Here is a 56,006-nt window from a genome sequence, read left to right as displayed (position 1 = left end):
CCGGGGCGCAGCCGTGCGTACGGGCCGATCACGGTGTGCGCGCCGAGCTCGGCGCCGTCGATGTGCGTGAATGCGTCGATGCGCGTGCCTGCGCCGACCGACGCGTTGCGGATCACGCAGTTCGCGCCGATCGTCACGTTGTCGGCGAGCGTCACGTTGCCTTCGAACACGCAGTTCACGTCGATCGACACGTCGCGGCCGCAGCGCAGCGTGCCGCGCACGTCGACGCGCGCCGGATCGGCGAGCGTGACGCCGTCGACGAGCAGCGCGTCGGCGATATTGCGCTGGTGGATGCGTTCGAGCTCGGCGAGCTGCGCCTTGCTGTTCACGCCGAGCGTTTCCCATTCCTCGTCGGGCTGCGCGGTGACGACCTCGAAACCGGCCTCGATCGCGAGTTCGACGACGTCGGTCAGGTAGTACTCGCCCTGCGCGTTCTCGTTCTTCAGCGCGCCGAGCCACATCGACAGCTGGGCCGTGGGCGTGACGATGATGCCGGTGTTGATCTCGGCGATCTTCAGCTGTTCGGGCGACGCATCCTTCTGTTCGACGATGCGCGTGACGAAGCCGGCCGCGTCGCGCACGATGCGGCCGTAGCCGGTCGGATCGTCGAGCGTGACCGTCAGGATCCCGTAGCGGCCTTCGCGCGCGGCGTCGACGAGGCGTTGCAGCGTCGATGCGCGGGTGAGCGGCACGTCGCCGTACAGCACGAGCGTCGGTTGCGCGGGATCGAGGAGCGGTAGCGCCTGGCGCACCGCGTGGCCGGTGCCGAGCTGCTCGGCCTGCACCGCGAACTGGACGTCGGGTGCGGCGACGGCGGCCTGGACCTGCTCGCCGCCGTGCCCGACGACGACGACGAGCCGGGACGGTTGCAGCGTGCGCGCGGTGTCGATGACGTGGGAGAGGAGCGGCCTGCCGGCCAGGGGGTGAAGCACTTTCGGCAGCGCGGAACGCATGCGCTTGCCGGTGCCTGCCGCCAAAATCACGATATTCATGGCGCCAGCTTGTCAGAGGAGTTCGAAGCCGTCCATTTTAGCATGCGGCCCCCGCCGTTCCGGGCCTGTCGCGGCGGGGCGACAGCGCCGGAAAGAGGCGTTGCGGCCCCGTTCCGGCAGGTGTTCGGGCCCTGCTTACAGGTCGTCGAACTGGACGATCGAGATCGGCCGGGCGCCACCCGGTGCGGCGCTGTCGTCGCCCGACGCGCACGGTTCCTCGTCGAACGCGATGTCGCCCTGCGGGTCGGCAACGCCTGTCGCGCGCAGCGACTGGAACGGGTACAGCGTCGTGTCCATCAGGTGCGACGGCACGACCTTCGCGAGCGCGTTGAACATGTTGTCGACGCGGCCCGGGAAGCGCTTGTCCCATTCGCGGATCAGCGCTTTCATTTCCGCGCGCTTCAGGTTCGGCTGGCTGCCGCACAGGTTGCACGGGATGATCGGGAATTCGCGCAGTTCCGCGTATTTCTCCAGATCGGTTTCCTTCACGTACGCGAGCGGGCGGATCACGATGTTCTTGCCGTCATCCGACTGCAGCTTCGGCGGCATTCCCTTCAGCTTGCCGCCGTAGAACATGTTGAGCAGCAGCGTCTGCACGATGTCGTCGCGGTGGTGGCCGAGCGCGATCTTGGTCGCGCCGAGCTCGCCGGCCACGCGGTACAGGATCCCGCGGCGCAGCCGCGAGCACAGCGAGCAGGTCGTCTTGCCCTCGGGCACGAGCCGCTTCACGATGCTGTAGGTGTCCTGGTTCTCGATGTGGAACGGCACGCCGACCTGCTTCAGGTATTCCGGCAGCACGTGCTCGGGGAAGCCCGGCTGCTTCTGGTCGAGGTTCACCGCGACGATGTCGAAGTCGATCGGCGCGCGCTCGCGCAGGCGCAGCAGCACGTCGAGCATCGCATAGCTGTCCTTGCCGCCCGACAGGCAGACCATCACCTTGTCGCCTTGCTCGATCATGTTGAAGTCGCCGATCGCCTGGCCGACCTGGCGCACGATCCGCTTGAACAGCTTGTTGTTCTCGTACGCGTCCTTCTGTTCGCGGCGCGTCAGCACCGGGCGGGCGGCCGGGGCGGCGGTCGCGTCGAGGGTGGCGGCATCGGCCGCCGTGTCATTCGTGTGGGGGGCGTTCATGCGCGCTCCTCGTCCTTGATGCGAAAGACTTCGACGCCGACGGCGTCGCAGTCCGGATAAGCGTCCGGTTTCTCGGTACAGACGCGTACCGCGCGCACGGCATCGTGCGCCAGCAGGCGCGCGGCGATCGCGTCGCACAGCGTTTCCTGCAGGTGGATGTGGCCGCGCGCCAGGCATTGCGTGACGCTCTGCTTCATCAGATCGTAGTCGACGATTTCGTGCAGCCGGTCGTCGACGGGGGTGGACAGCGCGAGCGGCACGAACAGGTCGACATTGATGACGACGCGCTGCTCGCCGCGCTTCTCGTGTTCGAAGGCACCGATGTTGATGTGCACTTCGTAGTCGCGCAGGTAGAGCCTGCGGCAGTCCGCGAGGCGGGGGTGCAGGAGAGCGGAAAACATGGTCGTCCCAGTCAAATTGGCGTGCGCACACGCAAAGCGGCGCGGGCGGCGGCAGTCAGGCCGCGCGATCCGCGCAGTTCATTCATTCGGGCCGGCGGCAGGCGGCACGAGGTGCTCGCCGCCGTCGACGGTCAGCGTCGCGCCGGTGACGCCCGGTGCGCTCGCGAGATAGCAGGCGGCCGCCGCGATGTCGTCCGCATGCGGCGCGTGGCCGCGCACGAGCGCCGCGACCCGCACCTTCGGCGCGAGCGCCAGCGCCAGCGCCGACGTCGCGCGGTTCAGCGCGGCCTGCATCAGCGCGTGCGACATCTGCGCCGGCGCAGGGTGAAACAGTGCCTGATCCAGCACGTGGATCGCGCAGGCGCGCAGCGCTTCGTGCTCGCGCGCGGCGTCGGGCGTCGCATCGGCAAGCGCGCGGGCCAGCGCGAGCGGGGCCGTCACGTTGCGCGCGAGTGCGCCGGCGAGCGCCGCGCCGTCCACCGTATGGGCATCGTCGGCGCCTGCGCTGGCGCTCACGAACACCGCGCACGCGGGCCGGCCGAGCGCCGCACCGCACGCGGCGACGAGTCCGGCGGCGTCGGCTTCCAGGGCCAGATCGGCGTCGAGCACGACCGCGCGGCGGCCGAGCGCCGCGACTTCGGCGACGAGTGCGTCGGCCGCCGCATGCGGCGTGCCGTGGCTGAACTGCAGCGCGACGTCCCAGCCGCGCCGGGCGAATCCCGTCGCGAGCGCGCGACCGATCGACGCGGCGTCGGCCGCGCTGCCCAAGGCACCTGTGACGAGCGCCACGCGCTGGGTCGACGTATCGGCTGAAACGGTCATTTACAATGCCGGGATGAACCCGAAAGCTCACGAACCCGCTAGTTTACCCGCTCCCGGCCCTGACGCGCTTGCGCAGTCCGAAACCCTTGCCGCGCAACTGCGCGACGAGATCGCGGCTGCCGGCGGCTGGCTGCCGTTCGACCGCTTCATGGAGCGCGCGCTGTATGCGCCCGGCCTCGGCTATTACAGCGGCGGCGCGCGCAAGTTCGGGCGTCGCGCCGACGACGGCAGCGACTTCGTCACCGCGCCCGAGCTGTCGCCGCTGTTCGCGCAGACGCTCGCGCAACCGGTCGCGCAAGCGCTCGCGGCGAGCGGCACGCGTCGCGTGATGGAATTCGGCGCCGGCACCGGCAAGCTCGCGGCCGGGCTGCTCGCGGCGCTCGACGCGCTCGGCGCCGGGCTCGACGAATACCTGATCGTCGACCTGTCCGGCGAGCTGCGCGAACGGCAGCGCGACACGATCACGGCCGCCGCACCGGCGCTTGCCGCGAAGGTGCGCTGGCTCGGCGCGCTGCCCGAGCGGTTCGACGGCGTCGTCGTCGGCAACGAGGTGCTCGATGCGATGCCCGTGCGGCTGTTCGCGAAGGCGGGCGGTGCGTGGCACGAGCGCGGCGTCGCGCTCGACGCGCGGCAGGCATTCGTGTTCGAGGACCGGCCCGCCGCGCCGGCCAGCCAGCCGCCGGTGCTCGCGGGGCTCACCGCCGATGTCGCCGACGGCTACGTGACCGAGACGCACGAGGCCGCGCTGGCGTTCACGCGCACCGTCTGCGCGATGCTCGGGCGCGGCGCGGTGCTGCTGGTCGACTACGGCTTTCCCGCGCACGAGTACTACCATCCGCAGCGCGACCGCGGCACGCTGATGTGCCACTACCGCCATCACGCGCACGACGATCCGTTCCTCTACCCGGGGCTGCAGGACATCACCGCGCACGTCGAATTCACCGGCATCCACGACGCGGCCATTGCCGCCGGCGCCGACCTGCTCGGCTACACGTCGCAGGCGCGCTTCCTGCTGAACGCGGGCATCACCGACGCGCTGGCCGCGATCGATCCGTCCGATATCCACGCGTTCCTGCCGGCCGCGAACGCGGTGCAGAAGCTGATCTCGGAAGCCGAGATGGGCGAGCTGTTCAAGGTGATCGCGTTCTCGCGCGGCATCGACGGCACGCTCGACGCGTTCGCGCGCGGCGACCGCTCGCACGCCCTGTGAGGCCGGCATGCTGCGCTGGCTGATGGCGTCGTTCGTCGCGGTGATGATCCTGACGCGCTGCTGGCCGTGGCTCGGCAAGCTCGGCATCGGGCGGATGCCGGGCGACGTCACGCTGACGCTCGGCGGGCGGCGCTACCCGTTCCCGTTCATGTCGACGCTGGTGCTGACGATGCTGGTATCGATGGCGGCGCGGCTGCTCTGAGCCGCGTCGGACAGCGCGGTGCGCGTCACAGTTCGATTTCGCCGAGGATCCGGTGCGCGAGCGCCTTCGCCTCGTCGAACGCTTCCTCCTCGCTGGGGCTCGTCGAGTGGACGTCGTAGCGTGTGTTCTCGGTGTCGTCTCCGTCGTCCCGCGAGAGGATCACGTAACCCTGGAACTGACCGTTGGCCGAATGCTGGGTATGCGCCTTGGCCGTGTAGATGCCTTTCGTGAACGTGTTCGTGTCCATCGTGCCTCTCCCGCAAAAGGACACTTCATCGTAGCACTGCGGCGCAGCATGTACAGCGCGGCTTATCGGTGACCGAACGGCGGCCGGCGCGCGCCCGGCCGCGTTCGATCGACCCTCGGTCAGCCTTCGATCAGCGCGACGACCTCGTCGAGCGTCGGCGCGTGCGCGCCCGTATGTCGGCACGCCGCGGCGCCCGCCGCCAGCGCGAACGCGAGATGCTCGCGCCACGATCGCTGCGGCGCGGCCATCAGGCTGAACAGCATGCCGCCGATCGACGCGTCGCCCGCGCCAACCGTGTCGGCCACCTCGACGCGCGGCGGGCTGGCTTCGTGCACGTCGCCGTCCGCGTAGAGCGTCGCCGCCTGCGCGCCGCGCGTGACGAGCACCGCCGCGTGCGGGTTCAGCGCGCGCACCGCGCCGATCGCGTCGGGGCCGTCGCCGCCGAACAGGTGCCGCAGGTCTTCGTCGGACACCTTGATCAGGTCGGCGAGCGCGGCCATCTTTTCCAGCGTCGGCCGGTACGCGGCCGTCATCAGGTTCCGGACGTTCGGGTCGAAGCTGATCTTCACGCCGCGCGCGTGCAGGTCGGCCGCGAGCGCGGCCAGCGTGCCCGCGAGCGGTTCGCGCACGAGGCTGATGCAGCCGAAATGCGCCCATTTCACGTGGCCGGTCCAACCGGCCGGCAGCCGCGCCGGATCGAACGCGAGATCGGCGCTCGCTTCGCCGATGAAGAAGTACGCGGGCGGACGGGTCTCGTGGACGATCGCGAGCAGCGGCGGCCGTGCGACGCGCTGCAGGAAGCGCAGGTCGAGCCCGGCCGCTTCGCTTGCGCGCCACAGCACGTCGGAGAAGCAGTCTTCGCCGATCGAGCCCGCGAGCGCGCTCGACACGCCGAGCCGCGCAACCGCGCGCGCGACGTTCCAGCCGGCGCCGCCCGGCACCGAGGTCCATTGCGCGTCGCCCGCACGCACCATGTCGGTCAGGATGTCGCCCGCCGACACGAAAGCCGGAAACGTCCCGCCGCTCATTGCGTCGGCTCGCTGCGCTGTGCGCGCGCAAGGGTCGCGAGCACGTCGTAGCATGCGCCCATCGTGTGGTAGTCGGTCTTGCCGGCCGGGCTCTTCTCGTCGCTGTACTTGCGGTTGTCGCAGGTGAGGATCCGGTACCACGCGCCGTAGCGGTGATCGACGAAATGCGCCCAGCTGTAGCGCCAGATCTCGTCGTACCAGTCCCAGAAGCGCTCGCTGCCGGTGCGCGCGCCGAGCATTGCCGCCGCCGCGAAGGTTTCCGCCTGCACCCAGAAATACTTGTTGTGGTCGCAGATCGTGAAGTCGGGGCCGAAGCCGTAGCACAGGCCGCCGTGATCGGCGTCCCATGCGTGCGCGAGCGCCGCGTCGAACAGTTCGGTCGCGCGCGGCACGAGCCAGTCGAGCGGGCGGTGCCGCTCGAGGATCAGCAGCAGCTTCGCCCATTCGGTCTGGTGCCCGGGTTGGAAGCCCCACGGACGGAAGATGTTCGAGCTGTCTTCCTTGTTGTAGTCCCAGTCGACCGACCAGTCCGCGTGGTAGTGCTCCCATACGAGCCCGCCCGACAGCGCGGCCTGGCGCTGTGTGACGTGACTTGCGAGCTTTTCCGCGCGATCGAGGTACGTGAGGTGGCCGGTTGCCTCGTAGGCCGCGAGCAGCGCCTCCGTCATGTGCATGTTCGCGTTCTGGCCGCGGTACGACGACACGGTCCAGTTCGGCGTCGCGTCGTCCGCATACAGGCCCGCGGCCGCGTCCCAGAAGCGGTGCTCGGCCAGCTCGTAGGTCGCCGCGATCAGCGCGCGCGCCTCGTCGATGCCGGCCATCGTCGCGTGCGCGGCCGCCAGCAGCACGAACGCGAGCCCGTAGCAGTGGCGCGTGCCGTCGAGCGTCGCGCGCTTCGCGCCGTCGCGCCAGTCGAGTTCCCAGTCGTAGCCCTGCAGTTCGTCGTCCCAGTGCGCGTCGCGCAGGAAGCGCAGCCCGTGGCGCGCATATTCCAGGTGGCGCGGATCGCCGAAATGCCGGTACGCCATCGCGTAGTTGAAGACGAACCGGCAACTGCTGACGAGGTGGCGCGACGTGCGGTTGTAGAGGCTGCCGTCGTCGCGGAAGTAGTGATGGAAGCCGCCCGTCGGGTCGAACGCGTTCGTAGCGTAGAAGCGCAGCGTGTCCTCGATGTGCGACAGCAGGAACGACGGATCGCGGAAACTCGCGACGAACGGCGCGGCTTGCGTGTGGGCGGCCGGCGCGGCCGTGCAGGGTTGGACCGGGGGCATGTTCATGATGATTCGGTGGCCGTGGCGGTATCGAGTGCCGGGGAGCCGGCGGGCTGACTGCTGGCCCGCACGATCAGCTCGACGGGCAGGGAAATCTCGGTGCGCTCGGGCGCTTCCGCGAGCAGCAGCTCGACGCCGCGGCGGCCGAGCGCTTCCTTGTCGACCGCGAGCGTCGTGAGCGGCGGGCTCGCGTGCGCGGCGGCCGGGATGTTGTCGAAGCCGACGATCGCGATGTCGTCGGGAATGCTGAGCCCGCGTGCGGTGCAGACGCGCTGCGCGGCGAGCGCGGCCGCGTCGTTGTACGCGAAGACGGCTTCCGGGCGCGGGCCCGGCGCGTCGAGCAGTTGCTCCATCGCACGCGCGGCGCCGGTGTCGGGATCGAGCCCTGCATCGATCGTCACTTCGTAAGCGGGATCGAACAGCCGCCCGGCCTCGAAGAACGCGCGCCGGTAGCCGATCGCGCGCTGCGCGATGCTGTAGTGCGCGGGCGAGCCGCCGATGAACGCGATCCGCGTGCGGCCGGTGGCGAGCAGGTGGCGCATCGCGAGCGCCGCGCCCGTCGCGTTGTCGATGTTCACCGAGCGCAGCCCGGGCGCCCACAGGTCGATCAGCACGAGCGGCCGGCCGGTCGCGGCGAGCGCCTCGATCGTTTCCGGCTCGATGAAGCCGGCCACCGCGATCGCGTCGGGCGCGTGCGGGCGCATCTGGCGCAGCACGTCGTCGTTCGGGCCGACCGTGAGCAGCGTCGGCACGATGCCGCGCTCGCGGCACGCGTCCTCGACGCCGTGCAGCACGTGCGAGAAGAACGGGCTGGCCGGAAAGCGGTTGTGCTGGCGGTGCAGCAGGAAGGTGAGCCGGCGGATGCGCGGCCGCAACTGCGCGGGATCGTAGCCGAGCCGCTGCGCGATCTCGACGATGCGCGCACGCGTCGCTTCGGACAGGCCCGGCTGGTTTTTCAGCGCGCGGGAGACGGTGCCGATCGAAACCTCTGCCGCCCGCGCCACATCGCGAATGGTCGTACCCATCGTTCGGGGTCTGGTTTGTTTAGGGTAAAAGCGATTGTATAGTAAAACGTATCGCGGAATTCGGGCCGGATAACCGGGGAATACCCGTGAATTCCCGGTTTTTAAGCGCTAATCTGCGAAAACGCCGTTACTAAAAATACTAAACAAAGCGCGAAAAAGGCAAGGTGGGCGTGCGGGTGCCTGGCGAGCGGGACGGGGGCAAACGGACTGGCTTCACGCGTCCGCGCGAACGGTGCCCGACTGCCTCCGCCGACCACCAGGAAGTTGGCGTGCAGCTAACGGTCTGGCTGCTTGACCGGCGCAGGCGCGCCCCCGCTGCACCGGGCGCCGCCGGGCGTGCAAACGCCGGCCGTCCGTCGTTCAGCGTATCGCCACGGCCGGCGGCGCGCCGCGATGGCGCAGCGCGGCGCGCCCCGCATCGAGGTCGACGACCGCGAGCCCGTCCGGCTGCTGTTTCGCGCGCCGCTTCGCGAGCGCCGCGACCGACGCGATCTCGTCGCTGCCGTAGCGCTTCGCGCCGTGCGCGCCGGCCGGCACGCCGACCGCGCCGATCGCCATCGTCACGAAGCCGAAGAACGCCGGATTGCCGTGGCGGTCCTCGCCGTGCAGCCCGCCTGCCTGCCGGTCGGCCTGCGTGTAGAACAGCTGCGCGCCGTCGTTGAAGCGGGCGATCGCGTCGGCGGCGCGCTCGCGCCAGTCGGCGCGCTGGAACAGCACGAGGAAATCGTCGCCGCCGACGTGCCCGAGAAAGTCGCGCTGCGGGTCGCACACGCCGGCCAGCACCGTCGCCGCGAACTTCAGCACCTCGTCGCCCTGCCAGTAACCGTACTGGTCGTTGAACGGCTTGAACTGGTTCAGGTCGACGTAGCACGCATGAAAGCCCGCGTCGCGCTGGAGCAGGCGGTCGATGTGCGCGCTGATCGGGATGTTGCCGGGCAGGAACGTCAGCGGATTCGCGTAGCGCGCGGCCTCGATGCGCATCTCGGTCACCGTGCGAACGAGGCTCTCGCCGGTGCCGAGCCCGACGTAACGGCCGTGTTCGGTGATCACGAAGCCGTCCGCGAGATAGCGCTGGTCGTGGCTCGCGAGCAGCGTCGCGAGCTCCTCGAACGTCGTCGCGTTGTCGATCATCAGCGGTGCGTCGTTCGCGAACTGGAGGCACGGCTTCTTCCCGAACACCTCGCGGTGGTACGGCAGCGCGAAGCGGTCGATGAAGCCGCGCCGATTCACGAGCGCGACGGGCCGCCCGCGTTCGACGAGCGCGACCGCATGCAGGTCGGGCATTCGGTTGAACAGCTCGAGCACGTCGTTGCTGGTCGCGTCGCGCGGCAGCGCCGGCGCCGGCACCAGCATCTTCCCGGCGATCGTGCCGGCCGGCCGCACCGAGCGCGTCGCGCCGGGAAACGCCGCGATGTGCGGCGCGCGGATCGCATCGCGCGCGGCCGGCGCGACGACCCGCGACGGCTGCGCGTTCGGCCGGCCGAGCAGGAAGCCCTGTACGCAACAGATGCCCATGTCGCGCACGACGATCAGGTCGCATTCGTTCTCGATGCCTTCGGCGATCAGTTGCGCGCCGCTCGCCTGCGCGAAGTGCTGCATCGCCTTCACGGCTTCGAACTTGAGCGGGTCGCGGGCGATGTCGTGGATGAAGAAGCGGTCGATCTTCACGACGTCCGGGTGCAGGCGCAGCCACAGGTTCATGCTCGCGTTCGCGGTGCCGTAGTCGTCGAGCGCGAACTGGATGCCGGCGTCGCGCAGCGACGCGACGGCCGGCCCGATCTGGGCGATGTCCGTCGTCGCGTTCTGTTCGGTCAGCTCGATCACGATGCGCTCGGCGCCGATCCGCGCGCGGACGAGGCGCTGGCGTACGCGCTCGCGTTCGCGCGCGAGCTGCAGGATCGTGCCCGCGCTGAAATTGAGGAACAGCTTGCCGTCGCAGCCGAGCGCCGCGAACGCGTCGAGGCAGGTGAGTGCGGCTGCCTGTTCGAGCGCGATGGTTTCGCCTTCGCGCGCGGCCTGCGCGAACAGCGCGGCGGGCGGCTCGAGGTCGGTGCCGCTCGGGCCGCGTATCAGGCCCTCGTATCCGACGACCGTTCCCGACCCGAGATCGACGATCGGCTGGAACACGGCGGCGAGCGCGCGATCCGCGATCAGGCGCGTGATGCTGGCGGCAGCGGAGTCGGAGTGGGGCGCAGGCATGGGCGAGGACAGCCGGATCGACGGGACGACCGACTTAACGGCACCGCTCGCGGATAATTGAATGAAGATTTCGTGACACGATGGGCGCTGCTGGTGCATCGCGCCTGGGGCGCATCGGTGCGCATTTGGAAGGGCGGTGTGGTGGTGTGGCGGGAACCCGGAACCCGGGGCCCGGAGCTCGAGAACGCGAGAACGCGAGAACGTCGGGACGGCGCCACTCGATGGCCGTCCCGCCGCGCGGATCGTCAGCGCTTGCCCGCGCTCAGCGCGCCCGGCGCCGATGTCGCGTCGCCCTCGTCGTGCTCGCCGCTCAAGTCGCGCGCGCCCCAACGCTGCGCGAGTGCCGCGCACGCCATCAGCTGAATCTGGTGGAACAGCATCAACGGCAGCACGATCGCGCCGACCGCGTTTGCCGAGAAGATCACCTTCGCCATCGGCACGCCGGCCGCGAGGCTCTTCTTCGATCCGCAGAAGATGATCGTGATCTGGTCGGCGCGGTTGAAGCCGAGCCGTTTGCTGACGAACGCGGTCAGCAGCAGCGCGATCGCGAGCAGCACGACGTTGACGACCAGCAGGCCGCCGAGCGCACGCGGCGGGATCTGGTGCCACAGGCCTTCGTTGACGGCCTCGCTGAACGCGACGTAGACCACGAGCAGGATCGAACCCTGGTCGACGAAGCGCAGTACGCCGCGGTTGCGGTCGATCCAGCCGCCGATCACGGGCCGCAGCAACTGGCCGGCGATGAACGGCACGAGCAGCTGCATCACGATGCTGCCGACGGTGCTCCACGGCGACGCGGCGGCCGCCGACTGCGACGTGATCATCAGCCCGACGAGCGCCGGCGTGACGAAGATTCCGAGCAGGCTCGACGCGGATGCCGCGCACACGGCGGCAGGCACGTTGCCCTTCGCGATCGACGTGAACGCGATCGACGACTGGACCGTCGACGGCAGCGTGCACAGGAACAGCACGCCCGCATACAACGTCGGCGTGACGAGCGGCTGCAGTACGGGTTTCAGCGCGAGACCGAGCAGCGGGAACAGCGCGAACGTGCTGAGCAGCACGACTGCGTGCAGCCGCCAGTGGGTCGCGCCCGCGACGACGGCTTCACGCGACAGCTTCGCGCCGTGCAGGAAGAACAGCAGGCCGACGGCGATGTTGGTCGCCCAGTTGAACGCGTGGGCAGCCGGGCCGCGGCACGGCAGGAGGCTCGCGAGCACGACTGTGCCGACGAGCGCGAGCGTGAAGTTGTCGGGAAGAAAACGGGGACGGGCCATCGGGAACTCGATTCGGAAACGACGGAGGTGCGCGTCGCGCGCGCGGATGGCGCCATTGTCCCGGTTGGCGATTCACTACACAAATTCATTGTGGGAATCGATTGATGAGCCAGTCTCATGTAATAGTGCTCACCGCACCGGCCCGGCCATGCGCAAAACGGCAGAAGAATGTTCTGTCCCGGTCCCCTGCAGAAGTGAAAAAACCTAGCAGTAACATGGTGTTACACCGATGCCGGCGACATAACACTTTTTGGCTCGACACGCTTTCGGCCCGCTCATAAATTACTGCTGAAAGCCTTGCGTCGGCCAGAAGCGGCCGGCAACGGGCATGGACAGGCACTGAACGATGACGGAACGGGTGAAACGGAAGATCGGACGATGGGTGGCAGGCGTGCTCGGCGCGCTGCTGATGCCGCTCGCGCTCGCGCAACCACCCCACGGTGGTCATGCGTTCGGTGGCCACGGCTTCGGCGGCGGCGACATGCGTGCGTACGGTCAGCCGGCTGGCGGGTTGCCGGTCTGGCGCCGCGCTGCGCCACCCGCCGGTGCACGCGCCGGCGGCGTGAACGGCTACGGCTCCCGCTGGGGGCTGCGGCCGTCGCCGTCGTATGGCCATTACGCCGCGCAAAGCCCGTATCGCCCGATCAGCACCGATGTACGCCAGATGCCGCGCCCGCCGGGCGGCGGCAACGTGCCGCTGCGCGCCGGGTCGATCCGCGCCGACGTCGCGCGTTATAACGAGGAGCGCGGCGGACGTCCGATGCCGCCGCCCCGCTCGCAGGAAGAGCCTGCGCACTCGCCGTTTTTCTCCCCGTTCTACCGAAACTGAGCGCACGCGCGCTCGTCCCTCCGCCGGCTGATGCGAATTCGCCACAGTCGCGCATAGATTTCCGCTGATTTTCCCGTCGCATTGCGCTATCTTTCGCGCCCGGCTCGCGTGCGCCACGCTGCCGTCCCGCCGTGCGACCGCGTTCACGCCGGGCCGCCGGCGGGTGCCCGGCCATGCATCCATTCCGCGAAGTTAATGCCGCCGCTATACCCGCAATAAGTGTGCGCAATTTTGACCGGACGAATGATCCGTAAAGATGGCTGCGCCCCATACGACGCAAGCACTCGGCTCCAAAAAACAACGCTCGCGCCACTTATCGACAATTCGACAAAACCTGGAGATCCCATGAAAGCACTCGCTCGCCGTGCGTCGCGCACGTCCGTCAAGCTGATCGCCGCGGCCGCCTGCGTGGCGGCTACCGCTCCCGTCCATGCACAGTCGAGCGTGTCGCTCTACGGTCAGGTCGACGAATGGGTCGGCGCAACCAAGTTCCCGGGCAGCGACCGCGCGTGGAACGTGAGCGGCGGCGGGATGTCGACGTCGTACTGGGGCTTGCACGGCGCCGAGGATCTCGGCAACGGCTACAAGGCGATCTTTACGCTGGAAAGCTTCTTCCGCGCGCAGAACGGCCAGTTCGGCCGCTTCCAGGGTGACACGTTCTTCGCACGCAACGCCTATGTCGGCATCGATTCGCCGTACGGCACGGTGACGGCCGGCCGCCTGACGACGCACCTGTTCCTTTCGACGATCCTGTTCAACCCGTTCTACGACTCGTACACCTTCTCGCCGATGGTGTACCACGTGTTCCTCGGCCTCGGCACGTTCCCGACCTACCCGAGCGACCAGGGTGCCGTCGGCGATTCGGGCTGGAACAACGCGCTGTCGTACACGTCGCCGTCGTTCGGTGGCCTGAATTTCGGCGCGATGTACGCGCTCGGCAACCAGGCCGGCGACAACGGCTCGAAGAAGTGGAGCGCGCAGTTCAACTATGCGAACGGCCCGTTCGCGGCGACCGCGGTCTACCAGTACGTGAACTTCAACAACGGCCCGCGTGACCTGAGCGCGCTGGTGGCCGGCATGAAGAGCCAGGGCATCGCGCAAGTCGGCGCGACCTACGACCTGAAGTACGTGAAGCTGTTCGGCCAGTACATGTATACGAAGAACGACCAGGTCGCGGGCAGCTGGCACGTGAATACCGCGCAGGGCGGCGTGTCGGTGCCGCTCGGCGTCGGCAGCGCGATGGCGTCGTACGCGTACTCGCGCGATGCGGGCGGTCTCGATCAGACGCGCCAGACCTGGGCCGTCGGCTACGACTATCCGCTCTCCAAGCGCACGGACGTCTACGCTGCGTACATGAACGACCACATCAGCGGCCTGTCGACCGGCAACACGTTCGGCGCCGGCATCCGCGCGAAGTTCTGACGCGCACGCGCGACCGGTGCGCCGGCTGCGCGCCAAAAGCGCGGCCGGGCTGCATGTTTTCCCGCCAAAACGGCGCCGCGACCCCGCGGCGCCGTTTTGCCTTTCTTGACCTTTCTGTTTCCCCGCCTTTGTTACCCTATCTCGTAATTGGACCATTCCCCCGTCATTACGAGCTAGTTCGATGGATACCCTCGTCAGCATGAATGTGTTTCGCTACGTCGTCGAAGTGGGCAGCTTCGTCGGCGCGGCCGAGCGCATGCAGATGTCGGCTGCGATGGCGAGCAAGCACGTGATGCATCTCGAGCAGCAGCTCGGTGCGCGGCTGCTGCATCGCACGACACGACGCGTCGCCCCTACCGAGGCGGGACGCGAATACTATGAGCGCCTCGTGCAGGCGCTGTCCGAACTCGACGAAGCCGGGCAGGCCGTCGGCGCCGCGAGCGTGGTGCCGCAAGGCAGGCTGCGCGTGACGTCGCTATCGGCGTTCGGGCTGCGGCACGTGATGCAGGCCGTCACCGATTATGCGGGCCGGTTCCCGGACGTGACCGTCGACATGACGCTGTCCGATCGCGTGGTCGACCTGATCGAGGAAGGCTACGACGTCGCGGTACGTGCGGCGCCGAACGGATTGAAATCGTCGTCGCTGGTCGCGCGGCAGATCGCGACCGCGCACATCCTGCTGGTCGCGTCGCCCGAGTATCTCGAAAAGCACGGCACGCCCGCGACGATCGCCGATCTCGCGCACCACAACTATCTGCGGCGCGACTCGAATTCGACGATGCTCGACTCGCTGGTGATCGATGCGGCCGCCGCGTCGCGCGTGAACCTCAACGGCAACCTGATCGTGAATCATCTCGAAGGGCTGCGTGCGGCCGTGCTCGCGGGCGCGGGCATCGCGCTGCTCGGCACCGAGGTGGTCGGCGACGACATCGAGTCCGGCCGGCTCGTGCCGGTGCTGCTCGATGCGGTGCCGCCGCACGAGGCGCCGATCTATGCGGTCTACGCGAGCCGTCGTCACGTGTCCGCGAAGGTGCGTTCGTTCGTCGACTTCCTGGCGGCGCGTTTCGAAGGGCAGTCGCTGTGCCCGTCGATCGAATCGCGCCTGCGCGTGCTGCCGATGACGCGGATGAAGCGCGCGGTCTGAGCCGTCTTTCCCGCGGAAGCGGGGCAATAAAAAAGCGCGAACCGCTTCGGTTCGCGCTTTTTGTTTTGTCGGATGGAACTCGCGCCGGCGGCGGCCGCGATGGCCGCCGCATCCGTCAGCGCGGGATGCCGAGCCGCGCCTTCGCGTCGTCGTACTCGCGCTTCAGGCGTTCGACGAGCGCGCCCACGCTCGGCAGGTCGTCCATCAGGCCGACGCCCTGGCCGGCGCCCCAGATGTCCTTCCACGCCTTCGTCTTGTCGCTGCCGAAATTCATCTTGGTCTTGTCGGATTCCGGCAGCGCCTCCGGATCGAGGCCGGCCTTCTCGATGCTCTCGCGGATGTAGTTGCCGTGCACGCCCGTGAAGAGGTTCGTGTAGATGATGTCCGACGATTTCGCGTTGACGATCGCGCGCTTGTAGTCCTCGACCGCGTGCGCTTCCTGCGTCGCGATGAAGCGCGTGCCCATGTACGCGAAGTCGGCGCCCATTGCCTGCGCCGCCAGGATCGAGCCGCCGTTCGCGATCGAGCCGGACAGCACGATCGGGCCGTCGAAGATCTTGCGGACTTCGCCGACGAGCGCGAACGGCGACGTCGTGCCCGCATGGCCGCCTGCGCCGGCCGCGACGAGGATCAGCCCGTCGACACCGGCTTCGAGCGCCTTCTGCGCATGACGCAGATTGATCACGTCGTGCAGCACGATGCCGCCGTAGCTGTGCACCGCGTCGACGATCTCGCGCGCCGGTGCGCGCAGGCTCGTGATGAAGATCGGCACCTTGTGCTCGACGCACACGCGCACGTCGTGTTCGAGCCGCGCATTCGACTGGTGGACGATCTGGTTGACCGCGATCGGGCCGATCACCGCGTCGGGATTGTTTGCCTGGTGGTCGGCGAGCTCGGACTGGATCTGCGTGAGCCACTCGTCGAGCAGCTCGGCCGGACGGGCGTTGAGCGCCGGGAACGAACCGACGATGCCCGCCTTGCATTGCGCGAGCACGAGTTCGGGGTAGCTGACGATGAACATCGGCGACGCGATGACGGGCAGCGTCAGGTTCTGCAGGACGGTGGGCAAGGCCATGTGATGTCTCCAGTCTCCAGGGGCGGCCGCGCGGTTGCGCCGACGCCGCCATGCTTTGCGGTCGAACGGTGATGATTCGAGTGTAGCTGCGAAACGAGGTCGTTCATATTAATACGAACGATCGTGCGATTCTACGCGAGCTTAACAAAATGCGCGGTGTGCCGGCAATCGAGTGAGTGTTCTCTTTCTACGGATTCGAGCTGTTGCCCCGCTGTGTAGAGGTGCAAGCGCTCCTAAAATAGCCGCCATAACAAACCAACGAGAAACAAACCATGTCGTTTGAGGCGTTTGCACCGTTTCGCGTGACGGTGCAGGACACCGACATCTTCGGTGTCAAAGGCGGCGCGGGTCCGCCGCTCCTGTTGCTGCACGGGCATCCGCAAACCCACATGATCTGGCATCGCGTTGCCGCGACGCTCGCGGATCATTTCACGGTGATCGCCACCGACCTGCGCGGTTACGGCGCGTCGGGCAAGCCGCCGAGCGACGCGCAGCATGCGCCGTATTCGAAACGTGCGATGGCGGCCGACCAGGTCGCCGTGATGCGGCATTTCGGCTTCGAGCACTTCCACGTGTGCGCGCACGATCGCGGCGCGCGGGTCGCACACCGGCTTGCGCTCGACCACACGGACGCCGTCGAGCGGATGATGCTGCTCGACATCGCACCGACGCTCGCGATGTACGAGAAAACCGATCGCGCGTTCGCGACCGCGTATTTCCACTGGTTCTTCCTGATCCAGCCGGAGCCGCTGCCCGAGACGCTGGTCGGCGCGCATACCGATGCGTACATCGAGCGCGTGATGGGCAACCGGTCCGCCGGGCTCACACCGTTCGCGCCCGAAGCGCTTGCCGCGTACCGGGCCGCGCTCGCGCAGCCGGGCGCCGTGCATGCGATGTGCGAGGACTACCGTGCATCCGCGACGATCGATCTCGAGCACGACCGTGCGGATCTCGAGCGCGGCAACAAGCTTGCGTGTCCGCTGCGCGTGCTGTGGGGCGAGCACGGGATCGTCGGCCGCTGCTTCGATCCGCTCGAGGAATGGCGCCGCGTGGCGCGCGACGTCAGCGGCCGCGCGCTCGAGTGCGGGCACTACATTCCGGAAGAGGCGCCCGTCGCGCTGATCGACGAACTGCTGGCGTTCTTCGATGCGCGCGAGGCGGCTGCCTGACGATGCGCGGGCGGCGCGCGACCCGGCTGCTCAGCGGTGCGCGCCGTCGTCCTCGATGAGCGGCGGCAGCCGGCGCGGCACCGGCGTCGATTTGACGATCGCGGTGCTCGTCTCGGCGCGCTCCGTCACTTTCGACAGGATGTCGTCGAGGTGCTCGATCGTGCGCAGGTAGAGCCGGCAGATGAAGCAGTCGTCGCCGGTGACCTTGTCGCACTCGACGAATTCGGGAATCCGCCGCAGCATTTCTTCGACGAGATGCAACTGGCCGGGCAGCGGCTTCACGCGGACGATTGCCTGCAGCGTGTAGCCGAGCGCGCGCGGGTCGAGCTCGACGGTGAACGCGGCAATCACGCCTTGCGCTTCGAGCCGCCGCACGCGGTCTGCGGTCGCGGGCGCCGACAGGCCGATCTGCCGGGCGAGCTCGCTGGTCGCGATGCGCGCGTCGTCGGCCAGCGCCGCGAGGATCGCGCGGTCGGTCGCGTCGAGCGACGCGACGGCAGGCGGTGGAAGGCGTTTCGGCATGATCGCTTTGGTTTCGAAGGTGAATCGGTCGATTCACTTCAGTTTAGCCGTGGTCGCCGCGAAAGCAAGTTTCTAGAATCGAAGTCATCCACGCTTCCGAACGGAGTTCACGATGGCTTCGAATGAAATTCGCCGCGGCGCCGCCGAGATGGTCGTCGCAATGATGATGTCCGGCACGATCGGCTGGCTCGTGATGTCGTCGCGGCAGCCGCTGACGAACGTCGTGTTCTTTCGCTGCCTGTTCGGCGCCGCGACGCTCGCGATCGTCTGCGCGGCGTTCGGGTTCCTGCGCCGCGCGCTGTTCTCGCCGCGGATGCTTGCGCTTGCGATGCTCGGCAGCGTCGCGATCGTCGCGAACTGGCTGCTGCTGTTCGCCGCCTACTCGCGTGCGTCGATCTCGATGGCGACCGCCGTCTACAACACGCAGCCGTTCATGCTCGTCGCGCTCGGCGCGATCGTGTTCCGCGAGCGGATCACCGCGTCGACGGTCGTGTGGCTCGCGCTCGCATTCGTCGGGCTCGTCGCCGTGGTACGCGTCGAGCCGGCCGTGCTCGCGGTGCCGGGCGAGTATCTGGAAGGCGTCGCGCTGTCGCTCGGCGCGGCATTCCTGTATGCGATCTCGTCGATCGTCACGAAGCACCTGAAGGGCACGCCGCCGCATCTGCTCGCGCTGCTGCAGGCCGGCCTCGGGGTCCTGCTGCTCGCGCCGTTCGCGCACTTCGGCACGTTGCCGGCGACCGCCGGGCAGTGGCTCGACCTCGTCGTGCTCGGCGTCGTGAACACCGGTCTGATGTATGTGCTGCTGTACGGCGCGATCCAGAAGTTGCCGACCGCGATGACCGGTGCGCTGTCGTTCGTCTATCCGGTCGTCGCGATCGTCGTCGATCACGTTGCGTTCGGGCAGACGCTCGCGTGGACGCAGGTGCTCGGCGCGCTGCTGATCCTGCTCGCCGCGGCCGGCGTGAATCTCGGCTGGCGCATCGTGCCCGCCCGTCGCGCGGCCGTCGGCAACTGAAACGGTCGTGCGATTCGGCGCCGCCGCGGGCAGCGCAGCGGCGCGTCGAATGTGCGTTTCAGGAACGAGCATGGCGCGCGGATGGCGTGTCCATGGCGAGCGAAAGCGCTGCGCGCGCATGCGTGGAAGACGCTGTAAGAAGTTGTAGGGAAACACCCGATGCGATGCGGCCGCGTCGCTCGTATGATGCGGGCTGTGACGTTGATCACGTTCACAGGATTCCGATCTCATGCCGTTCGCCGGTCAGGCTGAACGGCTTTTTTTTATGCGCCGCTTCTCGCCAGCAGACGCCGCCGCGCGTCGAGCCGCGCGAGCAACGCGCGCCTCGCGTCGTCGTCAGACGCACGCCACCCTTTGATCTCGTCGCGCGTGCGCAGGCAACCCGCGCACCAGTCGGTGCGCGGATCGATCCGGCATACGTCGGTGCACGGCGACGCGACCGTGGCGACCGGCGCCGTCACCGGCACGTCGCTCATGCGGGCTCCCGCAATGCGATGTCCGCCACCGGCGCGCCCGTCAGCGATACGAGTTCGTTCGGCGACAGGTTGAACACCGCGTGCGGATGGCCGGCGGCCGCCCACAGGCTGTCGAGCTCGAGCAGGTCGGCGTCGATCAGCGTGACGGGTTCGACGAGATGGCCGATCGGGCAGACGCCGCCGATCGCATAGCCGGTGTTGTCGCGCACGAACTTCGCGTCCGCGCGGCCGACCGCGCCGACTTGCGCGGCAACCTTCTTCTCGTCGACGCGATTGACGCCGCTCGCGATCACGAGCACCGGCGCGCCGTCCGACTGGCGGCGAAACAGGATCGACTTCGCGATCTGCGCGACCGAGCAGCCGAGCCCGGCTGCGGCTTCGGCCGAAGTCTTGCCGGTTTCGGCGAGCATCACGATGCCTTTCGCATGGCCGCGCTCGCGCAGCAGCAGCGCGACGCGTCGCGCGGAATCGGGGAGGGAATCGAATGAAGCAGGTGTCGTCATGTTGAGGAATCCATGGAATACCGGGGTCACACGCAGTTCGCGGCGTCGGCCGCGCTCTGCGCCTTGGCGAGCAGCGCGCGACCGGCGCGCGATACGTTCGCGCGGCCGATCGCGTTCGAGATGAAGTCGCCGGCGGCGACCACTTGCGCGAGATCGATGCCGGTGTCGATGCCGAGGCCCTGCATTAGATACAGCACGTCCTCGGTCGCGACGTTGCCGGTCGCGCCCTTCGCGTACGGGCAGCCGCCGAGGCCCGCGACCGACGCGTGGAAAATCTCGATCCCCTCGAACAGCGCCGCGTAGATGTTCGCGAGCGCCTGGCCGTAGGTGTCGTGGAAGTGGCCCGACAGGCGTTCGCGCGGGAACACGCGCGTGACGGCCGCGAGCACTTCGCGGGTGCGCTTCGGCGTGCCGACGCCGATCGTGTCGGCGATGTCGATCTCGTCGCAGCCGAGCGCGGCGAAGCGCTCGACGACGTCGACGACCGACGCGACCGGCACTTCGCCCTGGTACGGGCAGCCGAGCGTGCACGACACGCTGCCGCGCAGCCGCAGGCCCGCATCCTTCGCCGCCTTCGCGACGGGCTCGAAGCGCGCGATGCTCTCGGCGATGCTGCAGTTGATGTTGCGCTGCGAGAACGCCTCGCTCGCCGCGCCGAAGATCACGACTTCGTCGGCGCGCGCGGCGAGCGCGTTCTCGAAACCCTTCAGGTTCGGCGTGAGCACCGAGTACACGGTGCCCGCGCGGCGCTCGATGCCGGCCATCACGTCGGCGCCGTCGGCCATCTGCGGCACCCATTTCGGCGACACGAACGACGCGGCCTCGACGTTGCGGAAGCCGGCGCGCGACAGCCGGTCGACGAGCGCGATCTTCACGTCGGTCGGCACGAAGGTCTTTTCGTTCTGCAGCCCGTCGCGCGGGCCGACTTCGACGATCTTGACGGCGGAGGGGAACGTCATGGTTGTCTCCTGGTTTGCTTGTAGATTCAGTAGCCGCGTGCGTAGTCGACGATGCCGCCGACGCGCTCGCCGCGCTCGAGCGCGCGGATCTTGCCGGCGATCTGCGCGACGGCTTCGTCGCGCAGCGTCTCGGCCGAGCTGTGCGGCGTGATCGTGATGCGCGGCGCGTGCCAGAACGGATGGTCTTCAGGCAGCGGCTCGCGCTGGAATACGTCGAGCGTCGCGGCGGCCACCTGGCCGCTCGCGAGCGCGTCGAGCAGGTCGGCTTCGACGAGATGCGCGCCGCGCGCGACGTTGACGACATACGCACCGGGCGCGAGCCGCGCGAAGGTGCGCGACGACAGGATGCCGTCGGTGTCGGGCGTGCTCGGCAGCAGGTTGACGAGCACCTTCGCGCCGTCGATGCACGCATCGAACGCGCCGTCGCCGGCGAAGGTCGCAATGCCGTCGAGCTGCTTCGCGCTGCGGCTGTAGCCGCGCACGGGCAGGCCGAGTGCGGCAAGTGCGAGCGCGACCTGCGCGCCGAGCACGCCGAGGCCGAGCACGGCGACGGTGAAGCTTGCGCGCGCATGCGGTTCGAGCGGCCGCCAGCGGCGCTCGCGCTGCAACGCTTCGTATTCGTCGAAGCGGCGCAGGTAGCGCAGCACCGCGTGCGTCACGTATTCGACCATCTGCCGCGCCATGCCCGAATCCTCCAGCCGCACGAGCGGCACGTGCCGCGGCAGCGTGCCCGGATGCGCGCGCTCGAGCGCAAGCAGCGCGTCGACGCCGGCGCCGAGGTTGAAGATCGCGCGCAGGCCGTCGCGCGGGGTGAAGAATTCGCGCGGCGCGCGCCACACGAGCGCGTAGTCGGCGGCGGCCGTGTCGCCCGGCTGCCACGCGCGCAGTTGGGCTTCCGGCAGCGCATGCGCGATCTCGTCGCGCCACGCGCCGGCTTCCTGGTGCGGGGAATGGAACAGGATCTTCATTGGATGACGGCGCGCGCGCCGGCGAGGCGCGTCACGGGCACTGCGAGCAGGGCCGGGCGCAGCGCGCCGGCGGGCGTAGCGGACATCGGGCGTCTCCTGACGACCGGGCGCCCGGCGCGTCGGCGCCTGGCCCCGGTTCCGTGTGAAGCTGACGGGAAGCCCACATTCTACGGTCTCGCGGCGCATCGCGCGCCGGTGCGCGGGGCGGGCGACCGGCGTGGGCGGCTGCTCCGGGGCGTTGGCCCCCGGCGCCGTCCGACGCAAATGCAAAGCACGAAATATTGGTTCGTCCGCCGGGGACGCCGCGCCACAATCGAATCCCGTTTTCAGGCAAGCGAGGGCAATCATGCGCGCATGCAGCAAATCGGCGTGGCCGCCGCGGCTCGTCACCGTTCCGGGCCTGCACGGCAGCGAAGGCGCTCACTGGCAGACCTGGCTCGAACGGCAGTTCCCGCGCTCGCTGCGCGTCGAGCAGGACGACTGGGACGCGCCCGATCTCGCGCGCTGGGCGCAATCGGTGCGCACCGTGCTCGACCGCGAACGCGGCCCGTTCGTGCTGGCCGCGCACAGCTTCGGCTGCCTCGCGGCCGCGCATGCGCTCGCGCAGCGGCCGCATGCGGGCGATGTCGCGGGCGTGTTGCTCGTCGCGCCCGCCAGTCCGAAGAAATTCACGTTTGCCGGGCCGTTCGACGCGCGACGGCTCGCCGTGCCGTCGATCGTGATCGGCAGCGAGACCGATCCGTGGATGCCGCTCGGCGACGCACGCACGCTCGCGCAGCACCTGGGCAGCGCGTTCGTGAACCTCGGCGACGCCGGGCACATCAACACCGCCGCCGGCTACGGGCCGTGGCCGCGCGCGAAGTACTTCGTCGACACGCTCGTCCACTGCGCGGCACCGCTGCGCTTTCGCGACGCAGACGACGGCGTCGAAGCCGCTCGCGTCGACCGCGCGCTCGCGCACGCGATCTGACGAGCCGGGCGGGCGGCGCGCGCGGCTCGGCGAGTGCCGCGCCACGCCGCGCCGTCGCGCTTACGCCGCGGAGACCGGCCGCACCGCCGCCGGATCCGAATAGCTCGGCCGGCCGTTCTCGACGTGGCCCGCGAAACGGCGCGAGAAGGTGCCGGCCGCGCCGTCGCTCACCGTCACGTCATACCATTGGTGGCTCGACGCGAGCGTCCACTGCTCGACGCGCTCGTCACCGCCGTGCAGCGTCACCTGTCGCGACGGCGCGCCGTATGCGTTGTCGGTCAGCGTCAGCGTGACGTGCGCCCCGCCATGGTTGCGCAGGTTCAGGTACAGGTTCCCGTTCGCGATGTCGTAGCCGGCCTTCACTTCCGGTCGCGCGGGGTTGCGATGCGGCGTGGCCGCGGCCGACACGTTGCCCGAGAACACGCGCACGAAGCCGTTCGGCCCGTACACAGCGAACGTGTACGCCCCGTTCGTCACCGTCAGGTCGAAATCCGCATGCAGCGCGCGGTGCGCGCCGACCGTATAGCGCCACGGGCCATCGGTGCGGTTCGTCGCGTACACGTGGAAGTGCGCGCCCTGGTTGCCGCGGTTCGCGAACTCGATGCGCAGCCTGGTCCCGCCATCCATGCTCGCGTTCACGTGCAGTTCGTACGGCAGCGCACGTGCCGGCCGCACGCCGGGCTCCTGCGGGTCGACCGGCGACGGCGTCGCGGGCACGGTCGGCGCGGGCTGCGACGTGCATTGCTGGTCGGCAATCGAGCGGTACTGGCTCGTGTCGGGCAGCGGCGGGAACGACGCGTCGGACGAGCGGAAGTCGAATGCGGCGGTGAGGTCGCCACACACCGTGCGGCGCCACGGCGTGATGTTCGGTTCGTCGATGCCGAAGCGCTCGCCGATGAAGCGGATCACCGACGTGTGGTCGAACACCTGCGAGCACACGAAGCCGCCTTTCGTCCACGGCGACACGACCGTCATCGGCACGCGCGGCCCGAGGCCGTACGGCAGGCCGTCGGCCGTGTAGCTGCCGCCGCGGCCGGGGTTCACGACCGTGTGCAGCTCGCCGTCGGTCGTCACGGTCGACGCGCCCTGCGCGGCCGACGTCGGCGGCTGCGGCGGCACGATGTGGTCGAAGAAGCCGTCGTTCTCGTCGTACATGATGAACAGCACGGTCTTGCGCCATACGTCCGGGTTCGACGTGAGCGCATCGAGGATCTGCGACGTGTAGTTCGCACCGTACGCGGGCGTGTACTTCGGATGCTCGGAGAACGCCGCGGGCGGGCACAGCCACGACACCTGCGGCAGCCGGTCGTTGATCACGTCGTCCTTCAGGTTGTCGAGAGTGCGCACCGTCTGCGCGCGCTGGTACAGCGGCGAGCCGGGCTTCGCGTTGATGAAGTTCGCGAAGTTCTGCAGCACGTTCGTGCCGTAGTTGCCGTTGTACGGATCGTTGCCCGTCGTGCCCTGCTGGTAGATCTGCCACGACACGCCGTGCGCTTCGAGACGTTCGGGAAAGGTCGTCCACGACAGCAACTGATAGGCGGGCGGCCCGTCGCCGTCGACATAGTCGCTGTTGTCGAGCAGCGGGCCGCCGAACTTGCCGGTCGGGTCGACGGTGCCCGTCATCAGGTACGAGCGGTTCGGGTGCGTCGGCCCCGGCAGCGAGCAGAAGTAGTGGTCGCAAACGGTGAACGCATCGGCGAGCGCGTAGTGGAACGGGATGTCCTCGCGCACGTGATAGCCCATCGTCATGTCGGTCTTGTTCGCGGGCCACTGGTCGTAGCGGCCGCCGTCGATCGCCGCGTGCGTCTTGTACCACGAGTGGTCGAGGTCGCCGACGCACTGCGCGCTCGTCGTCAGCGTGTTCAGCCGGAACGGCAATACAGGCTTTGTCGGATCGGCCTTCGACGGCTGGTACCACACCGGCTTGCCGTTCGGCAGCGGGATCGGGAAGCGGTCGTTGTAGCCGCGCACGCCGCGCAGGTGTCCGAAGTAATGATCGAACGAGCGGTTTTCCTGCATGAACACGACGATGTGCTCGACATCGCGGATCGTGCCGCTGCCGCGCGCGGCGGGAATCGCGAGCGCGCGTCGGATCGATTCGGGGAAGGCGTTGAGCGCGACGGCGGCGCCCGCGGATTGTGCGACGGTATGCAGGAAACGGCGGCGGCTCGATGACGTCATGTTATTTCACCTCGGTTCTGCTGCGGTCGGGGGACGGAAGCGGCGGGATCAGCCGGGTGACGACGCTGCCGCGCTCGACGCGGCCGCATTTGCCGTGGGCTTCGCATCGTCGTCGTCATCGGGCGGGTAGTGCACGACGGGCGGCGCGAGCGGCGCGGCATCGGACGCGGCGGTGTTGGCGGCTGCATCGTTGTTGAATGCGCTCGCGGAGCCGGCCGATGCGCCGGCCTGCTGCGAAGCGTCGGTCGCGTGTGCGTCGTGCGGCGCGTCGTCACTGCAGGCGGCGACGAAAGCGGCGGCACAAAGAACGGCGACGGAAACGCGACGCATGACTTCTCTCCTGGCTGGCTGATCGGGAAACGTTTTCGAGTATGCCGACACGATGCGACGTTTCGGTGAATCGTTTGCGACCGGCGCGTGATCGCGAAATGCTTTCGATATCCTGACCAAGGTCTTTCGCGCGGTGGAGGGGATGCAATATTTCCCGGTGGGTGATGCGGGCCGGGCACTTTTACCCGGGCACGCGACGCGATGCACGAGCGCGTCGATGGCAGCCTGAACGTTCATGATGGGCGCGTGCGGTCGATCGCGTTGCTTCAGCGGCGCGGCGTGCGTCGCCGGACCTCGCTGCGCAGCCAGTCGAGCCAGGTGCGGATTGCCGCTTCGTGCGGATGGCCCGTGCGCCACACGACGTAGTGCGCGTACACGTCGGTCACGCGCACCGTCGATACGCGCACGAGCGTGCCGTCCGCGAGTTCTCGCTCGATCAGCGAGCGGCGCGCGAGTGCGACGCCGCGCCCCTTCAGTGTCGCGTCGATCAGCGCATTCGCATCGGTGAAGCGCGGCGCGCGCTCGGATTCGGTGAGGTCGAGCCGCGCTGCCTGGAACCACGGTTCCCACGGCTGCGCGGGATGGCGCAGCAGCGTCGCGCGCACGAGATCGGCCGGCGCACGCGGTGCGACGCCGTCGCGATTGCGGTACGCGGGGCTCGCGACCGGAAAGATCGTCTCGTTCATCAGCTTCTCGGCGACGACGCCCGGCCACGTGCCGGGCCCGTAGCGCAGCGCGACGTCGATGCGGTCGCGCTTGCGCAGCGGCGCGAGCGCCACGTCCGGGTGCAGCGCGATCGCGATGTGCGGATGCGCGGCCGTGAAGCGAGGCAGGCGCGGTGCGAGCCAGCGCTCGGCGACGCTCGGCAGCACGCTGACGTTCAGCGTGACGTCGCAGGTGCGTGGGCGGCTGCGCCCGGCGAGCGCCGGCTCGAACGCGCGTTCGAGCACGCTGAGACCCTGGCGTACCTGCAGCGCGAGCGCGTGCGCGGCGTGCGTCGGCGTCGCGCCGTTGCGCTCGCGCGTGAAGAGCGGATAGCCGAGCTGCGCCTCGAGCGCGCGGATGTGCTGGCTGACCGCGCCTTGCGTGAGTGCGAGCTCGTCGGCCGCACGCGTGAAGCTCTGCAGCCGCACGGCGGTCTCGAACGCGCGCAGCGTCTGCAGCGGAGGAAGGTGGATGCGTCGCATTCGGGTATTAGTAACACTAATGTCCAGGCACGACAATTCATCGTTTGCGGCGGGCCGGCACGCGTTCCTACACTCGGTTCCGTCTTCCACAGCCCCGCCGGGCCACACCACCATGAACGCCTATCGTCTCTATCTTTCGCCAGGCGCCTGCTCGCTTGCCGCCCACATCGCGCTGGAGGAAACCGGCGCGCCGTTCGACGTCGAGATCGTCTCCGTGCAGAAGCAGCAGAACCTCGAAGCGCGCTATCTCGCGATCAACGCGAAGGCGCGCGTGCCGGTGCTCGCGATTCCGGGCGAGCCGCGCGTGCTGACCGAAACGCCGGCGATCCTCACGTATCTCGCGCGCCGTTATCCGGATGCGCGATTGCTGCCGCTCGACGATCCGTTGCGCGAGGCGCGGTGCCACGAGTGGCTCGCCTGGCTGGTCGGCTGGGTGCATGGCGTCGGCTACGGCGCGCTGTGGCGGCCGGGCCGCTTCGTCGGCGATCCGGCGTTGCACGGCGCGGTCGGTGCGCACGGGCGAAGCACGATCGAAGCCGCGAACGAGGCGATCGAAGCCGCGCTCGCCGACGGCCGCCCGTGGGCCGAGCCGGGCGCGCATTCGATCGTCGATCCGTTCCTGTTCGTGCTGTATCGCTGGGGCGTCGCGATCGGACTCGACATGACGCGGCATCCTGCGTGGACGGCCCATGCGCAGCGCGAGGCCGAACGACCGGCTGCGCGGCGCGCGCTGGCGCGCGAGGCGGGCTGACGGATGCGCGGGCGCTGTCGCGCAGACAACGGCGCCCGCGCGCGGCGCGCGACCGCTATCGCACGGCGAACAGCGGATAGGTCGCACCCGCGATCAGCGCAGTCGCGAGCCAGACCACGCTCCACGAACTGACGGCGAGCAGCGGCGGAATCGCGAGCGGCGTCGCGAACAGCCCGAGGTAGACGATCGTGTTCGCCATCCCGAGCGCGGTGCCCGCGTGGTTCGCGCCCGCGAGCGTCGCGAGCTCCGTGTACGCGACGCCGTGCCACGCCGATACGCAGACGCCCGCAAACACGAGAATCGCGACGATCGCCGCGAGCGGCACGTGCGGACTGCCTGCCGTCGCGGCTGCAAGCAGCGCGAACGACCCGGCGGCGACGAGCACCGAACCGCGCAGGTACGCGCGCCGGTTGCCGTGCCGGTCGGTATGACGGCCGCTCCAGACGCGCACCACCATCGCGCCGAGCTGCAGCGCGACCATCGCTGCGCTGATGCCGGCGAGGCCGAGCCGGCCGAAGTCGTGCAGGAACACCGTCGCGAACGTGAGCACCGCGAACTGCGGCGCGCACAGCAGGCCCATGCCGAGCACGATGCGCCACACGCGGCCGCTCGCGAGCGGGCTGCGCGCATGCCGGGCGGGTTGCTGCCGCTCGACGGAGCGATGCGCGGTGCCGTGCTCGGGGGCCGGCGCGGCGGGCGGCTCGTGCAGCCAGCGCCAGGTCAGCGCGGCCGATCCCGCGCACAACAGCATCAGCGCACCGAACACCGCGGCGAAGCCGAGATGCGACGCGAGCGACGGCAGCAGCGCCGCACCGACGCCGCCGCCGAGCGGCACGGCTGTCTGGCGGATGCTCATCGCGAGCCCGCGTTCGCGCTCGCCGAACCAGCGCATCACCGCGCGCCCGCTCGACCCGTTCACGCTGCCGCCAAGCAGGCCGACACAGCTCATCGCCGCGACGACGCGCATCAGCGGCGGCACCGCGTGCGCGGTCGGGACGATCGTGCACACCATCAGCGCCAGCATCGCGGCCGTCGCGACGAGCCCGGTCAGCAGCACGCGGCGATCGCCGAAGCGGTCGGCGGCCATGCCCCACGGCAGCTCGGACAACGCGACGCCGAAGCCGAGCGCGCCGAGCACGAGGCCGAGCGCGCCGTTGTCGAGGTGATAGGCCGCACGCATCCACACGGCCGTGGTCGGAATGCCGGCCGCGGCGGCCGAAAAGCTCATGTTCGCGGCGACGCCGGCCGCGAGCACGCGCCAGCGATGGGCCGGGCCGCGCGCGTCGCGGGCGGGCGAGGTGGGGGAAGCGATGCAGGTGGTATCCATGGCGGCAGGCCCGGGTGGAAATTGACATCGACAGTCTGGTCGCCTACATTCATCCTGAAAATCGGAAAGTTTTTGATGAATCGTTCGATAAAACAGGATGGTTGACGTGTCCGAACACGATATTCCCCGTGGCGACGACGAGCCGCTTGCAATGGCCGATGTCGCGCAGGCACGACCCAACTTCGACGTGGCGGCGCTGCGCAGCCTCGTCGCGGGCGTGGATCTCGGCAGTTTCGCGAAGGCGGCCGACCGCGTCGCGCGCTCGTCGTCGGCGGTGAGCGCGCAGATCCGCAAGCTCGAGGAGCAGGCCGGCACGCCGCTGTTCATGAAGGCCGGGCGCGGGCTCGCGCTGACCGATGCCGGCGACGCGATGCTGCGCTATGCGCGGCGGATGATCGAGCTGAACGACGAGGCGGTCGCGGCCGTGCGCGGCGTGAATCTCGACGGCTGGGTGCGTGTCGGCCTGCAGGAGGATTTCGGCGAGGCGATCCTGCCCGACGTGCTCGGGCGGTTCGCGCGCGCGCATCCGAGGGTGAGGATCGAGGCGCGCGTGGCGCGCAATGCCGAGCTGCTCGACCGGCTCGATGCAAACCAGCTCGATCTCGCGCTCGTGTGGGGCGACCCGGCGTCGGCAGCGCTCGTGTCGCGGGCGGGGATCGACGGCGAAGCGATCGCGCAGGTGCCGATGCGATGGGTCGGCGCGGTGGGCCGGGGCGGGTTTGGTATGCCGGACGGCGGTGGGGAGGAGGGGGCAGGAGGCGGTGCGGCACGTGCGCCGGGCGAGCCGCTGCCGCTCGTCGTGTTCGACCGGCCATGCCGGTTCTTCGGTGCGGCGACCGATGCGCTCGACCGCGCGGGCGTGCCGTGGCGCGTCGCATTCACGACGCCGAGTCTCGCCGGGCTATGGGCCGCGGCGGCGGCCGGCCTCGGGCTGACGGTGCGCTCGCACTACGGGCTGCCCGCGTCGGTGCGCGTGCTCGACGCGGCTTCGTGCGGGCTGCCGGCACTGCCGAGCCTGCCGCTGATTTTGCTTCGACGCACGTCGTCGGCGACGCCGACCGTCGATCGGCTGGCGCGGATCGTGACGCAGGCGGTGCGGGATGCCACGGAGGGGGCGGGGGCGGCGCTGGCGGCGTGACGAAACACGAAATGCTCGATCGCCGCCGCGGGCTGCGGTTCGGCAATCCCTCTGCCGATCGGTTGAATGGATCGATCGGTTGAACCTCACCAGGCGTCGCGGGTCATGCCGCCGCGAAGTCCGGCTCGATTTCATCCAGTTCCGCACAAATGACTGCCAGCCGCGCCCTCAACCCTTCACTCGCCGGCACGAACGGCAGCCGCAACCCGTCCTCGCACCATCCTTGCGCGGCCAGCACGGCCTTCACCGGCGCCGGGTTCGGCTCCGCGAACAGCGCCGCGACGAGCGGCTGCAGCGCAACCGACACGCGCCGCGCATCGGCGAGCCGGCCGTCGCGCAGCAGCGCATGGATGCGCACATGCCATTCGGGCAGCACGTGCGCGCTGCTCGCGATCGCGCCGTGCGCGCCGGCGCACATCGCCGCGAAGTTCTGGTTGTCGTCGCCGGACAGGATCGCGAGGGGCGTGTCGTGCACGAGCCGGCTCATCCGGTCGAGCGTACCGCCGCATTCCTTGATGCCCGCGACGCGCGGGTCGCGGGCCAGCGCCTGCAGCGTGTCCAGTTCGACGTTCACGCCGGTGCGGTACGGGATGTTGTAGACGAGCACCGGCAGGTCGGCCGCGTCGACGATCGCCTCGACGTGGCGGCGGATGCCGTCCTGCGTCGGCCGCACGTAGACGGGCGGCGTGACGAGCAGCCCGTCGGGCCGCAGCGCCGCGAGTTCGCGCGCGCGGGCGGCCGCGACATGCGTCGCGCTCGCGGTCAGCCCGACGACGATCGGCAGCCCGGGCGCCGCGTCGCGCAGCGTCGCGAACACCGCATCCAGTTCGCGCGCGTCGAGCAGCACGCCTTCACCGGTCGTCGCGCCCGCGACGAAGCCTGCGATGCCCGCGGCCGCATAGTGGCGCGCGAGCCGCGCGAGCGCGGCATGGTCGACTTCGCCGTGGTGGAACGGCGTGATGATCGGCAGCCAGATACCTTCGAAACGTGTGTTCATGCAAAGCCTCATGGTGGAAACGGAGTGGGAAAGAACCGTTCCGCCGGCGGAGAGCCGGAGCGAGGCGTGCGAGCAAGGAGAAAGAAACGACCTGCGGGCATCCCGTCCGGCATTCGCCTGACGGGACGCGACATCCCCGTCAGTCGAGGAGTCGTTTTTTCAGTTTCAGCCCGGCCGCGCGCGCACCTGCCGCGACGGCGGCGAGGATCGGAAGCGAGCGCACGGGAGTGGACATGGAGGAACCGTGATTGGGCTGAGCGGCGATCTTAACACCGGATCCGATCCGTGCGCGAGTGTGCGCCGCCGTTTAGCAGGATTCGAGATTTGCTTTCCACGACTGATTGGAAAGCGCGCTCCGTCCGGCCGCTAGAATGCCCGCTTACGTTTCGATGACGGCGGCGGACGCGTGCCGTCATGCACATTCACCCACACTGGAAACGGGGCATATCACGATGGCAAGCATGAAGGGGATCGGCCGCTGGCTGCTCACGGGCGCGGCGGCGGCGCTGGTCGTGGCGGCAACGGCCGCGCACGCGGATACGTCGATCCTGAACGTGTCGTACGACGTGACGCGCGAACTGTACAAGGACATCAACGCGGGTTTTGCCGCGGCCTACAAGCAGAAAACCGGCGAGACGATCGCGATCAAGCAGTCGCACGGCGCGTCGAGCGCGCAGGCGCTGTCGGTGCTGCAAGGGCTGCAGGCCGATGTCGTGACGATGAACCAGCCGAACGACATCGACCTGCTCGCCGAGCGTGGCCAGTTGCTGCCGAAGGACTGGCGCGCGCGCTTCCCGGACAACAGCTCGCCGTACTCGACCACAATGGTGTTCCTGGTCCGCAAGGGCAACCCGAAGGCGATCAAGGACTGGAGCGATCTCGCGAAGCCGGGTGTCCAGGTGATCATCGCGAACCCGAAGACTTCAGGCAACGGCCGCTATGCGTATCTCGCCGCGTGGGGCTTCCAGAAGCAGAAGGGCGCGACCGACCAGCAGGCGATCGACTTCGAGAAGGCGATCTTCCGCAACGTGCCGGTGCTCGACTCGGGCGGTCGCGGCGCGACGACGACGTTCACGCAGCGCGGCATCGGCGACGTGCTGGTCACGTTCGAGAACGAAGTCGCGCTGATGGACACCGGCGCATCCGGCGCGCAGTTCGACGCGGTGTATCCGTCGGCGAGCATCCTCGCGGAGCCGCCCGTCGCCGTGGTCGACAAGGTCGTCGACAAGAAGGGCACGCGCAAGGTCGCGCAGGCGTATCTCGACTACCTGTACACGCCGGAAGCGCAGGAGATCATCGCGCGGCACCATCTGCGCCCGCGCGACGCGAACGTGCTGAAGAAGCACGCGGCCGAATTCAAGCCGCTGAAGACGTTCAGCGTCGAGCAGGTTTTCGGCAGCTGGGCGAACGCGCAGAAGACGCATTTCGCGGACGGCGGCACGTTCGACCAGGTGATCGTCGACCGCAAGTGAGCGCCGCGCGCTGACGACACAGCCGGCCGCTTCCGCGGCCGTTTTTTTTGCGCCGCGCGGCCGGCGGCGCGGCGAATTCCCGTTCCGAACCGGCACGCATACCGGGCGGCCGCCGCGCGTGCTACGCTCATCGCCTCCCAGCTTCCGGCACCGCGCGATGAATGTCGATTCGTCCTCCCCAGCCTCCCGCGGCCGTGGCCGCAAGCTCTGGTCGGGCACGCGCCCGGTCATCGCGTACGGAATGCCGCCGCTCGGCTGGCGCGACCTCTATCATCGCGCGCTGACGGTGAGCTGGCCCGTATTCTTCCTGTCGCTCGCCGTGCTGTTCCTGCTGCTCAACGGCGCTTTTGCGACCCTCTACCTGCTTGGCCATGCGTCGATCGCGAACCAGTCGCCCGCAGGATTTGGCGGCGCGTTCTTCTTCAGCGTCGAGACACTCGCGACCGTCGGCTATGGCGACATGCATCCGCAGACCGTCTACGCGCACCTGGTCGCGACGTTCGAGATCTTCATCGGGATGTCGGGCATCGCGCTGGCCACCGGGCTCGTATTCGCGCGGTTTTCGCGGCCGCAGGCGAAGATCCTGTTCGCGCGCTACGCGATCGTCCGGCCGTTGAACGGCCGGATGACGCTGATGGTGCGCGCCGCGAATGCGCGCCAGAACGTGATTGCCGAGGCGCAGGCGAAGCTGCGGCTGATGCGCGTCGAAGGGACGCACGAGGGCTACACGCTGCGCAAGATCCACGACCTGCCGCTCGTGCGCAGCGAGCATCCGATTTTCCTGCTCGGCTGGAACCTGATGCACGTGATCGACGAATCGAGCGCGCTGTTCGGCGAGACGCCCGAATCGCTTGCCGAGCGCGACGCGTCGTTGCTGATCACGATCGAAGGCTCGGACGAGACGACCGCGCAGGTGATGCAGGCGCGTCATTCGTGGGGGCACGGCGAGATCCGCTGGCGTCACCGCTATGTCGACCTGATGCACGACGAAGACGGCATCACGCACATCGACTACACGCATTTTCACGACGTGGTGCCGGTCGACGCCGATACCGACGAGCGCGGCTCGCCGGGTGCGGTGGTCAATGCCGGCACCGCGACGTCGGGCCCGGCCGCGTAGGTGCGCTCGCGGGCGGCGGGTCGTGCCGCCCACGCGCTACGCGTCTACACGTCACACATGCAGCAGGCGCGCCGCTTCGCGCCGTTCGATCGCGACCGCGCGGCGGAAGGCGTCGCGATCCTCGGCGCGCGCGACGTAGTCGCCGAGCACCCCTTCGTGCGGCAGCAGATGCGCGTCGAACGCGATCTTCAGCGTGCTGGCGAGCAGCAGGTCGGCCGCGGTGAAGCGCTCGCCGACGAGCCACGAATCATGGGCGAGTGCTTGCGCAAGGGCGCGCTGCACGCGTGTGATGTTGCCCCAGCCGAACGCGACCGGATTGCCCGACGCGCCGGTGAATTTTTCGGCCATCGCCGGTTCGAGGCAGGTCGGCGTGAAGAACATCCATTGGAGGAAGCGGCCGCGCAGCGGATCGTCGGGTGCGATGCCGAGCCCGGCGCCCGGGCAGCGGTCGGCAAGATAGAGCAGCACGGCGCCCGATTCGGCGAACGGCACGCTGCCGTCGTCGAGCGCGGGTAGCTTGGCCATCGGGTTGACCTGCACGAACGCGTCGCTGCCCTGTTCGTGCGAGCGCAAGTCGATCGGCACGAGTTCGTACACCACGCCGAGCTCCTCGAGCATCCACAACGCCCGGAATGCCCGGGTCTTCGGCCAGTAGTAGAGCTTCATCGTGCCTCCGCGTTTGGGTGCGACTGTCGGTCCCGGTGGATGCTCAAGCGTACCCGAGCGCCGCAGGTTCGGACAGGGGCGCCGGGGGCTATCTGCGCATGATGGCCGGATGCGTCGTGTGCCGTGCTTGAATCAGGTACGAGGCCGGGAAAAGTCTTGTGGCACAAGAGTGTAGGCTTATGACTAGTGATGTAAATACTAGTCATAAACAGGATGAGAATCCTGTCGTGAACCGGCATGCCGCACATGGCAACACTGGCATCCTTCCGCAATCGCCGATGCATCACGAAACAGGGAAATCACCGGAGACGACTCACGCATGGCAAACGACGATCGCACCACGATCATTCCGAGAAGAACGCCGGAATCTGCGGCGATGGTGGCCGAGGTCAAGCGGGCGATGTCGATCGCCGCGCGGATCAATCGCCTGACGTTCGACGATGCCGCCGAGGTTCGCGCATTGTTCGGAGAACTGATCGGCACGCAGGTGGACGACGCGTTCGTATTGATCCCGCCGTTTCATGCGACGGGCGGCACCGGCATGAAACTCGGGCGCAATGTGTTCATCAACCAGAACTGCACGTTCTACGATCTCGGCAGGCTCGAAATCGGCGACGACGCGATGATCGGGCCGAACGTCAGCCTCATCACGTCCGGCCATCCCGTCGAACCTTCGCGGCGGCGCGACTTCGTCGTCGCGAAGCCGATCGTGATCGAACGGAACGTGTGGATCGGCGCCGGCGCGACGATCGTCGGCGGTGTGACGGTGGGCGAGAACTCGGTGGTCGCGGCCGGGGCCGTCGTCACGCGCGATGTCCCGCCGAACGTGCTGGTCGGCGGGAATCCGGCAGCGGTCATGCGGTCGATTGCCCCGTAACGCGACCCGCGGGCGCGTGCCCGCTCGATGCAGCCGGTCGGGACGGATGTGGATAACCCACGATCGAGGCGACTCGAAATGCTGTGCATTTGAACGGTGAGGGTGCCGCCGAGGCCGTCTGGACGGGGCTTTCCGGTGACTGCCCGATAGCCGCCGGCAGATGCGTGAGCCGCTCGTGGCGATGGCCAGACGAAAGTCGCGCCGCGCGATCGGTTGTGGATATCCTCACGCCGAAACGACTCGGCGCCCTGTGCATTTCACCGGTGAGGGGCACCGGATGATACGGAATGCATGAAGCAGGGTGTGGACAACTCGCCTGCGAAACGACGCGAAATGCTGTGGAATTCAGTGGTGAGGGTTGGCGCCCGATCGGGCCATGCGCCTTTCCTGACGAGGATTTCCGATCGTTGCCGTGGTTCGAAGCGCCGCGCATTCTAGCCGAACGCGAGCGTGCGCGGCGCAACCGTGCGGGTGCCGCGACGGGGAGATCCGGTTCCGGCTGTCGCTCGAAAGGCCGTGCATTTTAACGGCGAGCACGGGCGCGTGGTCGGCAATACGCAGATTTCGCTGCGCATCGCCGCGTTCGCAAGCGATTCGAAGCGCTGCGCGATGCAAGGGCGAGCGTGAACACGGGATCGGCGCTCAGCGCACCAAGATGCGATCATTCGGCCGCCGGCGCCGTCCGGCGCATCGTGTATCTCGGGCTGGCACGCGAGCATGCGAACGACGAACACACGGGCCCCGTGTGGATATCCGGCCACGGAAACGACTCTCGACACTGTGCATTTCGACGGTGAGTGTCCGTGCCCGATCGGCCGATGAGCCGCTTCCAGCTTGAATTGCCGGCCTGCCGCACCTTCCGCGGCGCGCGTCCGTCATCGCTTCGGCGGATGCTCATCCATGTGGATATCCTGCGCGCGGAAGCACTCGAAGGGCTGTGGTTTCCAACGGTGAGGGTGCCCGAGTGGCCGGACGGCAATGCCGGATCGGGCGTGGATAACCGCTATCGCAGACACTCGAAGCCCTGTGTATTTCAATGGTGAGCGCGAGCCCGCGATTGTGCCGCAAGCGCGTTCCGGCGTGTATGCCCGGCCGATGAACTCACTCGCGTCCCGGCGTATTTCCTCGGTGAGTGCGGGCCCGCGATCGTGGCGCATGCGTGTACCCGCGCGCCTGTCCGGACGATCAACCTCGCGTGTTTCAACGGTGAGTGCGATCCGGCGATTGCCCGGCATGCGTGTTCCGGCACGCCTTTCCGGCCGACAAACCCGCTCGCGGCCCTGAGTATTCGAGCACCGAAGGCAAGCCGTGGATCGATGCAATACGTCCCCATCGATGTGGATATCCGCGGTTCAAACCCACTCGCCGCGCTGTGCATTTCAACGGTGAGCGTCGAGGCAAGCGCGGGATGCATTCCGTCAACGGTGTGGACATCCCGGCCTCCACGCCACTCGAAACGCTGTGCAATCGAACGGTGAGCGCGCGAGCCCGGTCGGCCGAGGGGCGCGGCATTGTGGACATCCCGCCCCACCGACCAATCGCAATGCTGTGCATTTCATCGGTGAGGGTCACCGCATCGAGCCGCTGAAACCCTTGTCACACGGGGCGTGAGCGCCATCCGCCACCTGCACGGGCCACCGTCGGACAGCCACGTGTTTCCCCGGCAGGCGACCCGCCGGTCCCGACACGTCGCCCATCCCGCCCGGCCACCGTGCGCGAAAACTCTCTCAAATCCCGGCGAAAAGCTGCGCAGTTTTTCTCACTGAGAGCCTGCCCGAGCAAGATGAGGAAAAACATTCTCGGCTGCGCGCGAAAAAATAGAGCCATTCGCTGCCGCCGGTCACGCGTCGCCCGACGCCCTACCGAGCAGCCCAGAACCGCACAATCCGGAGACATCCCCCATGACTGCCCGCTTGCCCGTCGACGGCACGCCTGCCCTGTCCGACTACCGCCTGACCGACAACCTGACCGCGACGCGCGGCCGGATCTTCCTGACCGGCACGCAGGCGCTGGTCCGCCTGCTGCTGATGCAGCGCACGGTCGACGCCGAACAGGGGCTCGACACGGCCGGCTTCGTCAGCGGCTATCGCGGTTCGCCGCTCGGCATGGTCGACCAGCAGCTGTGGAAGGCGAAGAAACTGCTCGACGCCGGCGGCGTGCGCTTCCTGCCCGCGATCAACGAGGAACTCGGCGGCACGGCCGTGCTCGGCACGCAGCGGGTCGAGGCCGATCCCGAGCGCACGGTCGAGGGCGTGTATGCGATGTGGTACGGCAAGGGCCCCGGTGTCGATCGCGCGGGCGACGCGCTGAAGCACGGCAACGCGTACGGTTCGTCGCCGCATGGCGGCGTGCTCGTCGTCGCGGGCGACGACCACGGCTGCGTGTCGTCGTCGATGCCGCACCAGAGCGACTTCGCGATGATCGCGTGGCACATGCCGGTCGTGAACCCGGCGAACATCGCCGACATGCTCGAATTCGGGCTGTACGGCTGGGCGCTGTCGCGCTACTCGGGCGCGTGGGTCGGTTTCAAGGCGATTTCCGAAACGGTCGAATCGGGCTCGACCGTCGACCTCGACGCATTGCAGACGCGGTGGCCGGCGCCGGAAGGCTACACGCCGCCGGCGGGCGGCCTGCACAATCGCTGGCCCGACCTGCCGAGCCTCACGATCGAGGCGCGCCTCGCCGCGAAGCTCGACGCGGTGCGTCATTTCGCGCGCACCAACAGCATCGACAAGTGGATCGCGCCGAGCGCGCAGGCGAACGTCGGCATCGTGACCTGCGGCAAGGCGCACCTCGACCTGATGGAGGCGCTGCGTCGCCTCGACCTGACGGTGGCCGACCTCGACGCGGCCGGCGTGCGGATCTACAAGGTCGGCCTGTCGTACCCGCTCGAGATGACGCGCATCGAGACGTTCGTCGACGGGCTCGCCGAAGTGCTCGTGATCGAGGAGAAAGGCCCGGTCATCGAGCAGCAGATCAAGGACTACCTGTACAACCGCGCGGAAGGCGCGCGCCCGCGCGTGCTCGGCAAGCACGACGCCGCCGGCGCCTGCCTGCTGTCCGAGCTCGGCGAGCTGCGCCCGTCGCGCATCCTGCCGGTGTTCGCCGACTGGCTTGCGCGCCACAAGCCGGCGCTCGACCGCCGCGAACGCGTCGTCGATCTCGTCGCGCCGCAGATCCTGTCGAACGAGGCGGACGCGGTGAAGCGCACGCCGTACTTCTGCTCGGGCTGCCCGCACAACACGTCGACGAAGGTGCCGGAAGGCTCGATCGCGCAGGCCGGCATCGGCTGCCACTTCATGGCGTCGTGGATGGAGCGCGACACGACCGGGCTGATCCAGATGGGCGGCGAGGGCGTCGACTGGGCCGCGCACGCGATGTTCACCAACACGAAGCACGTGTTCCAGAACCTCGGCGACGGCACCTACTTCCACTCCGGCATCCTCGCGATCCGCCAGGCCGTGGCCGCGAAAGCGAACATCACGTACAAGATCCTCTACAACGATGCGGTCGCGATGACGGGCGGCCAGCCGGTCGACGGCAGCATCTCGGTGCCGCAGATCGCGCGGCAGGTCGAGGCGGAAGGCGTGTCGCGCTTCGTCGTCGTGTCCGACGAACCGGAGAAGTACGACGGTCATCACGGGCTGTTCCCGAAGGGCACGACGTTCCATCACCGCAGCGAGCTCGACACGGTGCAGCGCGAGCTGCGCGAGACGCCGGGCGTCACCGTGCTGATCTACGACCAGACCTGCGCGGCCGAGAAGCGCCGCCGCCGCAAGAAGGGCGAATTCCCCGACCCGGACAAGCGCCTGTTCATCAACGACGCGGTGTGCGAAGGCTGCGGCGATTGCGGCGTGCAGTCGAACTGCCTGTCGGTCGAGCCGCTGGAGACGCCGCTCGGCCGCAAGCGCCGCATCGACCAGTCGTCGTGCAACAAGGATTATTCGTGCGTGAACGGCTTCTGCCCGAGCTTCGTGACGGTCGAAGGCGCGGCGCTGAAGAAGGCCGCCGGTGCCGCGTTCGACGAAGCCGCGCTCGCCGCGCGCGTCGACGCGCTGCCGGTGCCGGCCACGCATCTCGACGCGGCGCCGTTCGACATGCTCGTGACGGGCGTCGGCGGCACGGGCGTCGTGACGGTCGGCGCGCTGATCAGCATGGCCGCGCACCTCGAAGGCAAGAGCGCGTCGGTGCTCGACTTCATGGGCTTCGCGCAGAAGGGCGGCTCGGTGCTGTCGTTCGTGCGGATCGCATCGAGCGACCGGTGGCTGAACCAGGTGCGTATCGACACGCAGCAGGCCGACGTGCTGCTCGCGTGCGACATGGTGGTCGGCGCGAGCGCCGAGGCGCTGCAGACGGTGCGTCACGAGCGTTCGCGGATCGTCGTCAACACGCACCGGATCCCGAACGCGTCGTTCGTGCAGAACCCCGACGCGAATCTGCATGCGGATGCGCTGCTCGAGAAGATGCGTCACGCGGCCGGCGATGGTTACCTGTCGAGCTGCGACGCGCAAGCGCTCGCCGCGAAGTTCCTCGGCGATTCGATCGGCGCGAACATCCTGATGCTCGGCTATGCGTGGCAGCTCGGCCTCGTGCCGGTGTCGCTCGCCGCGATGATGCGCGCGATCGAGCTGAACAACGTCGCGGTGCCGATGAACAAGCTCGCGTTCTCGATCGGCCGGATGGCGGCCGGCGACGCGGCGGGCCTCGATGCGTTGTGGAACGCGCGTCACGCGGTGGCCACGCACGCCGCACCGGAAACGCTTGCCGAACTGATCGCCGATCGCGAGGCGCGTCTCGATGCATACGGCGGCGCACGCTATGTCGAACGCTACCGTGCCCTCGTGAGCGCGGCGCGCGCGAAGGGCGACGATGCGCTGACGCGCGCGGTCGCGACGACGTTCTACCGGCTGCTCGCGGTGAAGGACGAATACGAAGTCGCGCGGCTTTACACGGACGACGCGTTCCGCACGGCGCTCGAAGCGCAATTCGAAGGCGTGCCGGGGCAGGCTTATCGCGTGAAGTTCAACCTGGCGCCGCCGACGGTCGCGAAGGCCGGCCGCGACGGCAGCGCGCCGAAGAAGCGCGAGTTCGGCCAGTGGATGTGGCCGGTGTTCGGCATGCTGGCGCGCGTGCGCAGCCTGCGCGGCACGTGGCTCGATCCGTTCGGCCGCACCGTCGAGCGCAAGATGGAGCGCGCGCTCGCCGACGACTACGAGACGACGCTCACGCGTGCGCTCGCCGCGACGACCGCCGGCAATGCGGCGCAGGTCGCGCAACTGGCCGACCTGCACGCCCGCGTGCGCGGCTTCGGGCACGTGAAGGTGCGCAACCTGGCCGGCGTGAAGCGCGCGGAGCGCAAGCTCGCGTTGCAGCTCGGCATCGAAGCGGCGACGAGCGCGGCCGTGCAGCACGCGCTCGACGAGATGAAGGGCGCGGGGATGCTGAAGGGGATTCCGGTCGTCGTCGCGAAGTAACGCGAACGCGGGCGGGAGTGAAAACGGCGACGCCAGTGCGTCGCCGTTTTTGATGGGGCGGCGGCTGCGCAAAGGCAGCGGCCGGCCGTTTAGAGAATGCCTTTCTTGCGCGTCGACAGCGCGGTCTCCGACAGGTCGATCTCGCGGAGCAGCTTCGTCAGCGTCTCGTCGGAAATCCTGCTTTCGCTACGCAGCCGGTAGAGCGCGGAGCGTTCCGCGCGCACGGCCGCGATCCGCATCTGCAGTTCCATCGTTTCGGCCTGCTTCGCTTCCGCGCGCGGCGTGGGGCCGTCCTCGGCGAGCGTCGCGAGGCGGCGGCGGTACTGGTCCATCACGCGTGCGGAGATATCCGCGCAGCGCGCGGCGCCCGATTCGTCGAGATCGACCGAGATCGCGTCGTGCGACGAGTCGATCGCGCGGATCGCGGCCTGCGCGGCGGCCGCGCGTGCGGCGCGTTCCTCGTCGCCGAGCGGGCTGCGCGACGAACGCACGCCGCGCAGCAGCAGCGGCAGGCCGATCACCGCGACGACGAGCGAGCCGAGGATCACGGCCGACGCCACGAAGATCGCCGTGTCGCGGCCCGGCAGCGGCACGCCGTCGGACAGCGCGACCGGAATCGACAGCACGCCGGCGAGCGTGACCGCGCCGCGCACGCCGCCGACCGTCATCACCGCGATCGTGCGCACGCCGGCCATCGTGCCCGCGAGGCCCTGGCGCGCGGCGCGACGGCTCGCGAACCAGCGCAGCAGCCAGACCCACAGGAAGCGGATCGCATACAGCGCGAGCATCATCGCGCAGACGTTGAAGATCATCCGGCCGACGAGTGCGTCGCTCGTGTGGTGCGCGTCGACGAGCGTGCGGCCGATGATGTGCGGCAGCTGCAGCCCGAGCATGATGAACACCATGCCGTTGAACACGAACTCGATCATCGCCCACGTGCTTTCGGCGCGCACGCGCGACGCGACAGTGCTTTTGCGCGAGAAGCTCGTGTAATTCATCATCATCCCGGCCGACACGGCCGCCAGCACGCCCGACAGGTCGAGGTGCTCGGCGAACAGGTAGGCCGCGAACGGCACGAGCAGCGTCATCACGATGCCGGGGGCCGGATCGCCTTCCTGCTCGGCGTTCAGGAAGCGCGTCGACAGCGCGCTGAAGGCCCACGATACGATCGCGCCCGTCGCGAGCCCGCCGGCCGCGACGATCACGAACGTGACCGAGGCGTCGCGCAGCGAGAACATGCCCGTCAGCGCGGCCGCGATCGCGAATTTCAGTGCGACGAGGCCCGACGCGTCGTTCATCAGCGCCTCGCCTTCGAGGATGTGCATCAGCTGCGGCGGGATCCGGCCCTTACCGGCGATGCCCGACAGCGCGACCGCGTCGGTCGGCGACAGTACGGCCGCGAGCGCGAACGCGATCGGCAGCGGCAACTCGGGTATCAGCCAGTGCGCGAAGTAGCCCACTGCGAGTACCGTCATGAACACGAGCCCGAACGCGAGCATCAGGATCGCGCGGCGCTGCAGGTACAGCTCGCGCTTCGGAATCCGCCAGCCGTCCGCGAACAGCAGCGGCGGGATGAACAGCAGCATGAAGATTTCGGGATCGAACGTGACGTGCAGGTTCAGCTTCGGCCACGCGAGCATCGCGCCGAACGCGATCTGCATCAGCGGCAGCGGCAGCTGGAACGGCAGGATGCGCGTGACGGCGCCGGACAGCGCAACGGTCAGCAGCAGGATCAGGACGGTGAAGACGATTTCCATCGATACGGCGAATACGGGGAATGAAACGATCGTACGGAGTGTAGCGTGGCAGCGTGACGGGTGCGTTCGAGCGGCCGGTGCGCGCGCACGAAAATGGTGCGCGAGACATGCGCCGCGTTGGTGCGGCAGCACGGCGCGAGCGGTGCTGCGCACGGGTTGTCGGCGCCTTGCACGGAGCTTGCTTGATGTTGGCCAGCCGTCCGGCGTCGACCGGGCAACCGAGGGTCCAACCATGACATTGCACGCGCCGTTCGCTTCGTCGGACGCCGCGTTCGAAGGCACTACCAGGAGGAAGGCATGACGATCGTGCAACAGGAGCGTCCGGCCGCCGCGTCGCCGTACCGCTTCGAGCGGGAGGTGAGTTCCGGCCTCGAACGTCTGGCGACGCAGCACCGCGACCTGACGCTCACGACCGTGTTCCAGCCGATTTTCAGCCTGTCGCACCAGCGCGCGGTGGGCTACGAGGCGCTGCTGCGCGCGCACGATGCACTCGACCGCGCCGTGTCGCCGCTCGACGTGTTCGGCGAAGCCGCGCGCCAGGGCGAGCTGCTGCAGCTCGACCGGCTCGCGCAGGCGCTGCATCTCGAGAACTTCATGCTGCTCGGCGCGGAGCGCGAGTGGCTGTTCCTCAACGTTCATCCGGGCGTGCTCACCGACCCGTTCCAGGCGGCCGCGCTGCTCGCGAACCTGAAGCGGCTCGGCATGCCGCCACGCCGCATCGTGCTCGAAGTGCTCGAACAGCGCGCGGAAGACGTCGAGCGGCTCGCCGAGGCCGTGCGTGAATTCCGCACGCACGGTTTCCTGATCGCGCTCGACGATTTCGGCGCGGGCCATTCGAATCTCGAGCGGATCTGGCAACTGAACCCGGACATCGTGAAGCTCGACCGGATCATGCTGTCGCACGCGGCGCACCGCACCGGGCTCACCGCGATCCTGCACGGGCTCGTGACGCTGCTGCACGAGGCCGGCAAGCTGGTGCTCGTCGAGGGCATCGAGACCGAACACGAGGCGCAGATCGCGCTGTCATGCGAGGCCGATTTCGTGCAGGGCTACTACTTCGGCCGGCCGGCGCCGGGGCTGCCCGACAGCGCGGCCGCGACGGGCTGCATCGGCGAGCTGACCGAGCGTTTCCGGCAGCAGACCGAGGCGCGCGAGCGGCGCGATGCACAGCGGCTCGCGCCCTACCTGCGCGCGTTCGAACGTGCGGCCGAGCGTCTCGCCGCCGGCGAGCCGCTCGACGAGGTGTGCTGGAACTTCCTTGCGCTTGATGCGGCCGCGCGCTGCTTCCTGCTCGACGCGCACGGCCGCCAGTCGGGCCGCAACGTCGTGCTGCGCGCCGACCGTGCGCTCGCCGAGGCGCGCTTTTCGCCGCTGGCGGACGCGCAGGGCGCGAACTGGCTGCGCCGGCCGTATTTCCGCTCGGCGATCGTCGAGCCGGGGCGCGTGCAGGTCACGCGCCCGTACCTGTCGATCAACGAGGCGCAGCCATGCGTGACGCTGTCGGTGGCCGTGCGCGTCGGCGATGCGCAGCGCGTGCTGTGCGGCGATATCGACTGGAGCGACGACGAAGCGGACGCCGGCTAGGGCCGACCGCAAGCGGCGAGCGGAGCGGGCCGGCCGTTGCGCTCGCCGCGAGCTTCCCCGACAATGGCCCGACCGCGGCCATCGTGACCGCGAGCGCGCCGTCCCGGGGGCCACCATGGCGGCGAATAACAAGGAAAACACAATGAAAAGACCGATTTCGCTGACCATTCTCGCGTGGATCATCATCGTGACCAACGCGATAACGTGCATCTATACGCCATTCACGATCGGCATGCCGACCACCCAGGCACTGCTGTCGCACTACGTGCTGCCCGTCTGGGCGACGCTCGGCATCAGCGTGATTCTCGAAGTCGCGAACGTCGTGGTCGGCATCGCGATCCTCAAGGGCCGCGAATGGTCGCGCAAGACCTACATCGCGATATCCGTGTTCAGCTTCGCGTTCTCGTTCGTCAACATGCCGGCGTCGATGTATGCGGTGCTGATTCCGGGCGTCCTGCTGTTCGCGCTGTTCGTCTACCTGATGTTCCGGCGCCCCGCGACCGCGTATTTCCAGGCGAACGCATGAGCTTCGCGCGCAATGCCATCGCAATCGCGCTGTTCACGCTCGCGGGCATGTGCGTGATCACCGCGCAGATGATGGCGTTCATGAAGCTCGGCCATACGGGGGCGATGTTCGTGTTCGTCACCGTGCTGTGCGTGTTGTCGGCCGTGCTCCTGGCCGTGGGTGCGTTCGCCGGCGCGTTCCGGCCACGCGCGCGCGGCGCGGGCATCGCGCTCCTCGTCGCGACCGCGACCACCGCGTTCGGGATGATCGGCTGGGCGACGATGCTGATGGCGCCGGGGATCGTCGACGTATTGCAGCAGCAAGGCGTGGACATCAACGTGCGGATGTTCCGGGTCGTGCCCGGCGCCGTGGTGACCGGCCTGTCCGCGCTTGTCGGCGTGTGGCTCGCGCGCCGCGACTGACGGTGCGACTGACGGCGCCGCGGCCGGCACGCTGGCGTCCATCACGCGGCTCGGCTAGGATGCGCGAATTGTCCTGACGATTCGCGGGCCGCCCATGAACCGAAACGCCGCCTCTTCCATTCTCCTCGAAGTGATCGCCACGACCGTCGGCGATGCCAAGGCCGCCGCCCGGGCGGGCGCCGACCGCCTCGAACTCGTGACCGCCATCACCGAAGGCGGGCTGACGCCGAGTGTCGGCCTGATCGAAGCCGTCGTGGCCGCCGTGCCGATTCCCGTCAACGTGATCGTGCGACCGCACAGCCGGTCGTTCGTGTACGACGCCGACGACTTGCGCGTGATCGAACGCGACGTGCGCGCAGCCGTCGCGGCCGGGGCGAACGGCGTCGTGTTCGGCGCGCTCGACGCGCGCGGCGACGTCGATCTCGACGCACTGGCCCGCATCGCGGCCGCGGCGGACGGCCGCGCGCTGACGTTCCACCGCGCATTCGACGTGTCGCGCGACCTCAACGCCGCATTCGACGCGCTGTTGCGCGTGCCGGCCGTCACATCGGTGCTGACGTCGGGCGGCCATCCGTCGGTGCTCGACGCGGCCGCGACGATCACGCGGCTCGTGCGGCAGGCGGCGGGCTCGACCTGCACGGTGCTGGCCGGCTCGGGGCTCACGATCGATGCGGTCGGCGATTTTGTCCGCGCCACGGGCGTGCGCGCGGTGCATTTCGGTTCGGGCGTGCGGCCGCGCGGCGAGGTGCTCGCGCCGGTCGATCAGCAACTCGTCGAGCGCGTGCGCGCGGCGATCGACGGCGCGGCGGCACACGTGTGACGCACACGGCAGCCTGCAGGCCGCCGCCGCACGCACCGACTCCACCCACCGGGACATCACCCGGGAGAGAGGGCTACATGACGGACGCAACGCACGATCCGCAGGACCGCGCAACCGATGACAGCGCGCCGGGCTGGGACGCGATCGACGGCGCGCTCGCGCGCGTCTATCCGGGGCAGGAGCCGAAGCACTACGCCACGCTGCTCAAGTGGCGGCTCGGCGGCCGCGATCCGCTCGACGGAATCAGCGTGTGGAAGCGCGCGGCTCCCGTGCCGCACTGGCATTTCGTCACGTACGGGCTCTCGGAGCTGTATGCGAAGGAATCGGATGATCCGGCCGTCAGCGGCTTCGGATTCGAGCTGACGATGCGCGTCGCCTGCGGCGACGCCGACGAAGCGCCGCCGAACTGGGTGTTCAGCTTCCTGCAGAACCTCGCGCGCTACGTATTCCAGAGCGGCAACGCGTTCGACGACGGCCACTGGATGACGGCCAACGGCCCGATTGCGCTCGATACCGGTACGCAGCTCTGCTCGATGGGTTTCGCGTTCGATCCGGAACTGCCGGCGATCGATACGCCGCACGGCAGCCTGGCGTTCCTGCAGATCGTCGGGCTGACGCTCGACGAGGAGCGCGCCGCGAAGCGCTGGCGCACGCGCGCGCTGCTCGACACACTGCTGCCGCATATGCCGCTATGGGTGACCGACCTCGGCCGCGCATCGCTGCTCGAGCGCGCGGACGTGCGCGCCGAGGTCGACGCCGGTACGCAGCGCGACGGCTCGTCGAGCGGCTACCTGTTCACCGACGTGCTCCGATGGGAAACGCGCAAGCGGCTGCTGCGTGCGCCCGTGATCGAGATTACCGTCGGCGCACGACAGGTCGACGAGCTCGTCACGCTGCTGCCGCTGCGGTTGCCGTTCGACCGGCCGTTCGGCCTGGTCGGTCATGACGGCGCGGTGCGGTTCGTGCACGGCGATGCCAATGGCGTGACCGACGAGGACGACACGCTGACGCTGCGGCTCACGGATGCGACGGTGCAGGCGCTGGCGCGCACACTGCAACCGCGCGCCGGCGAGTATGCGCTCGACGGTCTCGACGGCGTGCGCTGGCGCGTGGAGAAGACCGTGATCCGCGATGCACAGGGCAACGCGGTGCAGACGATCGGATGACGCGCGGGCGGCCCGTCACGTATTGCGTACGAACCAGGTAAAAAGCCGGGACCTATCCCGGCTTTTTCATGCGGCGGAACGAAGCCGCCGCGCGTTGCGCTTACGCGTTCGCCGACATCGCGTCTGCATCGCTCGAACGGATGCCGAGGCGCTCGAACAGCGCCCGGTCCTTCTGCGTCTGCGGATTGCTCGTCGTCAGCAGCTGGTCGCCATAGAACATCGAGTTCGCGCCGGCGAGGAAGCACAGCGCCTGCAGCCCGTCGTCGAGCTGCTCGCGGCCGGCCGACAGACGCACGACGGCCTTCGGCATCGTGATCCGCGCGACCGCGATCGTGCGCACGAATTCGAACGGGTCGAGCGGTGCGGTGCCTTCGAGCGGCGTGCCTTCGATCGCGACGAGATTGTTGATCGGCACCGAATCCGGATACGGGTTCAGGTTCGCGAGCTGCGAGATCAGGCCCGCGCGCTCGCGGCGCGATTCGCCCATCCCGATGATGCCGCCGCAGCATACGTTGATGCCCGCGTCGCGCACGCGATCGAGCGTGTCGAGGCGATCCTGGTAGGTGCGTGTCGAGATGACCTGGCCGTAGAACTCCGGCGACGTGTCGAGGTTGTGGTTGTAGTAGTCGAGGCCCGCGTTCGCGAGTTCCTGCGCCTGCTCGTCTTCCAGCATGCCGAGCGTCATGCAGGTCTCGAGGCCGAGTTCCTTCACGCCGCGCACCATCTCGGTCAGCGCCGGCATGTGGCGCTCCTTCGGGTTGCGCCACGCGGCGCCCATGCAGAAGCGGCTCGCGCCGTTCGCCTTCGCCGCGCGTGCGGCGTCGAGCACCGCGTCGACGTCCATCAGCTTCTCGGCCTTCAGGCCCGTGTCGTGGTGCGACGACTGCGAGCAGTAGCCGCAATCTTCCTCGCAGCCGCCCGTCTTGATCGACAGCAGCGTCGACAGCTGCACCGCGTTCGCGTCGAAGTGTTCGCGGTGCACCTGCTGCGCGCGGAAGATCAGGTCGTTGAACGGCAGCTCGAACAGCGCGACGACGTCGGCGACGCGCCAGCGCTGCGAGGCCGGAGCGGCCACGGGAATCGCGTCGGGTTGCACGGTGGCGGCAGTCTGGGCTTGGGTCATATCGTTTTCCTGTCCTGGTCGGGGATGAGGGATCGGGGATCTGTTTTCGATTGGGTCAAGGCTGCGCGGCGCGCAGCGTCTCGACGAGCGTGGCGATGTCGAGCATCGCCGCGGCGGATTCGGGGGCGGCCGGACGCATGTGCGGAATGCGGCCGAGCAGCGGCGCGCCGTGCTCGCGCGCGAGCCAGTCGCGCATCGTCGCGATGTTCTCGTCGGGGAACGACATGGCCGGGTCGACGTGGTTCGCGACCCAGCCGGCGAGCTTGAGGCCGCGCGCGGCAATCGCGTCGGCGGTCAATAGCGCGTGGTTGATGCAGCCGAGCCGCACGCCGACCACGAGCACGACCGGCACGCCGAGCGAGACCGCGAGATCGGCCATGTCCTGCGTGTCGTTCATCGGCACGCGAAAGCCGCCGGCGCCTTCGACGACGACGATATCCGCGCGCGTCAGCGCTTCGCGATGGCACGCGACGATCGTGTCGATGTCGAGCGTCACGCCTTCCTGCGCGGCGACGATATGCGGGGCGGCCGGTGCTTTCAGCAGGAACGGCGTGCGCAGCTCGGGCGGCAGCACGACGTTCGCGGCCGCGTCGAGCTGGTCGGCGTCCTCGTTGCGCCACACGCCGTCGCGCTCATACGCGCCGGCCGCGACGGGCTTCAGCGCGGCCGCGCGCAGGCCGTGCCGCGCGAAGCCGTGCAACATCGCGGCCGACACGAAGGTCTTGCCGATTTCGGTGTCGGTGCCGGTGACGAACAGCGAGAGCGGGGCGGTCATGCTGCGGCCTCCGGCAGGGCCACCTCAACGGAGGCGGCAGCCTCCTCGCCGGCTTCGATCAGCGCCGCTTCGAGCCGCGCGAGATCGTCGAACGAATGCGCGGCCGACAGTGATACGCGCAGCCGCGACGTGCCGACGGGCACCGTCGGCGGTCGGATCGCGGGCACCCACAGGCCGTGCGCGTCGAGCGCGCGCATTGCCGCGAGTGTCGCGTCGTTGCTGCCGATCACGAGCGGTTGCACGGCCGTGTGCGAATCGACCGGCAGCCAGCGCGTGTTGCGCAGCAGCGCGCGCGTGCGTTCGATCAACGCGGCGAGATGCGCGCGTCGCGCGTCGCCTTCGTCGCCCGCGATCACTTTCAGGCTGGCCGATACCGCGTGCGCGACGGCCGGCGGCGCGGCCGTCGTGAAGATGTAGCTGCGCGCGCGCTGGATCATCCATTCGATCACGGTCTCGTGCGCGATCACGAATGCGCCCGCGACGCCGGCGGCCTTGCCGAGCGTGCCGACGTACACGAGATGCGGGGAACGCAGCGCGGCGGCCGCGAGCGCGCCGCGGCCCTGCGGGCCGAGCACGCCGAAGCCGTGCGCATCGTCGACGACGAGCCATGCGCGATGGCGTTCGGCCAGCGCGACGAGTTCGGCGAGCGGCGCGAGATCGCCGTCCATGCTGAACACGGTGTCGCTGACGATCAGCTTCGTTTCGGCCTCCGATGCATCGAGCAACGCGGCGAGCGCAGCCGTGTCCGCATGCGGATAGACCTGGACGTTCGCGCGCGACAGCCGCATGCCGTCGATCAGCGACGCGTGATTCAGCGCGTCGGAAAAGATCGTCGCGCCCTTGCCGGCGAGCGCCGTCATCGCGGCAAGGTTCGCCATGTAGCCGGTGCTGAAGTACAGCGCGCGCGGCGCGTCGGAGAAGCCGCCCGAGAAGGCTGCGAGTTCTTCCTCGAGCGTCGCGTGCGCACGCGAATGGCCGCCGAGCAGGTGCGAGCCGCCGCTGCCGGCGCCGTAGCGCTGCGCGCCTTCGGCGAACGCGGCGACGAGTGCCGGGTGCGCGGCGAGGCCGAGATAGTCGTTGCTCGCGAAGCCGATGATCTTGCGACCGTCGACGGTCATGTGCGTATCGCACGCGGTGTCGGCGGTGCGGCGCACGCGGCGCAGCCCTTGCGCGTCGAGATCGGCGAGGCCGCGCTGCAGGTGATCGAGCAGAGGGTTCGTCATCCAATGATCTCCGCAAGCGTTGCATCGAGCGTGTCGCGCGTGCGTTGCGCGAGCCACGCAATGTCGTCGTCGCTCATCACGTACGGCGGCATCAGGTACACGGTCGTGCCGATCGGGCGCAGCAGCAGCTCGCGTTCCAGCGCGCGTTCGAAAAAGCGCCGCGAGAAGCCGCGCGCCGCGTCGCCGTCGAGCGCGACGTCGAATGCGAACAGCGTGCCGCGCTCGCGCAGGTGGCGCACCTGCGGGTGTGCATCGAGCGGCGCGAGCGCCGCGCGCATCGTGGCCGACTTGCGGGCGTTGGCCGCGAGCACGTCGTCGCGGGCGAACAGGTCGAGCGTCGCGACCGCCGCGCGGCACGCAAGCGGGTTGCCCGTGTACGAATGCGAGTGCAGGAAGCCGCGCGTCGTGTCGTCGTCGTAGAACGCGGCGAACACATCGTCGCGCGTGAGCACGAGCGACAGCGGCAGGTAGCCGCCGCTGATGCCTTTCGACAGGCACAGGAAATCGGGCCAGACACCGGCCTGCTCGCACGCGAAGAAGGTGCCGGTGCGGCCGCAGCCGACCGCGATCTCGTCGGCGATCAGGTGCACGCCGAATTCGTCGCACAGCGCGCGCAGCCCGCGTACATACGACGGATCGTGCATCGCCATGCCGGCCGCGCACTGCACGAGCGGCTCGACGATCAGTGCGGCGATCCGCTCGCCGCGCTCGACGAACAGTCGCCGCACGTCCGCAAGCGCGCGGCCCGCGACGTCGGCGGCCGTTTCGCCTGCCAGCGCGCCGCGTGCGTCGGGTGACGCGACGACATGCGCGTGGCGGATCAGCGGGTCGTACGCGTCCTTGAACAGCGCGACGTCGGTCACGCCGAGCGCGCCGATCGTCTCGCCGTGATAGCTGTTCGCGACGCAGACGAATTCCTGCTTGTTGGCGCGGCCGCGGTTGCGCCACGCGTGGAAGCTCATCTTCAGCGCGATCTCGACCGCCGACGCGCCGTCCGATGCGAAGAACGCATGGCCGAGCGTGCGCGCGGTGAGCGCGTGCAGCCGCTCCGCGAGCTCGATCGCGGGCTCGTGCGTGCAGCCGGCGAGCATCGCGTGCTCGAGCGTGTCGAGCTGGTCCTTCAGTGCCGCGTTGATGTCCGGGTTCGCATGACCGAACAGGTTGACCCACCACGAGCTGATCGCGTCGAAGTAGCGGCGGCCGTCACGGTCGTACAGCCACAGGCCCGCGCCACGCGCGACGGGGATGAGCGGCAGGCGCTCGTGATGCTTCATCTGGGTGCAGGGATGCCAGACCGCGCGCAGGCTGCGCGCGACCCAGTCGTCGGTGGCTGGCGTACTCAAGGCGGCTCCGGGGGATAAAACGGCCGCGCGGCATCGATGGGATGCCGCGCGGCGAGACACGAAACGCGCTGAGATTAGCGTGTTCCGCGACCCGTTGCACTACCGGTTACAAACGCCGCAAAGCCTTGCCGGGCGGGAGTTCGGCGCAGATCGGGGCGGCTCGTGACGGTACGGTTCAGATGTCCCGAAATGACCGCAGATGACGACGTTCGAGTGAGCCCCCCCCCAACCGAAAAAAATCGTGGGCCGGGCGGGGCGGCGAGGTGAAAAATCGGAGCGCGAAGGCGGGTGGCGAGGGGGGATGTGGCCCCACATGACGGGAACGCGTTTGACGGCAAGCGGTGACGGGGAGAACGCGAGCGTGGGGTTGCGACACGGTGCATTCATGCCGGCATGCGTGCCGTGCCGCCTGTGCGACATCCGCCGCGAACGCTGCGCGCAGCGACGAAAGGGAGGCGGGGAGGAAAACGAAAAACGGCGGCGAAGGCCGCCGCTCGTCAACGCGAAGCCAGCGCCGGCGTACCGGTGTCGCGTGCGTTGCTGTCGTCGTTGTCGGCCGTCTGCGTCGTGTTCCACACGACGCGGTCGTTGACCGCGTACAGCCGGCACGAACCGGCGCCCTGCTTCGCGCAGTTGTCGAGCGCGAGCGCCATCGGGTCGTCGCCGCCTTCGGCCCACGACCACGCGCCTTCCGACGACACCGCGAACGCACGGCTCGGATGCTGGCTCAGGAAGCGACGATAGCCTTCGCGGCCGGCTTCGTCGACATACGGCACGGCGTCGACCGAGTCGATCGACGCATAGCCGCTCGCCTTCGGCTCGTGCGGGTTCGCGACCGCGTAGCGCACGGAGGTCGGCAGGTTCAGCTGCGCGAGGAACGCGTTGACGGCCGGCCACCACACGGGCACGCCGTCGCGGTCGACGATCAGCCGGTGCGCGTCGTCCTTGTAGCGGCCGAAATCGATGAACTGGGCCTGCGTGCCGTGCGAAACGTACGCGTCGTGCATTTGCGCGACGAGCCCGGGCGTCCACACCGAGTCGTTGTCGCCATACAGCCACAGCGACCGCACGGCCGTATGCGCGCCGTACTGGTCGAACGCGTCGACGAGGTTTTTCTGCCAGCCGTCGCAGAGATCCTGGCGCAGCCCGCCGGAGAAGTTGATGATGCCGCGCACGCCCGGTGCGGCTTCGGTGCCGTACGCGACCGATACGAGGCCGCCGTGCGACGTGCCGGCAACGACGATGCGCGACGCATCGACATACGACTGGCGCGACATGTAGCGCACCGTCGCGTCGACGTCGGCCGCCTGCGCGAGGCCGTTCTTGCCGACGTTGCAGCCTTCCTGCTGGTACGTGCCGTCCGAGCCCGCGAAGCCCTGGCGGTTCGGTGCGATCACCGCATAGCCGCGGCGCACGAATTCGCGCGCGAACGCGAGCGGCCGGCTGCGCGGCTGCAGATGGAGATCGCCGGTGTTCTTGCCGTGGTTGAAGACGACGAGCGGGAACGGGCCGGGGCCGTTCGGCTTGAAGAGCGTTGCCTCGAGCGTGACGGAGCCCGATGCGTCGGCCGGAATGCGGAGGATCTGTTCGTTCAGGTCGGCGGCGACCTGCGGCAGGTTCGAATCGCCGTAGTCGAAGCGTTCGGCGTGAGCGAGCGACCCGCTGGCGCCGGTGCCCGTCCCCGTATTGGCGTTCTGCAGCGTACCGGCCTGAGCGGCCGACAGCGCGCAGGCCGCCATCCATCCCACCAATACCTTGCTGAACGCCATTCGTAAGCCCTGCCATGCAACATGACCAATTCGAGGTCATCGTAGCCGGACAAAATGAGGTTGTGCAATGCGGGAATTACCCGGCGTCTGACACAGCAACTATTTGTCAGCGCTCACTTACTTCGCCGTCGACGTAGCGCCAGAAACCGTGCTCGTCGCGCTCGAAACGGCTCGTCTCGTGGAGCCGGTAAGCGCGTCCGCCGACCTTGTAGCGGGCCACGAATTCGACCTCCGCGTGCCGTTCGTCGAGCGGCGCGTGGCGTTTGACCGCGAGCCCGAGCCAGCGCGGCGCGTCGGGCGCTTCGGGGTCGGTGTCGAGATCCGGCGGGCAGGTGCGCGCGGCCCAGGTCGCGCGCAGGTAGTCGGTCGCGCCGAGCACGTAGGCGCTGTACCGCGAGCGCATCAACTCGAGCGCGGACGGCGCGGCTTCGCCGCCGTCGATGAAGCGGCCGCAGCAGGCCGCATAGCGGGGCGCCGGCGCTTTGGCGGCGGGAGCGGGGGACGCGCCGCCGCACGGGCACGCGTCAGGTCGGTTCAGAATCATGTGAAACGGGAATTAACGACGCAAGGTTGTCGGCTGCCTACCAGCTCAGCTCGATACCGTCGTACTGGAAGAAACGGCCGTTTGCCTGCGACACGTCCGCGCCGGATTCGGCGATCACGCGGCGCATGCCGGTCACGCTGGTTTCCGGATCGATCGCGGCCTGCGCGCCGCCCATGTCGGTGCGCACCCAGCCGGGGTGCAGCGAGATGCACGCGGCGTGGCGCGTCTGCAGCGAAGCGATGCGCAGCGCGTCGTTCAGTGCGGCCTTGCTCGCACGGTACAGCCAGCCGGTCGTGCCGGTGGCCTCGGCGATGCTGCCCATCCGGCTCGACACGACGGCCAGTACGCCGCGCGCGTCCTCGACGAGCGGCAGCACGATCGGCAGCAACTGCATCGGCCCGCGCACGTTCGTGTGCATCACCGCGTCGAAATCCTCGGCGGTGACCGTCTCGACACCCTCGGTGCGCGGCCCGTACACACCCGACACCAGCACCGCCGCATCGAGCCGCTCGCCGTCGAGCTTCCAGCCGAGCGCCGCGATCTGTTCGGGCTGCGTGATGTCGAGCGCATGCGCGTGCGCGCCGAGCGCGCGCAGCGCGTCGAGCGAGGCATCGTCGCGCGCGGTGGCGATCACGTTCCAGCCGTCGCGCCGGTATTGGCGGACGAATTCGCGGCCGAGGCCGCGCGATGCACCGACGATCAATACGGTTTTCATGTTCGCCGCTCCTTTGCAGTGCCGTGGTGACGGCGTCAGGTCAGTTCGATGCGGGTTGCCGCCGTTGCGCCGCCGACGCGGCTCGCGTGCTTACTCGGCGTCCGGGCAGGGCTTCAGGGTATCGACCACCGCCTGCGCGACTTCGTTCATTTGCGCGGCATCGGCGGCGACCATGTCGTTGTCCGGCGCATGCTGGCCGCCGGCGGTGAGCGCGGCCACGCAACGTTTGTAGGTCTCGTCGAGCGCATCGAAGTTCGACACGGCCATCCCGAGGTTGCGCATCCGGCCGTCGTGCACGCCGTACACGAGCGCGTGCACGGTGAGCGACTGGCCGCGCGCCCACGCGTCGTTGACGATCGTCGTGCGGCAGACGTTGACGACCTGCTCGATCGCGTTCAGCTCGATCAGGCGGCGATAGCGCGCTTCGCCCACCGGCCATCCGTCGAGCAGCGCCGCGTGGCGTTCGCGCACGTCCTGCACGTGATGCAGCCAGTTGTCGGCGAGGCCGACGCGGCGGTTGAGCAGCGCGGCGTTCACGCCCGAGCAGCCGTAGTGGCCGACGACCATGATGTGCTTCACGCGCAGGATGTCGACCGCGAACTGGATCACCGACAGGCAGTTCAGGTCGCTGTGCACGACCACGTTCGCGATATTGCGGTGGACGAACACTTCGCCCGGCGGCAGGCCGATGATCTGGTTCGCGGGCACGCGCGAATCCGAGCAGCCGATCCACAGATATTCCGGCGCCTGCTGGTCGGCGAGACGCGTGAAGAACTCGGGATCGTCGGCGAGCTGGCGTTTGACCCAGGCGTCGTTGTTGTCGAAGAGGTGCGAGAGTGGGGTGACTGGGGTGTTCATCGGTGTGGATTCCGTTGACGGAAATCGGGTCGCGATCGGTGCGGTGTCGCGGGTGTCAGGCGGCGCGCTGCGCGTCGCCTGCGCCTTCGTTCTGGTCCGTCGCGCCGAAGCGCGCCGGGTAGCGCATGCAAAAGCGCAGCGCGGTGTCGTACGGATAAAAATCGGGCAATTCGCCCTGCATCAGCTTGTCCTTGCTGGCCTGCCACAGCGCGGGATCGAAAAAGTCCGCGTGATGCTTCATGAAGACGTCGCGCACGCGCGGGTCGCCGAGCAGGAACGGCCCGTAGGTCTCCGGAAAGATGTCGTGCGGGCCGACGGTATACCACGGTTCGCCGGACAGCTCGTCTTCCTCGTTGCGCGGCGGCGGCACGCGGCGCACGTTGCAGTCGGTCAGGTACTCGATCTCGTCGTAGTCGTAGAACACGACGCGGCCGTGGCGCGTGACGCCGAAGTTCTTGTACAGCATGTCGCCGGGGAAGATGTTCGCCTTCATCAGCTCCTTCACCGCGTTGCCGTACTCCTTCACGCCGTGCTCGATGTCGGCGTCGGTGCCGTTCTGCAGATACAGGTTCAGCGGCGTCATCCGGCGCTCGATGTACAGGTGCTTGATCACGAGATTGTCGTCCTCGTACTCGAGCAGCGACGGTACTTCCTTCTCGAGCTCGCGCACGAGCGCATGGTCGAGCCGCGCGAGCGGCAGCGCGACGCTCGAATACTCGAGCGTGTCGGCCATCCGCCCGAGGCGGTCGTGGCGCTTCACGAGCTGGTACTTCTCCATGATCTGCGCGCGCGTCGTTTCCTTCGGCGGCGGGAACTGATCCTTGATGATCTTGAACACGTACGGGAACGACGGCAGCGTGAACACGAGCATCACGAGGCCCTTGATCCCGGGCGCGATGATGAAGCGGTCGCTCGAATGCGACAGGTGGTGCAGCAGGTCGCGATAGAACAGGTTCTTGCCCTGCTTCTGCAGGCCGACCGACGTGTAGATCTCCGCCTTCGGCTTGCCGGGCATGATCGTGCAC

At 68.7% G+C, this 56,006-nt stretch carries 52 protein-coding genes (2 of these 52 only partly in view); 20 read left to right on the top strand and 32 right to left on the bottom strand.

Annotated elements, in window-relative coordinates:
* The 4 genes from glmU to HWX39_RS26970 all read right to left on the bottom strand — a co-directional run.
* Positions 1-992, bottom strand: partial view of a bifunctional UDP-N-acetylglucosamine diphosphorylase/glucosamine-1-phosphate N-acetyltransferase GlmU gene (gene glmU, locus HWX39_RS26985; RefSeq protein WP_175970798.1) — the 5' portion only. It extends 370 nt beyond the left edge of the window; only the first 992 of its 1,362 coding nucleotides appear in the window; the start codon lies at positions 990-992; its stop codon lies beyond the left edge, outside the window.
* Between the two features lie 135 nt (positions 993-1,127).
* Positions 1,128-2,123, bottom strand: coding sequence for a tRNA 2-thiocytidine(32) synthetase TtcA (gene ttcA / locus HWX39_RS26980; protein ID WP_175970797.1), 996 nt, complete (start codon positions 2,121-2,123; stop codon positions 1,128-1,130).
* Positions 2,120-2,524, bottom strand: coding sequence for a dihydroneopterin aldolase (locus tag HWX39_RS26975; protein ID WP_043186999.1), 405 nt, complete (start codon positions 2,522-2,524; stop codon positions 2,120-2,122). Before HWX39_RS26975 ends, ttcA begins: the two co-directional genes overlap by 4 nt.
* Before the next feature lie 78 nt (positions 2,525-2,602).
* Positions 2,603-3,346 carry an SDR family oxidoreductase gene (locus HWX39_RS26970; protein ID WP_175970796.1) on the bottom strand — a complete coding sequence of 248 codons (744 nt, stop codon included), beginning with the start codon at positions 3,344-3,346 and terminating at the stop codon, positions 2,603-2,605.
* A gap of 13 nt (positions 3,347-3,359) precedes the next feature.
* Here HWX39_RS26970 and HWX39_RS26965 point away from each other — a divergent pair, with 13 nt between their 5' ends.
* Positions 3,360-4,556, top strand: a complete 1,197-nt coding sequence (locus HWX39_RS26965; RefSeq protein ID WP_175970795.1) for an SAM-dependent methyltransferase — start codon at positions 3,360-3,362, stop codon at positions 4,554-4,556.
* A gap of 7 nt (positions 4,557-4,563) precedes the next feature.
* On the top strand, positions 4,564-4,758 hold the full coding sequence (locus tag HWX39_RS26960; protein WP_175970794.1) for a DUF2905 domain-containing protein: 195 nt from the start codon (positions 4,564-4,566) through the stop codon (positions 4,756-4,758).
* Positions 4,759-4,783: 25 nt separating this feature from the next.
* Here the strand turns inward: HWX39_RS26960 and HWX39_RS26955 are convergent, their stop codons facing one another.
* The 6 genes from HWX39_RS26955 to HWX39_RS26930 all read right to left on the bottom strand — a co-directional run bounded on the left by HWX39_RS26955 (position 4,784) and on the right by HWX39_RS26930 (position 11,805).
* Positions 4,784-5,005, bottom strand: a complete 222-nt coding sequence (locus HWX39_RS26955; protein WP_129513135.1) for a hypothetical protein — start codon at positions 5,003-5,005, stop codon at positions 4,784-4,786.
* A 119-nt stretch (positions 5,006-5,124) separates the two neighbouring features.
* Entirely contained in the window at positions 5,125-6,033 is a 909-nt protein-coding gene (locus tag HWX39_RS26950; protein WP_175970793.1) for a carbohydrate kinase, read from the bottom strand.
* Complete coding sequence (locus HWX39_RS26945) at positions 6,030-7,310, bottom strand: AGE family epimerase/isomerase (protein ID WP_175970792.1); 1,281 nt, start codon at positions 7,308-7,310, stop codon at positions 6,030-6,032. The genes HWX39_RS26950 and HWX39_RS26945 overlap by 4 nt, the downstream gene beginning before the upstream one ends.
* On the bottom strand, positions 7,307-8,329 hold the full coding sequence (locus tag HWX39_RS26940) for a LacI family DNA-binding transcriptional regulator (RefSeq protein WP_175970791.1): 1,023 nt from the start codon (positions 8,327-8,329) through the stop codon (positions 7,307-7,309). Before HWX39_RS26940 ends, HWX39_RS26945 begins: the two co-directional genes overlap by 4 nt.
* 360 nt (positions 8,330-8,689) lie before the next feature.
* The gene (locus HWX39_RS26935) at positions 8,690-10,528 is read right to left on the bottom strand and encodes a phosphodiesterase (protein WP_175970790.1); all 1,839 of its coding nucleotides are present in this window, start codon (positions 10,526-10,528) and stop codon (positions 8,690-8,692) included.
* A 245-nt stretch (positions 10,529-10,773) separates the two neighbouring features.
* The gene (locus HWX39_RS26930; RefSeq protein ID WP_175970789.1) at positions 10,774-11,805 is read right to left on the bottom strand and encodes a bile acid:sodium symporter family protein; all 1,032 of its coding nucleotides are present in this window, start codon (positions 11,803-11,805) and stop codon (positions 10,774-10,776) included.
* Positions 11,806-12,151: 346 nt separating this feature from the next.
* Between HWX39_RS26930 and HWX39_RS26925 the strand changes: the two genes are divergently transcribed.
* The 3 genes from HWX39_RS26925 (at position 12,152) to HWX39_RS26915 (ending at position 15,200) form a co-directional block, all read left to right on the top strand.
* Positions 12,152-12,634: a peptide-binding protein gene (locus HWX39_RS26925; protein WP_175970788.1), complete on the top strand. Its 483-nt coding sequence runs from the start codon at positions 12,152-12,154 to the stop codon at positions 12,632-12,634.
* Positions 12,635-12,979: 345 nt separating this feature from the next.
* Complete coding sequence (locus HWX39_RS26920) at positions 12,980-14,056, top strand: porin (RefSeq protein WP_175970787.1); 1,077 nt, start codon at positions 12,980-12,982, stop codon at positions 14,054-14,056.
* Between the two features lie 181 nt (positions 14,057-14,237).
* Entirely contained in the window at positions 14,238-15,200 is a 963-nt protein-coding gene (locus tag HWX39_RS26915) for a LysR family transcriptional regulator (RefSeq protein WP_175951356.1), read from the top strand.
* Positions 15,201-15,315: 115 nt separating this feature from the next.
* On the opposite strand, the gene HWX39_RS26910 is transcribed toward HWX39_RS26915, so the two are convergent.
* Positions 15,316-16,275: a nitronate monooxygenase family protein gene (locus HWX39_RS26910; RefSeq protein ID WP_175970786.1), complete on the bottom strand. Its 960-nt coding sequence runs from the start codon at positions 16,273-16,275 to the stop codon at positions 15,316-15,318.
* A gap of 272 nt (positions 16,276-16,547) precedes the next feature.
* Between HWX39_RS26910 and HWX39_RS26905 the strand changes: the two genes are divergently transcribed.
* On the top strand, positions 16,548-17,444 hold the full coding sequence (locus tag HWX39_RS26905; protein WP_175970785.1) for an alpha/beta hydrolase: 897 nt from the start codon (positions 16,548-16,550) through the stop codon (positions 17,442-17,444).
* Positions 17,445-17,474: 30 nt separating this feature from the next.
* Here the strand turns inward: HWX39_RS26905 and HWX39_RS26900 are convergent, their stop codons facing one another.
* Entirely contained in the window at positions 17,475-17,966 is a 492-nt protein-coding gene (locus HWX39_RS26900; protein ID WP_175970784.1) for an Lrp/AsnC family transcriptional regulator, read from the bottom strand.
* 112 nt (positions 17,967-18,078) lie between these two features.
* Between HWX39_RS26900 and HWX39_RS26895 the strand changes: the two genes are divergently transcribed.
* Positions 18,079-18,981, top strand: a complete 903-nt coding sequence (locus HWX39_RS26895; protein WP_175970783.1) for a DMT family transporter — start codon at positions 18,079-18,081, stop codon at positions 18,979-18,981.
* A gap of 263 nt (positions 18,982-19,244) precedes the next feature.
* Here the strand turns inward: HWX39_RS26895 and HWX39_RS26890 are convergent, their stop codons facing one another.
* The 4 genes from HWX39_RS26890 to HWX39_RS26875 are packed head-to-tail and all read right to left on the bottom strand — an operon-like array spanning position 19,245 to position 21,887.
* Positions 19,245-19,457, bottom strand: coding sequence for a DUF1289 domain-containing protein (locus HWX39_RS26890; RefSeq protein ID WP_175970782.1), 213 nt, complete (start codon positions 19,455-19,457; stop codon positions 19,245-19,247).
* Positions 19,454-19,960, bottom strand: a complete 507-nt coding sequence (locus tag HWX39_RS26885; protein ID WP_175970781.1) for a YbaK/EbsC family protein — start codon at positions 19,958-19,960, stop codon at positions 19,454-19,456. The genes HWX39_RS26890 and HWX39_RS26885 overlap by 4 nt, the downstream gene beginning before the upstream one ends.
* Positions 19,961-19,986: 26 nt before the next feature.
* The gene (locus tag HWX39_RS26880) at positions 19,987-20,919 is read right to left on the bottom strand and encodes a hydroxymethylglutaryl-CoA lyase (RefSeq protein ID WP_175970780.1); all 933 of its coding nucleotides are present in this window, start codon (positions 20,917-20,919) and stop codon (positions 19,987-19,989) included.
* A gap of 26 nt (positions 20,920-20,945) precedes the next feature.
* Entirely contained in the window at positions 20,946-21,887 is a 942-nt protein-coding gene (locus HWX39_RS26875) for a glyoxylate/hydroxypyruvate reductase A (RefSeq protein ID WP_175970779.1), read from the bottom strand.
* Positions 21,888-22,233: 346 nt separating this feature from the next.
* Here HWX39_RS26875 and HWX39_RS26870 point away from each other — a divergent pair, with 346 nt between their 5' ends.
* Positions 22,234-22,857, top strand: a complete 624-nt coding sequence (locus tag HWX39_RS26870) for an alpha/beta hydrolase (protein WP_175970778.1) — start codon at positions 22,234-22,236, stop codon at positions 22,855-22,857.
* Positions 22,858-22,917: 60 nt separating this feature from the next.
* Here the strand turns inward: HWX39_RS26870 and HWX39_RS26865 are convergent, their stop codons facing one another.
* The 3 genes from HWX39_RS26865 to HWX39_RS26855 all read right to left on the bottom strand — a co-directional run bounded on the left by HWX39_RS26865 (position 22,918) and on the right by HWX39_RS26855 (position 26,555).
* Positions 22,918-25,038 carry a phospholipase C, phosphocholine-specific gene (locus tag HWX39_RS26865; protein WP_175970777.1) on the bottom strand — a complete coding sequence of 707 codons (2,121 nt, stop codon included), beginning with the start codon at positions 25,036-25,038 and terminating at the stop codon, positions 22,918-22,920.
* Positions 25,039-25,086: 48 nt separating this feature from the next.
* The gene (locus HWX39_RS26860) at positions 25,087-25,368 is read right to left on the bottom strand and encodes a hypothetical protein (RefSeq protein ID WP_175970776.1); all 282 of its coding nucleotides are present in this window, start codon (positions 25,366-25,368) and stop codon (positions 25,087-25,089) included.
* Between the two features lie 266 nt (positions 25,369-25,634).
* On the bottom strand, positions 25,635-26,555 hold the full coding sequence (locus tag HWX39_RS26855; RefSeq protein WP_175970775.1) for a LysR substrate-binding domain-containing protein: 921 nt from the start codon (positions 26,553-26,555) through the stop codon (positions 25,635-25,637).
* A 112-nt stretch (positions 26,556-26,667) separates the two neighbouring features.
* On the opposite strand from HWX39_RS26855, the gene HWX39_RS26850 reads away from it, so the two are divergent.
* Positions 26,668-27,306: a glutathione S-transferase gene (locus HWX39_RS26850; protein WP_175970774.1), complete on the top strand. Its 639-nt coding sequence runs from the start codon at positions 26,668-26,670 to the stop codon at positions 27,304-27,306.
* 55 nt (positions 27,307-27,361) lie between these two features.
* Here the strand turns inward: HWX39_RS26850 and HWX39_RS26845 are convergent, their stop codons facing one another.
* Positions 27,362-28,633 carry an MFS transporter gene (locus HWX39_RS26845; RefSeq protein ID WP_175970773.1) on the bottom strand — a complete coding sequence of 424 codons (1,272 nt, stop codon included), beginning with the start codon at positions 28,631-28,633 and terminating at the stop codon, positions 27,362-27,364.
* A 97-nt stretch (positions 28,634-28,730) separates the two neighbouring features.
* On the opposite strand from HWX39_RS26845, the gene HWX39_RS26840 reads away from it, so the two are divergent.
* On the top strand, positions 28,731-29,771 hold the full coding sequence (locus tag HWX39_RS26840; RefSeq protein WP_244135105.1) for a LysR substrate-binding domain-containing protein: 1,041 nt from the start codon (positions 28,731-28,733) through the stop codon (positions 29,769-29,771).
* A 103-nt stretch (positions 29,772-29,874) separates the two neighbouring features.
* Here HWX39_RS26840 and dapA read toward each other — a convergent pair whose 3' ends face one another.
* The gene (gene dapA, locus HWX39_RS26835; protein ID WP_175970772.1) at positions 29,875-30,768 is read right to left on the bottom strand and encodes a 4-hydroxy-tetrahydrodipicolinate synthase; all 894 of its coding nucleotides are present in this window, start codon (positions 30,766-30,768) and stop codon (positions 29,875-29,877) included.
* A gap of 452 nt (positions 30,769-31,220) precedes the next feature.
* Between dapA and HWX39_RS26830 the strand changes: the two genes are divergently transcribed.
* A complete protein-coding gene (locus HWX39_RS26830; protein WP_175970771.1) occupies positions 31,221-32,240 on the top strand; it encodes a sulfate ABC transporter substrate-binding protein in 1,020 nt (339 codons plus the stop codon).
* 157 nt (positions 32,241-32,397) lie between these two features.
* Positions 32,398-33,360: an ion channel gene (locus tag HWX39_RS26825; protein WP_175970770.1), complete on the top strand. Its 963-nt coding sequence runs from the start codon at positions 32,398-32,400 to the stop codon at positions 33,358-33,360.
* 51 nt (positions 33,361-33,411) lie between these two features.
* On the opposite strand, the gene HWX39_RS26820 is transcribed toward HWX39_RS26825, so the two are convergent.
* Complete coding sequence (locus HWX39_RS26820) at positions 33,412-34,026, bottom strand: glutathione S-transferase (protein ID WP_175970769.1); 615 nt, start codon at positions 34,024-34,026, stop codon at positions 33,412-33,414.
* Positions 34,027-34,345: 319 nt separating this feature from the next.
* Here HWX39_RS26820 and HWX39_RS26815 point away from each other — a divergent pair, with 319 nt between their 5' ends.
* The 3 genes from HWX39_RS26815 to HWX39_RS26805 all read left to right on the top strand — a co-directional run bounded on the left by HWX39_RS26815 (position 34,346) and on the right by HWX39_RS26805 (position 40,377).
* Positions 34,346-34,903 carry a sugar O-acetyltransferase gene (locus tag HWX39_RS26815; RefSeq protein WP_175970768.1) on the top strand — a complete coding sequence of 186 codons (558 nt, stop codon included), beginning with the start codon at positions 34,346-34,348 and terminating at the stop codon, positions 34,901-34,903.
* Between the two features lie 818 nt (positions 34,904-35,721).
* Entirely contained in the window at positions 35,722-35,946 is a 225-nt protein-coding gene (locus tag HWX39_RS26810; protein WP_175970767.1) for a hypothetical protein, read from the top strand.
* A gap of 858 nt (positions 35,947-36,804) precedes the next feature.
* A complete protein-coding gene (locus HWX39_RS26805) occupies positions 36,805-40,377 on the top strand; it encodes an indolepyruvate ferredoxin oxidoreductase family protein (protein WP_175970766.1) in 3,573 nt (1,190 codons plus the stop codon).
* Between the two features lie 89 nt (positions 40,378-40,466).
* Here HWX39_RS26805 and HWX39_RS26800 read toward each other — a convergent pair whose 3' ends face one another.
* On the bottom strand, positions 40,467-42,134 hold the full coding sequence (locus HWX39_RS26800) for a Na+/H+ antiporter (RefSeq protein ID WP_175970765.1): 1,668 nt from the start codon (positions 42,132-42,134) through the stop codon (positions 40,467-40,469).
* Positions 42,135-42,431: 297 nt separating this feature from the next.
* Between HWX39_RS26800 and HWX39_RS26795 the strand changes: the two genes are divergently transcribed.
* The 5 genes from HWX39_RS26795 to HWX39_RS26775 all read left to right on the top strand — a co-directional run bounded on the left by HWX39_RS26795 (position 42,432) and on the right by HWX39_RS26775 (position 46,631).
* Positions 42,432-43,718, top strand: a complete 1,287-nt coding sequence (locus HWX39_RS26795; RefSeq protein ID WP_175970764.1) for an EAL domain-containing protein — start codon at positions 42,432-42,434, stop codon at positions 43,716-43,718.
* A gap of 142 nt (positions 43,719-43,860) precedes the next feature.
* Positions 43,861-44,244, top strand: a complete 384-nt coding sequence (locus HWX39_RS26790) for a hypothetical protein (RefSeq protein WP_175970763.1) — start codon at positions 43,861-43,863, stop codon at positions 44,242-44,244.
* Positions 44,241-44,645: a hypothetical protein gene (locus tag HWX39_RS26785; RefSeq protein ID WP_175970762.1), complete on the top strand. Its 405-nt coding sequence runs from the start codon at positions 44,241-44,243 to the stop codon at positions 44,643-44,645. Before HWX39_RS26790 ends, HWX39_RS26785 begins: the two co-directional genes overlap by 4 nt.
* Positions 44,646-44,739: 94 nt before the next feature.
* On the top strand, positions 44,740-45,465 hold the full coding sequence (locus HWX39_RS26780) for a copper homeostasis protein CutC (protein ID WP_175951384.1): 726 nt from the start codon (positions 44,740-44,742) through the stop codon (positions 45,463-45,465).
* Positions 45,466-45,542: 77 nt separating this feature from the next.
* Positions 45,543-46,631: a suppressor of fused domain protein gene (locus HWX39_RS26775; protein WP_175970761.1), complete on the top strand. Its 1,089-nt coding sequence runs from the start codon at positions 45,543-45,545 to the stop codon at positions 46,629-46,631.
* Between the two features lie 100 nt (positions 46,632-46,731).
* Here the strand turns inward: HWX39_RS26775 and bioB are convergent, their stop codons facing one another.
* From bioB to aceK, 9 genes are all read right to left on the bottom strand, one after another.
* Positions 46,732-47,754 (bottom strand): biotin synthase BioB, encoded by a 1,023-nt coding sequence (bioB, locus tag HWX39_RS26770; protein ID WP_175970760.1) that lies wholly within the window; start codon positions 47,752-47,754, stop codon positions 46,732-46,734.
* 55 nt (positions 47,755-47,809) lie between these two features.
* The gene (gene bioD / locus HWX39_RS26765; protein ID WP_175970759.1) at positions 47,810-48,529 is read right to left on the bottom strand and encodes a dethiobiotin synthase; all 720 of its coding nucleotides are present in this window, start codon (positions 48,527-48,529) and stop codon (positions 47,810-47,812) included.
* Positions 48,526-49,752 (bottom strand): 8-amino-7-oxononanoate synthase, encoded by a 1,227-nt coding sequence (bioF, locus tag HWX39_RS26760; protein ID WP_175970758.1) that lies wholly within the window; start codon positions 49,750-49,752, stop codon positions 48,526-48,528. The genes bioD and bioF overlap by 4 nt, the downstream gene beginning before the upstream one ends.
* Positions 49,749-51,095, bottom strand: a complete 1,347-nt coding sequence (gene bioA, locus HWX39_RS26755) for an adenosylmethionine--8-amino-7-oxononanoate transaminase (RefSeq protein ID WP_175970757.1) — start codon at positions 51,093-51,095, stop codon at positions 49,749-49,751. Before bioA ends, bioF begins: the two co-directional genes overlap by 4 nt.
* A 497-nt stretch (positions 51,096-51,592) precedes the next feature.
* On the bottom strand, positions 51,593-52,864 hold the full coding sequence (locus HWX39_RS26750) for a CocE/NonD family hydrolase (RefSeq protein ID WP_175970756.1): 1,272 nt from the start codon (positions 52,862-52,864) through the stop codon (positions 51,593-51,595).
* 106 nt (positions 52,865-52,970) lie between these two features.
* Positions 52,971-53,408 (bottom strand): YchJ family protein, encoded by a 438-nt coding sequence (locus HWX39_RS26745; protein WP_175970755.1) that lies wholly within the window; start codon positions 53,406-53,408, stop codon positions 52,971-52,973.
* A gap of 37 nt (positions 53,409-53,445) precedes the next feature.
* Positions 53,446-54,123, bottom strand: coding sequence for an SDR family oxidoreductase (locus HWX39_RS26740; RefSeq protein ID WP_175970754.1), 678 nt, complete (start codon positions 54,121-54,123; stop codon positions 53,446-53,448).
* 90 nt (positions 54,124-54,213) lie between these two features.
* Entirely contained in the window at positions 54,214-54,981 is a 768-nt protein-coding gene (gene can / locus HWX39_RS26735; protein ID WP_175970753.1) for a carbonate dehydratase, read from the bottom strand.
* 55 nt (positions 54,982-55,036) lie between these two features.
* A protein-coding gene (gene aceK / locus HWX39_RS26730; RefSeq protein WP_175970752.1) for a bifunctional isocitrate dehydrogenase kinase/phosphatase crosses the window boundary here: on the bottom strand, positions 55,037-56,006 show its 3' portion. Its footprint extends 848 nt past the window's final position; 970 of the gene's 1,818 nt are visible here — the last part of the coding sequence; the start codon falls outside the window, past its right edge; the stop codon is at positions 55,037-55,039.

The organism is Burkholderia sp. BCC0322 (assembly GCF_902833045.1).
Lineage (GTDB): Bacteria > Pseudomonadota > Gammaproteobacteria > Burkholderiales > Burkholderiaceae > Burkholderia.
Note: the sequence above shows the minus strand (reverse complement) of the source record. Positions and strands in the feature narration are given on the sequence as shown.

Bases quoted from the DNA above. Each gene is read 5' to 3' on its own strand.
- HWX39_RS26970 (WP_175970796.1), bottom strand. From the start codon at position 3,346: ATGACCGTTTCAGCCGATACGTCGACCCAGCGCGTGGCGCTCGTCACA.
- HWX39_RS26825 (WP_175970770.1), top strand. From the start codon at position 32,398: ATGAATGTCGATTCGTCCTCCCCAGCCTCCCGCGGCCGTGGCCGCAAG.
- HWX39_RS26975 (WP_043186999.1), bottom strand. From the start codon at position 2,524: ATGTTTTCCGCTCTCCTGCACCCCCGCCTCGCGGACTGCCGCAGGCTC.
- HWX39_RS26935 (WP_175970790.1), bottom strand. From the start codon at position 10,528: ATGCCTGCGCCCCACTCCGACTCCGCTGCCGCCAGCATCACGCGCCTG.
- HWX39_RS26780 (WP_175951384.1), top strand. From the start codon at position 44,740: ATGAACCGAAACGCCGCCTCTTCCATTCTCCTCGAAGTGATCGCCACG.
- HWX39_RS26940 (WP_175970791.1), bottom strand. From the start codon at position 8,329: ATGGGTACGACCATTCGCGATGTGGCGCGGGCGGCAGAGGTTTCGATC.
- HWX39_RS26750 (WP_175970756.1), bottom strand. From the start codon at position 52,864: ATGGCGTTCAGCAAGGTATTGGTGGGATGGATGGCGGCCTGCGCGCTG.
- HWX39_RS26840 (WP_244135105.1), top strand. From the start codon at position 28,731: ATGGTTGACGTGTCCGAACACGATATTCCCCGTGGCGACGACGAGCCG.
- HWX39_RS26860 (WP_175970776.1), bottom strand. From the start codon at position 25,368: ATGCGTCGCGTTTCCGTCGCCGTTCTTTGTGCCGCCGCTTTCGTCGCC.
- bioF (WP_175970758.1), bottom strand. From the start codon at position 49,752: ATGACGAACCCTCTGCTCGATCACCTGCAGCGCGGCCTCGCCGATCTC.
- HWX39_RS26875 (WP_175970779.1), bottom strand. From the start codon at position 21,887: ATGAAGATCCTGTTCCATTCCCCGCACCAGGAAGCCGGCGCGTGGCGC.
- HWX39_RS26910 (WP_175970786.1), bottom strand. From the start codon at position 16,275: ATGGCCTTGCCCACCGTCCTGCAGAACCTGACGCTGCCCGTCATCGCG.
- HWX39_RS26890 (WP_175970782.1), bottom strand. From the start codon at position 19,457: ATGAGCGACGTGCCGGTGACGGCGCCGGTCGCCACGGTCGCGTCGCCG.
- HWX39_RS26745 (WP_175970755.1), bottom strand. From the start codon at position 53,408: ATGATTCTGAACCGACCTGACGCGTGCCCGTGCGGCGGCGCGTCCCCC.
- HWX39_RS26830 (WP_175970771.1), top strand. From the start codon at position 31,221: ATGGCAAGCATGAAGGGGATCGGCCGCTGGCTGCTCACGGGCGCGGCG.
- HWX39_RS26925 (WP_175970788.1), top strand. From the start codon at position 12,152: ATGACGGAACGGGTGAAACGGAAGATCGGACGATGGGTGGCAGGCGTG.
- HWX39_RS26900 (WP_175970784.1), bottom strand. From the start codon at position 17,966: ATGCCGAAACGCCTTCCACCGCCTGCCGTCGCGTCGCTCGACGCGACC.
- HWX39_RS26965 (WP_175970795.1), top strand. From the start codon at position 3,360: ATGAACCCGAAAGCTCACGAACCCGCTAGTTTACCCGCTCCCGGCCCT.
- HWX39_RS26915 (WP_175951356.1), top strand. From the start codon at position 14,238: ATGGATACCCTCGTCAGCATGAATGTGTTTCGCTACGTCGTCGAAGTG.
- HWX39_RS26805 (WP_175970766.1), top strand. From the start codon at position 36,805: ATGACTGCCCGCTTGCCCGTCGACGGCACGCCTGCCCTGTCCGACTAC.
- HWX39_RS26880 (WP_175970780.1), bottom strand. From the start codon at position 20,919: ATGACGTTCCCCTCCGCCGTCAAGATCGTCGAAGTCGGCCCGCGCGAC.
- HWX39_RS26845 (WP_175970773.1), bottom strand. From the start codon at position 28,633: ATGGATACCACCTGCATCGCTTCCCCCACCTCGCCCGCCCGCGACGCG.
- HWX39_RS26865 (WP_175970777.1), bottom strand. From the start codon at position 25,038: ATGACGTCATCGAGCCGCCGCCGTTTCCTGCATACCGTCGCACAATCC.
- HWX39_RS26885 (WP_175970781.1), bottom strand. From the start codon at position 19,960: ATGACGACACCTGCTTCATTCGATTCCCTCCCCGATTCCGCGCGACGC.
- HWX39_RS26920 (WP_175970787.1), top strand. From the start codon at position 12,980: ATGAAAGCACTCGCTCGCCGTGCGTCGCGCACGTCCGTCAAGCTGATC.
- HWX39_RS26960 (WP_175970794.1), top strand. From the start codon at position 4,564: ATGCTGCGCTGGCTGATGGCGTCGTTCGTCGCGGTGATGATCCTGACG.
- dapA (WP_175970772.1), bottom strand. From the start codon at position 30,768: ATGAACACACGTTTCGAAGGTATCTGGCTGCCGATCATCACGCCGTTC.
- HWX39_RS26870 (WP_175970778.1), top strand. From the start codon at position 22,234: ATGCGCGCATGCAGCAAATCGGCGTGGCCGCCGCGGCTCGTCACCGTT.
- HWX39_RS26800 (WP_175970765.1), bottom strand. From the start codon at position 42,134: ATGGAAATCGTCTTCACCGTCCTGATCCTGCTGCTGACCGTTGCGCTG.
- bioD (WP_175970759.1), bottom strand. From the start codon at position 48,529: ATGACCGCCCCGCTCTCGCTGTTCGTCACCGGCACCGACACCGAAATC.
- can (WP_175970753.1), bottom strand. From the start codon at position 54,981: ATGAACACCCCAGTCACCCCACTCTCGCACCTCTTCGACAACAACGAC.
- HWX39_RS26945 (WP_175970792.1), bottom strand. From the start codon at position 7,310: ATGAACATGCCCCCGGTCCAACCCTGCACGGCCGCGCCGGCCGCCCAC.
- HWX39_RS26895 (WP_175970783.1), top strand. From the start codon at position 18,079: ATGGCTTCGAATGAAATTCGCCGCGGCGCCGCCGAGATGGTCGTCGCA.
- HWX39_RS26790 (WP_175970763.1), top strand. From the start codon at position 43,861: ATGAAAAGACCGATTTCGCTGACCATTCTCGCGTGGATCATCATCGTG.
- HWX39_RS26815 (WP_175970768.1), top strand. From the start codon at position 34,346: ATGGCAAACGACGATCGCACCACGATCATTCCGAGAAGAACGCCGGAA.
- HWX39_RS26795 (WP_175970764.1), top strand. From the start codon at position 42,432: ATGACGATCGTGCAACAGGAGCGTCCGGCCGCCGCGTCGCCGTACCGC.
- HWX39_RS26810 (WP_175970767.1), top strand. From the start codon at position 35,722: ATGAGCCGCTTCCAGCTTGAATTGCCGGCCTGCCGCACCTTCCGCGGC.
- HWX39_RS26950 (WP_175970793.1), bottom strand. From the start codon at position 6,033: ATGAGCGGCGGGACGTTTCCGGCTTTCGTGTCGGCGGGCGACATCCTG.
- bioB (WP_175970760.1), bottom strand. From the start codon at position 47,754: ATGACCCAAGCCCAGACTGCCGCCACCGTGCAACCCGACGCGATTCCC.
- HWX39_RS26855 (WP_175970775.1), bottom strand. From the start codon at position 26,555: ATGCGACGCATCCACCTTCCTCCGCTGCAGACGCTGCGCGCGTTCGAG.
- HWX39_RS26850 (WP_175970774.1), top strand. From the start codon at position 26,668: ATGAACGCCTATCGTCTCTATCTTTCGCCAGGCGCCTGCTCGCTTGCC.
- HWX39_RS26905 (WP_175970785.1), top strand. From the start codon at position 16,548: ATGTCGTTTGAGGCGTTTGCACCGTTTCGCGTGACGGTGCAGGACACC.
- HWX39_RS26955 (WP_129513135.1), bottom strand. From the start codon at position 5,005: ATGGACACGAACACGTTCACGAAAGGCATCTACACGGCCAAGGCGCAT.
- HWX39_RS26820 (WP_175970769.1), bottom strand. From the start codon at position 34,026: ATGAAGCTCTACTACTGGCCGAAGACCCGGGCATTCCGGGCGTTGTGG.
- HWX39_RS26775 (WP_175970761.1), top strand. From the start codon at position 45,543: ATGACGGACGCAACGCACGATCCGCAGGACCGCGCAACCGATGACAGC.
- HWX39_RS26740 (WP_175970754.1), bottom strand. From the start codon at position 54,123: ATGAAAACCGTATTGATCGTCGGTGCATCGCGCGGCCTCGGCCGCGAA.
- HWX39_RS26930 (WP_175970789.1), bottom strand. From the start codon at position 11,805: ATGGCCCGTCCCCGTTTTCTTCCCGACAACTTCACGCTCGCGCTCGTC.
- ttcA (WP_175970797.1), bottom strand. From the start codon at position 2,123: ATGAACGCCCCCCACACGAATGACACGGCGGCCGATGCCGCCACCCTC.
- HWX39_RS26785 (WP_175970762.1), top strand. From the start codon at position 44,241: ATGAGCTTCGCGCGCAATGCCATCGCAATCGCGCTGTTCACGCTCGCG.